Consider the following 57,671-nt stretch of genomic DNA (forward strand, 5'->3'; position numbering starts at 1 on the left):
ATTATTCCTCTTCGTAGGGTCATTAGTCATGAATATAACTACCGTCAATGGCAGCTCACGATATAAAGTAGTGAGTAACAACTCACGTATTATTTAGAGGGTGAGGATAAAAGAAGGTAAGTGTTATGAATAGCCACCTAATTCAATATTATCCATTTTATAGTTTTAGTGTAAAACTTAGATACCTTATGGTTAAGTTGGTGGTTGTGTTAAATTTGATAAGCTATAACACCTCAAATTTGATATACTACCTGTAGTAACTAATCAAAAAGTGTAAGATTTTCATTATTTTTCTGTGATATAGGGACTTCAAATTTGGCGAAAAGAACCTATTCTGTTCGGTATATTGCAGGTGAGCCCGCTAAACGTATTCAGCCGATGCCTGTTCATATGTTAGGTGAATCACTTCCAATCGGTTTACCACTATTTGCAGCGGGCGAAACTCTAGATGTGGTTACATGGAATATTTACAAACAGCAACGTCCAAATTGGAAACACACCCTTAACGAATTAGTGAAAGATAGAAAACTAATCTTGCTGCAAGAGGCTCAAATGTCACCTGAGCTAATATCTTTTGCGGCATCACATAAATTAATCGCTGATCAAGTACCTGCATTACCTTTCTCGCCTCACCCTGCTGGAGTGATGACTCTTGCAGCTTCACATCCGATATACTGCTGTCCTTTACGAGAAAAAGAGCCACTTTTACGGCTAGCTAAATCTGCACTGATTACGGTTTATCCGTTACCAAATGGAAAACATTTGATGGTAGCAAATGTGCATGCAATTAACTTCAGCTTTGGTGTGGATGTTTATACTCGGCAATTAAGTAAGCTGGGAATTCATATTGCTAAACATGTTGGCCCAGTGATCCTTGCGGGTGATTTTAATGCATGGAGCAGGCAACGAGTAAATGCATTAAAACGGTTTATTCGTAGTGTTGGTTTAAAAGAAATTGCATTTAATGATGATTACCGTACTAAGGCCTTTGGGCGCCCTTTAGATTACGTATTTTATCGTGGATTGAAGGTTAAAAACAGCATTGTACTACCAACAGATGCTTCTGATCATAACCCTATTATGACCAAATTTACGCTTTCTAAGTAATTAAGATTATCTCCCTTATTTTCCCTCGTATTTAATTGTAGATTCGATGAACTACTTTTATAGGGAATATCAGATTGAAATCATCGTTTTTATACATTCTTTTCTTTTTTGCACAAATAGCTAATGGGTCTAGCTTATTGTTGGCAAAACATGCTGAACAGTTGCCTCGTTTAGTTATTTATGACTCATCTTATCGACAAATTTCTTATCCAAATGGTGATGTGCCCGAACAATATGGTGTTTGTTCTGATGTAGTTATACGAAGCTACCGAAAAATTGGTATTGATTTACAAAAATTAGTACATGAAGACATGAAAGCAAACTTTAGCCAATATCCCAGCCAACGTATATGGGGATTACGTAAGCCAGATACAAATATTGATCATCGTCGCGTGCCTAATTTAGAGGCTTTTTTTTCACGTAAAGGGAAAAATAAGCCTATTTCAAAGAGTGCCAGTGATTATGTACCTGGCGATATTGTCTCATGGCGTTTAGATAATGGTCGGCCACATATCGGTGTTGTAACTTCGATAAAGTCACCAAGTACACAAAGTTATTTAGTTATGCACAATATAGGATATGGCCAAGTTGCTGAAGATGTTTTATTTCGTTGGGATATTGTTGGACATTATTCTTATTAAATAAAATTATTTTTATGTAATATAATTTCCATGATTATAATTTTTATAACTAACTTGTTCGTCAGGTTATATATATATAAGTGATTAGTTTTATTTATTGTTTTTTAAACTATACCCTAATTATTGTATTGGAATTAATTTTCTATGGACTATATTTATAACTGATGGGGATAGCGTATAAAACTTAATTAATTATATATACGGTGGTTAATGTAATGAAAAATATAATTATTGTTGGCGGTGGGACTGGTGGAACGATGCTAGCGAATACACTTGCCAGAAAATTGAGTAAAGAAATTTTTTCCAAAAAAATAAAAATAACATTAATTACTGATAATCCAATACATTACTATAAACCTGCATTTATGTATGTTGCCTTTAATCTCTTCTTTAAAGATGAATTAAGTCGCCTAGAAAGAGAGTTGTTAAGGCCTGAAATAGAGTTAGCTATTGATAAAATTGAGTACTTTGATTTTAAAAATAAAGCGCTAAACTCGAAGGATGGAAAAAAATATAATTATGATTTTCTTGTTATTGCGACAGGTTGTGTGCCTAAACCAGAGCGTATTGAAGGTTTAAAAGATATTGGTAATCATTTTTATGCTTATGAAGCATCAAGAAAGTTAGCTGACCAACTGGCTAAGATTGAAAAAGGTAGAGTTTTTATTACCGTATCATTCCCTGAAACGCCTAATGTACCTCATCAGTGTGGTATCGCACCGATGGAAACAACATTAATGATTGATGAGTTTTTACGTAAACGCCGAGTTAGGGATAATATTGAAATTGTTTATACCTATCCAACAGTTTCACAATTATTACGTAATTGTTTATTTATGCAACAACCTGTTTGTGAAGTTATTCCCGAAGTATTTACTGCTAAAAATATTAAAGCACAAAGAGGGTTTACTTTAGATAAAGTTGATCCAGATAAGAAGGTAGCTTATTCGAAAGAAGGGGATGACCAAAATTTCGACTTATTGATCAGTACTCCGCCAATTACCGCGGTTGAGGCAGTTATTAATACCGGATTAAGTGAGCATAATAATGGTGAAGGTTGGTTACCTACCGACCATGAAACTATGCAAGTTTATGGTGTTGATAGCGTTTATGTTATAGGTGATACCGTTGATTTACCGATCAGTAAAGCAGGTGGAAGTTGCCATAATCAAGCTGCAATTATAGCTGATAATATTTGCGGAGAATTAATTTATGGTTATCCTGCCGCTATTTATGATGGCCGAGTTCAAGCTGTTGCCCAAATGGGATTAACGGCAGGGATGCCTTTGCAATACGATTATAAACACGACGTTATTCCTACGCCTCCAACTAAATTAGGAGGATTACTAAGAAATGGTTTTAATAGAGGTATTTATTGGGCTGCTATTCGTGGTTTAGTTTAAGGAGTAAATCAAAATGTCGAATAATGAGAATCAAAGTAAACTAATTGAACTTCTTAATTCTGAATCAGGTGATCATTTCGCCGAAAAATTAGCCCCTTTATTACAGTTGAATCGTTTAGATAATATTGTTGATTTACTTTCTTTAATTTCTGACCTTATTGATATTACCGATAATAGCACTGTAGAGAAACTGGCAAACTCATTTGAGGATACTTTAGCGCCAGTCTGGGAGCTAGGTACTGCTTATAATATGGCCAAAATGGAAGAGAGATATAATAGTAAAAATCCAAATTTTCGTTCGGTGTATGTTTTATTAAAAGATCCAAATACATTACGTGGAATTAGTACCGTTTTACGAACCTTGCAAATAATGGGTTCTCGATTGTCTTCCCCACAAGAGGGATAATATTTCGGAGGTGGTATGATATTAGATAAATTGTATTCTTTTGATACGCGTGTAATACATAATTACTATGATGCAGCCGAAAATTTAGGATCACTCGCTTCTCCTATTTATCAAACGTCAACTTACGTATTTAACAATGTCGAAGAAGGGGCTGCCTGTTTTAGCGGTGAATTGAATGGTTATATTTATACTCGAATAAATAATCCAACATTGAGTTTGCTAGAAAAGCGATTGGCTGATTTAGAAGAGGGAGATGCAGCAATTGTATTTTCTTCAGGGATGGGGGCAATAACATCGACTCTTTGGACCTTACTGAGCCCAGGAGATGAGCTGTTAGTTGATATGACGGTTTATGGCTGCACATATGCATTCTTTCATCATGGGTTAGCTAAATTTGGCGTCAAAGTTCGTCACATTGATATGAGTGACCCAAATAATGTGGCACAGGAACTCACTGAAAAAACAAAGATGATATTTTTCGAGTCACCTGCAAACCCAAATATGCGCTTAGTTGACATTAATGCTGTGAGTAATATCGTTCATCAATATAACCTTGCAAATAACCAAGAAATATTGGTGACAGTAGATAATACCTATTGTACTCCTTACATTCAAAAACCACTTGAGCTTGGGGCGGATATCGTTGTTCATTCATTAACGAAATATATGAATGGGCATGGTGATGTGATGGCTGGCGCTGTTATAACAACTGAGGAATTAGCGAAGCAAATCAGATTGGTTGGCCTGAAAGATATGACTGGAGCATGTTTATCCCCTCATGATGCAAACCTGATATTGCGAGGAATGAAAACACTGCCAATCAGAATGGAAAGGGTGGTTGAGAATGCACAGAAAGTTGCAGAATATTTGGCTTCGTTATCTGAAGTTTCTCAGGTTATGTATCCAGGTTTACCGAGTTTTCCGCAATACTCATTAGCTCAAAAGCAGATGAAGCTACCCGGGGGAATGATTGCTTTTGAACTTAAAGGGGGACTTGAGGCGGGTAAGCAGTTTCTGAACCGTCTACAGCTATTTTCTTGTGCGGTTAGCTTAGGTGATTGTGAGTCATTGGCTCAGCACCCTGCAAGTATGACCCATTCTACTTACACTGCTGAGGAACGAAAACAGTATGGGATTAGTGATGGGCTTATTCGTTTATCAGTTGGGTTAGAAAGCGCTAATGATTTGATTGCCGATATTAAGCAAGCGCTCATTTGATACCACAATAGGTAACAAAAGGCCCTATATCATATAAATATAGGGCCTAAATTCACTTTACGAATACTTTAGTCGATTAAGATTTTTGAAATTTACGCATGACAAAGAAGGTGACGCTCAATATAGCGACCCATGCAAACCCGACGAGAAGGGCAACTTGTGTATCTTTAAAGAAGCCAAGTAGCGCGATAACAAAGACCATAAATGCAATAGTAATTGCAGGGCCAATCGGCCAAAATGGAACTGGGAATTTGATATTTTTAACTTCTTCAGCGCTCATTTGGCGACGCATTGCGACATGAGAAAGTAGGATCATTAACCAGACCCAAACAGTTGCAAAGGTTGCGATTGATGCAATAATCACAAAGATTTTTTCTGGAAGTAGGTAGTTCAAATACACGCCGAGTAACATTACCACGGACATCACCATCACAGTGACCCAAGGCACCCCACTTTTCGTTAATTTGGTAAAGACTTTTGGTGCCTGCTTGTCTTGAGCCATACCATACATCATACGACCAGCACCAAAAATGTCACTATTGATAGCTGAGACGGCTGCTGTGATCACCACGATATTTAAGATATTTGCCGCTGATTGAATACCTAAGCTATCAAAAATTTGGACGAATGGGCTGCCATTCTGACCAATTTGATTCCACGGATAGATGCACATCAGAATAAAAAGTGTTAACCCATAGAATAATAAAATACGAATGGGTACTGCATTGATTGCTTTAGGAATAGTTTTTTCTGGATTTTGTGCTTCACTGGCGGTAATACCGATCACTTCGATACCCCCAAAGGCGAACATTACGATAGCTAAGGATGCAATAACACCTTCAATACCGTTAGGCATAAAGCCACCGTGTTCCCAGAGATTTTGGATACCCACCGCATGGTCAGTTTCTTGGCCGAAACCGTAGAACATTAAGAAGGTACCACCAACAATCATTGCGATGATTGCGGAGACTTTCACGATAGACAGCCAAAATTCCATTTCACCGAAAATTTTAACATGGCATAAATTGAGCGCACCAATAAATAGCACGATACTTAATACCCATACCCATTGGTCAACATGTGGAAACCAGAACCCCATGTACATCCCGAAAGCGGTAATATCAGCCAAGCACACGACTAACATTTCAAATACGTAGTTCCAGCCAGTCAAAAAACCAGCGAGGGGGCCCATGTAATGGCTAGCGTAGTGAGAGAATGAACCGGGTACTGGGTGATGCACTGCCATCTCGCCTAAGGCTCGCATGACCATAAATACAGCGGCACCACCGACCATATAAGCGAGTAAAACTGCTGGGCCTGCCGCTTGAATGGCAGAAGCAGAACCATAAAATAAGCCGGTACCAATCGCTGACCCTAGAGCCATAAAGCGAATGTGCCGAACACTCAGCCCCTTTCTGAGTTGATTTTGTTCACTACTTTGCATGTCTTTTCCTGTCTTTTTCTTCGTTCGATATGTTGTTCCGAATATGCTTTCGGTATTGTTTATTCAGTCGGACGTACTTTATTGAACCCTAAGGTGGCTACATTATCACAAACTTCCTTGTTCGTGAGATAGATATCTGCAATATAATGCGTGCTTAGCTAACTATTTTAGGAGTGATATGAAATACCCAATTAATGAAATTTTCCAAACCATTCAGGGAGAGGGGGTTTTTACTGGTGTTCCTGCTGTGTTTATTCGTTTACAGGGCTGCCCAGTTGGATGTAGCTGGTGTGATACCAAACAAACATGGGAAAAAGAACAAGATAAAGAATCGACCCTAGGGGATATCGCACTTAAAACGATTGATTCAGATTTATGGGCCATGGCAAGCGGTGAGGCATTGATTCAATTAATGAAAGAAAAACACTTCAGCGCACAGCATATTGTTATTACCGGCGGTGAGCCTTGTATTTATGATTTACAGCCACTGACTGGGATATTAGAACAACACGGATATCAATGCCAAATTGAAACTAGCGGCACATACCCTATTCAATGCACAGATAACACATGGGTTACCGTATCACCAAAAGTCGGTATGAAAGGAGGGTTACAGGTGATCAGCCAAGCAGTAAATCGTGCTAATGAAATTAAGCATCCTGTTGCTCGCGAAAAAGATATTGAGGCTCTTGAGAAAATTTTAGCATTACGTACTGTCGAGCCCTCTCCATCAGTGGCATTGCAGCCAATTAGCCAAAAGGCGGCAGCAACAAAATTGTGTATTGCAACCTGCATTCAACGTAACTGGCGGTTATCGATTCAGACACATAAGTATTTGGATATTCAATAATAAAAATAGCGATAACGTAGCAGTAACCCCCAATAGCTGGAAAACGCTTATTGGGGGTCTTTAAATTATCTAAATGGTTGGTTTAATGGTACTTCAGGATCTGGCTCGTGAGTAATACGGTTACGTAAGTCACGGCGAATAATTTCAATAGACCAAAACCAAATTAAATGACCAAATATTTCTGACACATTCTCATACCATGGCAGGTCGAAAAGTGGAGGGGTGAGCCCCATTAGAGGGAATGAAATCATATGGACAAATAATTGCGCCAGTGCACCTGCTAACAACCCTTGCCATAGCTTAATTTTAGGGAATATTTCAGCAACAATGCAATACCCGACCGCAAACACGATAGAAAATATGATGTGAGTAACACCCACAGAGTTAAAAACGTGCCCAGCAAAGGTATAAACTGCAGAGTTAGGATCTGCAATTCCTAACCAATCTCTTAAGAAAATATAAGGTGGATTGAGGAAATTGCGTGAGCAGTCAATTTGTTCTGCTGCACGAATCAGTGTTTCAGGTGAACAAGCGGCATTAAACATATCCGTTGGACTTCTTGGGGGTAATGGAACTTCAGCGCCCCACTTGACAAACGAAGAGACAATACCTGCAATTAAACCGATAAATGCTGCCAGCCCATAGCGCCTTCTGGACTTAGGTGTTTGTTGAAATAGATTCATTTTCCCTGCCTTATTAAAAGTAAATAATGATAAATAATAGATCAGGTTATAATTTGATGCACTATGTCAAATAAATGTTTTTATATCCTTAATGTTAAGGGGGGAATATCAGCCACTGATTTATTGCCTTAATCTCGACCTTAATAACGTATGGATCTTTAGGATTTAGCCTGTAAAAGGCAGTCAGGAAGCTTTCTATACAGCGTTGGGCATTGATATTGGTGATGAGTGATGAGTCGAAAGTAAGGATATAGGGATTTAGCCCCTCATTTATGTTTAAAACCTATTAGGCTTGCCGCTAAGTCAGCGGTCTGAGGAGCGTGTATCCCTATGATAAATGGCTTTTTTAGTGCATTAACTTTTAAGCTTCTCCGCGATAGACGCAGCCTGCATTGCAGGTTTCTTTTACGGTAACCGCACTTAATAATGATAGTAAAGGCTTAGTTTGCTGCCAAATCCACTGGGCTAATACCTCACTCGTTGGGTTTTCTAACCCTTCTATATCATTTAAATAGTGATGGTCTAAGCGTTCCCAAATAGGCTTAAAAGCGGCTTTTACATCGGAGAAATCAATAATCCAACCACTATGTGAGTCGACTTCACCAGTGATTTCTAAACGCACCATGAAAGAATGGCCATGGAGTCGGCCACACTTATGACCCTCTGGTACATGAGGAAGTTTGTGGGCGGCTTCGAAAGTGAAATCTTTATAGATTGTTGTGCTCATATGTGGCTCCTTGTTGTGAATAAACAGCGTATTGTACTGCATTTTTAGGTGAAAATATCTTTAATTACTAAAATAGCGTTAACCGCTTTTATCAATATGATCCATCAGTTAATTGCTTTAGGCTTTTTAGTTATTAATTATGGCTATCGTTTCTTATCCCATTATCTAGGGTTGTTATAACCTAACGGCATACCCTATATGTTTCAGGTACTGCGGTATTTTTTGCTTTATTACCCTAATTATTTGGGGGAATGGGCAGGTATTAGGTTGTCGGTCTTTTCTGGGGTAATGACATGGCATCGTTTTTTTAAATCAAAGATGAATAACGCTGGGGTTACAAGATAATGACAAAAAAACAGCCGCCATTAGCGGCGCTGCCAATATCTGTTGAGCAATTAACACGTTTACAGACGGCCGTTGATGATTTTTCATCTCATCAACTCGCATGGCTTTCTGGGTATTTGTGGGGAGTGGTAAATCAAAATACGCAAGTTGATGCATCGGTCAGTACGCCTGCAGTTACGCAAGACACTATCACAATTATCTCAGCATCACAGACAGGAAATGCACGTCGCCTATCAGAGCAGCTCAGAGAGCGCTTGGTTGCTGAAAAAATTAGTGTGAATTTAGTAAATGCAGGGGATTATAAATTCAAGCAAATCAACCAAGAGAAAGTGTTGGTTATTGTAGCGTCAACGCAAGGTGAAGGGGAGCCCGCCGAAGAAGCGGTTGCATTGTATAAATACCTTCATTCTAAAAAAGCCCCTAATTTATCACAAACCCGCTATGCGGTTTTTGCGCTGGGAGATTCCTCTTACGAAAAATTTTGCCAGGCGGGTAAAGATTTCGATTCGCGACTTGCATCATTAGGGGCCGTATCGTTAACCGAGCGAATTGATGCCGATGTTGAGTATCAAGCGATTGCGAGTGAGTGGGTTGAAAACCTGACACAAATTTTAAAAGCTCGCGTTCCTGCTCAAAGTGATAGCCAATTATTGGCGACTCAAACAGGAAGTGTGAATGAAATTCATTCATCACCTTATAGTAAAACTGCGCCATTAACTGCGTCACTTCTGAGCAATCAAAAGATCACCAGTCGAGACTCGCAAAAAGATGTTCGCCATATTGAAATTGATCTCGGTGACTCTGGTTTACGTTATCAACCTGGTGACGCGCTAGGTATTTGGTTCGATAATGACCCTGCTTTAGTTGATGAGCTGGTGGCTTTGTTGTGGTTGCAAGGTGACGAAGAAGTCTTTATTGGTTCACAGCGCCATTCACTACGCGATGCGCTAATTTATCAATTAGAACTGACACAAAATACCCCAGTAATTGTTGAAAAATATGCTCAGTTGTCAAAAGATGATGCGTTGTTGTCATTGATTAGCGATAAAGCCGCTATTTTGCACTACGCACAAAATACGCCAATCGTCGATATGGTACGCCAAGCGGCATCTCAGCCTACTGCCCAAGAATTTGTTGACCTACTGCGTCCGCTAACCCCTCGTTTGTACTCGATTTCTTCTTCCCAATCTGAGGTAGAAAATGAAGTTCATGCAACGGTTGGGGTTGTCCGCTATGAGATTGATGGTAAGGCACGTACTGGTGGTGCATCAGGTTTCTTAGCTGACCGCTTAAATGAGGATGATGAACTTCGCATATTCATTGAACACAATGATAACTTCCGTCTTCCACAAGACCCAAATACACCTGTGATCATGATTGGCCCTGGCACCGGGATCGCGCCATTTCGTGCTTTCTTACAGCAGCGTGATAATGACGGTGCGACAGGGAAAAACTGGTTATTTTTTGGTAACCCACATTTTGTTGACGACTTTCTCTACCAGGTGGAATGGCAGCGCTATGTCAAAGACGGTTTATTAACCCATATTTCATTAGCATGGTCCCGCGACCAGCAAGAAAAAATCTATGTACAAGATAAACTTCGCGAACAAGGTGAAGAAGTATGGCAATGGTTACAAGAAGGTGCGCACATCTATGTATGTGGTGATGCAAACCGGATGGCCAAAGATGTCGAACAGGCATTATTAGATATCGTCAGCCAATACGGGAACATGGATAGTGAAGAAGCTGATGAATTTTTAAGTGAGCTGCGCGTAATGCGCCGTTATCAGAGGGATGTTTATTAATGAGCAATGAACAACAACAAAAGCCCTTAATTGTCGAAGGTAAACTTGCTGACAGTGAACGCATGAAGCAAAACAGTAATTACTTGCGTGGAACCATTAAGGATGACTTAAAAAATGGGTTAACGGGAGGTTTTGAGGGTGATAATTTCCTGTTGATTCGTTTTCACGGTATGTATCAACAAGATGACCGTGATATTCGTGCCGAGCGGGCAGAACAAAAACTCGAGCCTCGCCATGCAATGATGCTGCGTTGTCGTTTGCCGGGCGGCATAATTACGCCCAAGCAATGGCTTGATATTGATAAGTTTGCCACGGAGCATACGCTGTATGGCAGTGTGCGTATTACGAATCGGCAAACATTTCAGTTTCATGGCATCCTCAAAGGGGATGTAAAGCCTGCCCATCAAATGCTAAGTCATGTTGGTTTAGATGCCCTTGCAACGGCGAATGACGTTAACCGTAACGTGTTATGCACATCTAACCCTGTGCAATCCGAATTGCACCAACAAGCCTATGAATGGGCAAAGAAAATATCTGAACATTTATTACCGCGCACTAGCGCTTACGCGGAAATTTGGTTAGATAAAGAAAAGATAGTGACAACGGATGAAGAGCCAATTTTAGGGCAAACTTATTTGCCACGAAAATTTAAAACCTCAGTCGTGATCCCACCACTAAATGATGTGGACTTGCATGCAAATGATATGAACTTTGTCGCAATTGCCCAAAACGGTGAGTTGATTGGTTTTAACGTGCTGGTGGGTGGGGGCCTTGCTATGACTCATGGGGATACCACAACATTTCCTCGCTTAGCCAGTGAGTTTGGGTTTATTCCATTAGACAAAACATTAGCCATTGCAGAAGCGATAGTCACCACTCAACGGGATTGGGGCAATCGAACTGAACGTAAAAATGCAAAAACCAAATATACCCTTGAACGTGTAGGAGTCGATACTTTCAAAGCAGAGGTCGAAAGGCGCTCTGGTGTAACTTTTGAGCCCATTCAGCCTTATCAATTCACTGAACGTGGTGACAAAATTGGCTGGCTCAAAGGGATTGATAATCGCTGGCACTTAACATTGTTTATTGAAAATGGTCGATTAATTGATTTAGAAAATAAGCCATTAAAAACCGGTGTGGCCGAAATTGCGCGTATTCATCAAGGTGATTTTCGTTTAACGGCAAACCAAAACTTAATTGTCGCGGGGGTGCCTGAAAGTGAAAAAGCGGCAATTGAAGCGATTGCCAGATCTCATGGGTTAATGAGTGATGACATAACGGCGCAACGTGAAAACTCCATGGCTTGTGTATCATTTCCAACTTGCCCGCTCGCGATGGCGGAAGCCGAACGCTTTTTACCTGAATTTATTAGTCAGGTGGAAAGTATTATGGCCTCTCATCAAGTGGCCAATGAACATATCGTTTTGCGGATAACGGGTTGCCCTAATGGCTGTGGGCGAGCGATGTTGGCAGAGGTTGGGCTGGTCGGTAAAGCTATTGATAGATATAACTTACATTTAGGTGGAAATCGCATTGGTACTCGTATTCCACGCATGTATCGTGAAAATATTAGCAGTGCGGAAATTCTAACCATTTTAGATGAATTAATCGGTGACTGGGCAAAGGCACGCTTGCCTGACGAAGGGTTTGGCGATTTTCTTATTCGCACCAATGTCGTAAAACCGGTATTGAATTCAGCCATCGATTTTTATGAGGTAAAGGAGGCGGTATGAGTCGACTTGAGCTAGCAACACTCACCGCACTCGATAAGCCCCAACAAGTCGCTTATCTCGCGGAGTTTAATTCCCAGTTAGAAGCTATGAATGCATTGCAACGGGTTGAGTGGGCGATTGAATATTTACCCGCAGAGTTTGTGTTGTCTTCCAGCTTTGGTATCCAAGCGGCACTAACATTGCATATGGTGACGCAAATTGTGCCAAATATCCCAGTTATTTTAACGGATACCGGTTATTTGTTCCCAGAGACCTATCAATTTATTGAGGCGTTAACAGATAAGTTGAATTTAAATTTACAGGTGTATCGAGCAAAGCAGTCACCTGCTTGGCAAGAAGCGCTATATGGTCAACTTTGGACGCAAGGGCTTGATGGTATTGAGCGTTATAACCAATTGAATAAAGTTGAGCCAATGGAGCGCGCGTTACATGAATTACAGGCACAAACTTGGTTTTCAGGTTTACGGCGAGAGCAATCAGCAAGCCGCGCAAATTTGTCTGTGCTAGGTATCGGAAAAGGCATTTTTAAAGTTTTACCAGTGATTGATTGGAATAATAAGCAAGTTTATGAATATCTAACAAAATATGATTTGCCCTATCATCCTCTGTGGGAGCAAGGGTATTTATCGGTTGGTGATACCCATACAACTCGCAAATGGGAAGAGGGAATGAATGAAGAAGATACTCGTTTTTTTGGATTAAAGCGTGAATGCGGGCTGCATGAAAACTAAATACTCGTCATAATTCAAGCCGCAGCGTTGTTGGCTACGTGCATTCGCACTAGTCACATACTAGTGTATGCTCCTAGTGACTCATTTACTTGCCGCCTAGCTGCAACGTGAATTATTTAGAGTATTAATTTAGTCATAATTCAAGCCGCAGCGTTGTTGTCTACATGCAACTCGAATTATTTAGGGTATTGAATATAAGCAAATAATAACTAAATAAATAAAATATTTGTTTAATTACAAAGGAATACTTTTGTATTTAAAAAAGTATTTCAAGCTAATTATTAAATTAAATCAGTAATTAGTTAACTTGTTAAATTTAATCTAAGTTTTATTTTTTATTTGTATTTATCGATTTTCTATCAGGGTTGTGATGATTATTTGGCTTATTCCTTTCAGTTACAAGAAAGAGCTTTTTGTCATTTCAAACCTATTGTTTGAAGCCATATAGTCAATTTTATATTTCTTATAATCAGTTTATATAACGATGGGTGAGCAAGATGGATTATTTACCATTATTTGTCGATGTCCGCACGCGAAAGGTCGTGTTAATTGGCGGCGGTGTTGTCGCAGCACGAAAAGCAGAATTGCTAATAAAAGCACAAGCTGACTTAGTGATCATCTCACCGACGTTATGTATGCAGTTACAAGCGGAGCACCAACAAAATAAATTTGTTTGGTTAGCTGAAGATTACCAATCCATTCATTTAGATGATGCTTTTTTAGTTATCGCAGCAACAGATGATGCATTACTGAATGAAACCGTTTTCTATGACGCTAATGAACGGAAAGTATTCGTTAACGTGGTTGATGACCAGCCGTTATGTTCATTTATTGTACCTTCTATTATTGATCGTTCCCCGGTGATTGTGGCGATCTCTTCAGGAGGGACGGCACCTGTTTTGGCTCGTTTACTTAGAGAAAAACTGGAAACGATGCTACCAACTTCCTTGGGAAAAATGGCGGAAATAGCCGGCCGCTGGCGTCATAAAGTCAAAGAAACACTAACGAGTATGCGTGAAAGGAAGCGCTTCTGGGAAAAAAGTTTCAGTGGACGTTTTGCTTCGCTAGTTGAAAAAGGGCAATTCAGTGAAGCGGAACAACAATTGGAACGTCAATTGTATGAACCTGATAACCATGGCGAATTAACCTTAGTCGGTGCCGGTCCGGGAGATGCGGGGCTACTGACGTTAAAAGGGTTGCGAGTTTTACAAAGTGCAGAGGTGGTTTTGTATGACCATCTGGTGAGTGAAGAAATACTCGAACTAGTTCGTCGCGATGCTGACAAAATTTGTGTTGGGAAACGCGCAGGAAATCACAGTGTTTCCCAAGAAGAAACCAATGCTTTGATCGTGAAATTTGCTCAACAAGGTAAAAAAGTGGTGCGCCTGAAAGGTGGTGATCCTTTTGTGTTTGGGCGAGGGGGAGAAGAGCTACAAGTTGCGGCACAAGCGGGGATCCCATTTCAAGTGGTTCCTGGTGTAACAGCGGCGATTGGTGCAGCCGCTTACGCAGGGGTTCCGCTGACTCACCGCGAGCATTCACAGAGTATTACGTTTATTACAGGTCATTGTCGTGAAAATGGAATGGAACTTGATTGGCAGGCGCTTGCTCGAGGGAACCAAACGCTAGCTATCTATATGGGCACCGTAAAGGCCGCGAAAATCAGCGAACAGTTGATTCAATTCGGCCGTGCTGAAAATACCCCTGTTGCTGTTATCGGCTGTGGCACTCGGCGTGAACAAAAAGTAGTGACTGGCAAATTAAACGAGCTTGAAGTATTAGCACAGCAGGCACCCGCTCCTGCTTTGATAGTGGTTGGTGAAGTAGCTGCATTGCACCAACAACTCGCGTGGTTTGGTTCTCAAACCGAAGACATCAGATGGCGCAGTGCCGTATTGGAACTGGCTTAAGTAAGGGGCTATCGTGAACGACAAAAAATTGACTCATTTACAGCAGTTAGAGGCAGAAAGTATTCATATTATTCGTGAAGTTGCCGCCGAATTTGCTAACCCAGTCATGCTGTACTCTATTGGTAAAGATTCCTCTGTGATGCTCCATTTAGCACGCAAGGCATTTTATCCGGGAAAACTGCCATTTCCTCTCTTACATGTTGATACGGGGTGGAAATTTCGTGAAATGTACGAGTTTCGTGATGCAACAGCAGAAAAATACGGTTTTGAGCTACTTGTTCATCGTAACCCTGAAGGAGAAAAGCTGGGGATCAACCCGTTTGTACATGGCAGTGCTAAGCACACCGATATTATGAAAACTGAAGGCTTAAAGCAGGCTTTGGATAAATATGGTTTTGATGCTGCATTTGGCGGTGCTCGTCGTGATGAAGAGAAATCACGCGCAAAAGAGCGGATCTACTCTTTTCGTGACCGATCTCATCGTTGGGACCCTAAAAACCAGCGGCCTGAGCTGTGGCATAACTATAATGGGCAGGTCAATAAAGGGGAAAGTATTCGTGTTTTCCCACTATCAAATTGGACAGAACTCGATATTTGGCAATATATCTATTTGGAAAACATCGATATTGTTCCCCTGTATTTTGCAAAAGAACGGCCAGTTATTCAGCGGGACGGTACTTTGTTAATGGTGGATGATAACCGTATTGACCTACAAGCGGGTGAAGTCATTAGTCAGCAAAAAGTGCGTTTTAGAACATTAGGTTGTTGGCCACTGACGGGAGCTGTGCCATCAGAAGCACAAACGCTGCCTGAGATTATAGAAGAAATGTTGATTTCTACGACGAGTGAGCGACAGGGGCGGCTGATTGATAGCGACCAATCCGCTTCGATGGAGTTGAAAAAGCGCCAAGGTTATTTTTAGTGGGCAAGGTTAATACGCAAAGTCAGGAGAAAAATCATGGCACAAGCCGTTTATAATGAATCAATCGCTCATCAAATTGAACAGCAAGGTGGTGTAGAACCTTATTTATTGGCGCAGCAACATAAAGGATTATTACGCTTTTTAACCTGCGGTAATGTGGATGATGGTAAAAGTACCTTAATCGGCCGTTTACTGCATGATACTCGCCAAATTTACCAAGACCAACTGTCAACTTTGCAAAGTGATAGTAAGCGGATAGGGACTCAAGGGGAAAAACTTGACCTTGCTCTGCTGGTGGATGGCCTTGCTGCTGAACGTGAGCAGGGGATCACCATCGATGTGGCTTATCGTTATTTTTCAACAGAAAAGCGCAAATTTATTATTGCGGACACCCCCGGCCATGAGCAATATACGCGCAATATGGCGACAGGGGCATCAACTTGCTCACTTTCTATTTTGTTGATCGATGCTCGAAAAGGGGTACAGGAACAAACGCGTCGCCATAGTTTTATTAGTACATTGCTTGGGATCCGCCATATTATTGTTGCCGTCAATAAAATGGATCTGGTGGATTACAGTGAAGCCATTTTTGAAAAAATAAAGCAGGATTACCAAAAGTTTGCAATGGAGTTGCCTGTGGATTTAACGGTCTGGTTTGTACCGATCTCAGCCCTAGATGGCGATAATATTGTAAATGCTAGCGATAATTTTAAGTGGTATCAAGGTGATACGCTATTATCGATATTAGAAAATGTTCAAGTGGAACAAAAAGCTTCGGAGCAAGCTTTGCGTTTCCCTGTGCAATATGTGAACCGCCCAAATTTAGACTTTCGCGGATACAGCGGGACATTATCAGCAGGGATCGTGGAAGTGGGTCAAAAGGTCAAAGTGTTGCCATCAGGCGCCACTTCAGCAATTAAAGAAATTGTGACTTTTTCAGGGGAACAAGATTTTGCTATACCGGGGGAAGCGATTACATTAGTACTTGAGGATGAAATTGATATTAGTCGTGGCGACTTAATTGTTGCACAAGATGAAACCTTACAAACGACGCAGCATGCTTCTGTCGATGTCGTGTGGATGTCTGAACAGCCATTAGTTCAAGGCCAACAACTTGATATTAAAATTGCGGGAAAACGCAGTCGAGCAAAAGTAGAAAATATTCAATACCAAGTTGATATCAATAATTTAACCCAGAAAGTAGCGACAGAGCTGCCGTTGAATGGGATTGGTTTAGTCGAGTTTTCCTTTGATGAGCCATTGTTACTGGAAAACTACCAACGCAATGCAGACACTGGTGGAATGATTTTTATTGATAGGCTCACAAATGTGACGGTTGGCGCGGGTTTAGTCCGCGAAACACAAGCCCCTGTTTTTGATCAACCCAGTGATTTTAGTGAATTTGAAATTGAGCTAAACAAATTAGTACGCCGCCATTTCCCACATTGGGGTGCGCGTGATGTATTGGGTGGGAAATAATACGGATGACAAAAGAAAACCATATTGTTTGGCACCAACATCAAGTAACTCGCCAATTACGTGAAAGTAATAATGGCCATAAAGGTGCTGTGTTGTGGTTCACCGGGTTATCAGGTTCTGGGAAATCGACATTAGCAGGGGCAATAGAGCACCAATTGACGTCCATGGGAATGAAAACCTATTTATTGGATGGCGATAATATTCGCCATGGTTTATGCCGTGATTTAGGGTTTAATGAGGCCGATAGGCAAGAAAATATTCGTCGAGTGGGGGAGGTGGCGAAGTTAATGGTTGATGCAGGGTTAATTGTTGCGACCGCATTTATTTCGCCTTTCCAAGCGGATAGACAAAAAGTTCGTGATTTATTTGAACCTGAGCAATTTTTTGAGTTGTACGTGGATACCCCCGTAAGTATTTGTGAACAGCGAGACCCCAAGGGGTTATATCAACAAGCACGGGAAGGAAAAATAAAACAATTCACGGGGATTGATTCCCCTTATGAAATACCTCAAAACCCTGAGCTGCATCTGGATGGACAACAACCCATTTCGGATTCCCTTTCCCAAATCATTGCGCTTTTATTGCGCAATCATGTCATTCAGCTAGATTATTAATACAGCTTAAATACCTCCTTTATTTTATCTGATGGTAAAATAAGGCGGTATTTTGCGTATTCAAACCCGACTTAATCTGACTTTTTAGCACAATTTTAGTATCACAGTAGCGTCAATCGTTGAGTTATGGGATGATTAGCAAATCATTTCAGGGGGCAAGATGGGTAAATTAACGCTACTATTAATTGCGATATTAGCTTGGTTACAGTATTCCTTATGGTTAGGCAAAAATGGCATACATGACTACGTACAAGTCAAAGATGATGTCGCCGCTCAGGAAATTGTAAATTCGCGCTTAAAAATGCGTAATGAACAGCTATTCGCTGAAATCAACGACTTAAATGATGGCCAAGATGCGATTGAAGAACGAGCCCGAACAGAGCTTGGGATGATCAAACCTGGAGAGTCATTTTATCGAATGGTTAAAGAAAGTAATAACCAGAAATAGACACAATAATATGATGTCAAAATAGTATACCCATTAGCCTGATAATTTCTGATGTAAGAATTCAACAATGACAAATCCAAACCATGCCCCACAAAATAATCTTCCGCGAATTGTTGCACTGATTCCTGCTGCTGGGGTAGGTAGCCGTATGAATGCAGAGTGCCCAAAACAATACTTGCAGGTTGCAGGTAAAACAATCATTGAGCACACCATCAGCGCATTGCTAGAAAATGATAAAGTGCAAGAAATTGTGGTTGCGTTGAGTGCGGAAGATGATTATTTTCAACAACTTGAAATTTCTAATGACCCTCGAGTGACGACGGTTATTGGTGGCAAAGAACGCGCCGATTCAGTATTAGCGGGACTGGATTTTTTAATTGCTAATCCCCAATTTTCAGATTGCTGGGTATTAGTGCACGATGCAGCGCGTCCCTGCCTTCATCAATCAGATTTAAATGAAATTATTCAATTAGCAGCGGAACAAAATTGTTGTGGTGGGATCCTCGCTGCCCCAGTGCGTGATACCATGAAACGTAGTTCAACAGCCAACCAATTAATTGACCATACCGTTGAACGTGAAGCGTTATGGCATGCCCTTACACCACAATTTTTTCCGTTAATATTATTACGGGATTGTCTAAGTAAAGCCTTGAAAGAAAACGCAGTGATCACCGATGAAGCTTCTGCGCTAGAATATTGCGGCCACCAACCTGTGTTAGTTGCTGGCCGCGCTGATAATTTAAAAGTGACGCGCCCAGAAGACCTCACTTTAGCGGAATTTTATCTTTCAAGAATGAACAACTAAGGAAAAAAAATGAGAATCGGACACGGTTTTGACGTACACAAATTTGGTGGCGAAGGCCCTATCATCATTGGTGGCGTGCGTATCCCTTATGAACAAGGTTTGCTCGCGCATTCTGACGGTGATGTGGTCTTACACGCGTTAACCGATGCAATTCTCGGCGCTGCTGCACTGGGGGATATTGGTAAATTATTCCCTGATACGGACCCTGCATATAAAGGGGCGGATAGCCGAGTCTTATTGAGAGACGCATTTTGCCATGTGCGTGCCAAAGGGTATCGCATTGGTAACATTGATATTACTATCATGGCTCAGGCGCCAAAAATGTTGCCTCATATCGCTCAGATGCGTGTGAATATTGCCGAAGATCTTGAGTGCCACATGGATGATGTGAATGCGAAAGCGACCACAACAGAGCAACTCGGTTTTGTGGGGCGTAAAGAAGGCATTGCCTGTGCTGCGGTTGTTCTTTTAATAAAAGATAATAGTAATGAAAGTAATGAATGTTCAGTACCTGCATGGTAAGCCATTATCTTCTGGCACGTTAAAAAGTGTCCCTGAAGATTTTATCGTCAAAGAAGATTTAGGCTTTGAGCTAGATGGCGAAGGCGAACATGTTATGGTTCGTGTGGAAAAAACAGGCTGTAATACCGTGTTTGTTGCTGAACAACTAGCAAAATTTGCTAAAATTTCAGCGAGAGCTGTCAGTTACGCAGGTTTAAAAGATAGGCATGCAGTGACAGAGCAGTGGTTTTGCCTGCAAATGCCGGGTAAAGAAACACCTGTTTTTTCGACTTGGCAACTCGAAGGCTGCCGAATACTGGCTGTTACTCGGCAAAAACGCAAATTACGTATTGGTTCCTTGAAAGGAAACCAGTTTGAAATAACGTTGCGTGATATTTCGGATGCAAAAGATGTTGAACAGCGTTTACAGAAAGTTGCATTAACAGGGGTGCCTAATTACTTTGGTGAACAACGTTTTGGGCGTGATGGACAAAATTTAACGCAAGCGTTACGTTGGGCAAACCAAGAAACCAACGTACGTGAACGCAACAAGCGTAGCTTCTATCTTTCAGCTGCTCGTAGTGCAATGTTTAACCATGTGGCAAGCGAACGTATTGCAAATAATACCGCTCAACACGTGATGTTGGGAGACGCATTGCAATTAACCGGTAGAGGAAGTTGGTTTGTCGCGACACAAGATGAGTTTGCTACATTGCAACCTCGCCTAGAGTCCAACGAATTAAGCATTACCGCGCCATTACCGGGTGATGGGGAGTTGGGAACTCAGGATGAAGCACTGGCATTTGAAACTCAGTGTTTAGCGGATTATCAACCCTTTATCTCTTTAATGCAGCGTGAACGAGTTTCTCCAGCTAGACGAGCGGTGATAACTAAACCTAAAAACTTACAGTGGGAATGGTTGGACGACTCGGCGGTAAAACTGAATTTTTTCTTAAACTCAGGTTGTTTTGCAACCAGTGTTGTGAGAGAAATTATTAATCAAAATGGGCAGGATAATGTCGATGCTAAAGATTTTATTGAGTAATGACGATGGGGTAAATGCGCCCGGGATTCAAACCCTCGCGGCAGCGCTACGCCAATATTATCATGTTCAGGTGATTGCGCCTGATCGCAATCGTAGTGGGGCTTCTAATGCATTAACATTAGATAAACCACTTAAAATTCAAACACTAATTAATGGTGACCTTGCTGTACAAGAGGGAACGCCAACAGATTGTGTCTATATTGGGGTTAATAAAGTAGTACGTCCACGTCCTGATATTGTTGTCTCTGGTATTAACTGTGGCCCTAATTTAGGGGATGATGTTATTTATTCAGGTACTGTTGCAGCGGCAACTGAAGGCCGTCATTTAGGTTTACCTTCAATTGCGGTATCGTTAGATGGCGAAACGCATTATGAAAGTGCGGCGAAAGTGACATGCGATATTCTTGCGCTCTTACAGAAGAACCCATTGCGTGCAGGGAATATCTTAAATATAAATGTACCGGATATCCCGTACGAAGAAATTAAAGGTATCAAAGTCACTCGCTGTGGCAGTCGTCATGCCGCTTCTGAGGTGTATAGCCTAGAGGACCCAAAAGGGAATACATTGTATTGGCTAGGGCCAGTTGGGGAGATCCGTGATGCCAGTCCGGGAACGGATTTTGAGGCTGTACAAAATGGGTACGTTTCAATTACGCCATTACAAGTTGACCTAACCGCTTATAAAGCACACTCACTAGTGGAAGAGTGGCTCGAAAAATCAGGAGTGTCAGTACAATGAAAACAGGGCTCATGAAAGAACTTTTGGCTCAATTACGCCAACAGGGAATTCACGATGAGCGCCTATTAGATGCCATTTCACTTGTTCCTCGGGAACGGTTTGTGGATGAAGCGCTCTCCCATAAAGCCTATGACAATATCCCATTACCTATTGGTCATGGGCAAACTATTTCACAGCCCTATATTGTTGCTAAAATGACAGCGCTATTGGCTTTAGCACCGGATGATCACGTTCTTGAGATAGGAACTGGTTCAGGGTATCAAACCGCAGTATTGGCTCACTTGGTTAAGCACGTTTTTTCTGTTGAGCGGGTGAAGAGCTTGCAATGGGCGGCTAAACGGCGCTTGAAGCAACTTGATTTACACAATGTTTCAACTCGTCATGGTGATGGTTGGGAAGGTTGGCAATCAAAAGGCCCCTTTGATGCCATCATTGTTACTGCAGCACCAACAGAAATACCAACTCTACTATTAGGGCAATTAAAAGATGGTGGGCGAATGGTTCTACCTGTCGGTGATAAAGAACAAGCACTAAAGCTAATTACCCGACGAGGTAATGATTACCATACTAATGTTATCGAAAAAGTTCGTTTTGTCCCATTGATCGCGGGTGATCTTCTTTAATCTACTTGCAATGATATTTAATAAAAGCCTGACTATTTTTATAATGGGTTTAAATAAAATATCATTGCAAAGGTTTCATTAACTCAAATAGCAGTAAAACCATTCCAAATATGATACTTTACCCAACTGAATTTGAGAGAATAGCTTAAAGCGTTAGGTCATACTCTCAATTTATTATATTTTTAATATATTTAACTTGTTCACTATTTTGTATTTCTGCTTTAATAAGTGAAATATTTTATGATAACTCTATTGCTGACATTGTTTTGAATTGTCACGTCAGATTTTTCTTCACGGGAGAAGAAGCATGAAAATTGTTAGCCCTATAAGCAGAATTCGATGGGCCGTCATCTTTTCATTTAGCGGAGCGCTATTGGCTGGTTGTTCTACACCGTATCATACAGCAGCACCTATTTCGAGTGTGAATGATAGTCAGTCTCGCCAGCAAACGGTGCAAAGGACGACACCGGCCTCGTCACCAAATACGGGTATGAGCACGGCAATGCCGTCGTCTCGTCCTAATATATCGAATAATTCAAATACACAACCTGTAAGTCGTAGCTCAGCACCGGTAACAACCAATGGTGAAGGGCGGATTGTCTATAACCGCGACTATGGCAGTATTCCAAAAGGTAGCTATAGTGGCAATAGTTATACGGTTCAGCGTGGTGACACACTATTCTATATTGCATACTTAACAGGTAATGATTTCCGTGAGTTAGCATCGCGAAACAATATTCCAGAACCATACAGCCTCAATGTAGGACAGGTTATTAATATTGGTAACACAAATGTGAACTCGAGCACTCAATTAGCCGCAAATTCATCAAATAGTCATCAGCAAGCGGTTGATCTTCGAACAACTAATGAGTATCCTGCAAATAGTGGTGGTCAAACCTCAGGTAAAATGTTGCCTAATAATAAGAAACCTGCAACGCAAGTTTCAACGACAACAACAACCTCGACAACAACCGCTTCTACCGCAGTCAGTAGCACGAATAATTCGTCAATAAAATGGCGTTGGCCAGCTGATGGGAAAATGATTGAAGGTTTCTCTGACGCTCAAGGCGGGAACAAAGGGGTAGACATAGCCGGTTCTCGTGGTCAAGCTGTGCTCGCTGCTGCGCCAGGAAAAGTCGTTTACGCAGGTAATGCTTTGCGTGGATACGGAAATCTAATAATTATAAAACATAACGATGACTACCTAAGTGCTTATGCCCACAATGACACATTGCTTGTGCGTGATCAGCAGGACGTCACTGCAGGTCAAAAAATAGCTACTATGGGTAGTACTGGAACCAGTTCAGTTAGATTACACTTTGAAATTCGTTACAAGGGAAAATCAGTAAACCCGTTGCGCTATTTGCCGCAACGATAAACTGGGCAGAGTGCTTTGACATTCTGTCCGCATTATCTAGGGTAGGAGTCACTGATGAGCCAAAGTTCGCTGAAAGTTAACGAGTTATATAATGACCTCGATGAAAGTAATTTAAATGACACTTTTGACGAGAGTCAGTTTAAAGAAGAGGATCTGGTTACTGAGCTAGATGACGAAATGGATTTACTCCAGAACACAAATCAGCGTGTTCTGGATGCCACTCAAATTTATCTTAGTGAAATTGGGTTCTCACCACTCCTTACAGCAGAAGAAGAAGTTTTCTATGCAAGACGTGCATTGCGTGGTGATATTGCATCACGACAGCGTATGATAGAAAGCAACCTCCGTCTCGTTGTAAAAATATCACGTCGTTATAATAATCGAGGTCTTGCATTACTCGATTTGATTGAAGAAGGGAACCTTGGGTTGATTCGCGCAGTTGAAAAGTTTGATCCTGAAAAAGGGTTTCGCTTCTCAACGTATGCAACGTGGTGGATCCGTCAAACGATCGAACGCGCTATCATGAACCAAACTCGAACTATTCGCCTTCCTATTCATATCGTTAAAGAACTCAATATTTACCTTCGTACTGCACGTGAATTAGCCCAAAAGTTGGACCATGAGCCAAGCCCTGAAGAGATCGCTGAGCAGCTAGATAAACCTGTTGAAGATGTCAGTAGGATGTTACGTTTAAATGAACGTATCACATCTGTTGATACACCAATTGCAGGGGACTCAGAGAAATCTTTGCTTGAGGTATTGTCTGATGATAATGATTCAGGTCCAGAAAATACAATTCAAGATAATGACTTAAAAGATAATATTGTTAAGTGGTTATATGAATTGAACCCAAAACAGAGGGAGGTTTTAGCACGACGTTTTGGGCTTTTAGGCTATGAAGCTGAAACTCTGGAAGAAGTTGGCCGTGAAATTGGGTTAACAAGAGAACGTGTTCGCCAGATCCAAGTTGAAGGTTTAAAGCGATTAAAGGATATTTTACATGGTGAAGAGTTGACCCTAGAGTCGCTATTTAATATGTAAGGTGTTAATTAGATAGCTAAAGGCTCCTATAAGCTAAGGTTTATAGGGGCCTTTTATTTATAAGTAATAAAGAATGAACTTAGTTAATGGGGAGTCCACTATGAAATTTAAAATCATCATCAGGTGTCGAAATTAATTCTGCTTCAATAGTACCAAAATAATTAACTCGCTCAGTAATATCTTGTTTGCTAATTAATTGCGCTAAGTGTAAATAATCTTGATAGTGGCGAGCTTCTGAGCGTAATAACGAAATATAAAAATTTGCCAGCTGTTCATCAAGAAATGGGGCTAGTTTAGCAAAGCGCTCACAAGAACGCGCTTCGATATAAGCACCAATAATTAGTTTATCAACTAAGGTTTTTGGATCGTGAGGGTCGATATGGCTCAACAACCCTTTAGCATAACGGCCTGCAGTGATACCATCATATGGAATATTACGTTCATGCATAATCTCTAAAACTTGGTAAAAATGATGAAGCTCTTCTTTGATCAGCAAGACCATTTTATCAATTAAATCTTGGCTATAAGGTGATTGTTTTTTTGCCAATATTTGTTTAGAAACCTGATTTTTGTTTCTTAATGTATGGATGTCACCAACCCTGTCATAAGCAAATGATTCATAAGGTTTAAACCATTCAAGTAGCACTGCAGCACTTTCTTTATCGACAGCATACTTGCGAATTAAAAACATGGCACTTTGCGCGGCTTTTAATTCACATAACAGATGATCTTTTAAAATAATGGGCAAGTTCTCAGGCAAACTGGCCTTTTCTACCCACAAATCAGGCGTTTCACATTGTAGAAACTGGCGGATTGGCGCAAGTAACTGTGAGTATTCATCCATGCTACTTATCCATATCCTTTAACCGATAAATCCAATCTAGAGCTTGGCGGGGTGTGAGCTTATCTGGGTCAATCCCTTCCAATGCGCTGAGTACGGGTGAGGGTTCAGCATCTTCTGTGGTTAAAAAACTAAGCTGGGCGCTATCTACATGACTTGCATTGGCATTGTTTGAGATAACTTCGAGTTCTTTAAGCTTTTGTTTTGCCCGTTTAATCACATCTTTTGGTACACCCGCAAGAGAAGCGACAGCAAGGCCATAGCTTTTGCTGGCGGCGCCATCTTGAACATTATGCATAAAGGCAATGGTATCACCGTGCTCAATAGCATCTAGGTGAATATTGACCGCGCCTTCGAGTTTTTCAGGTAGTGTTGTTAATTCAAAATAATGCGTTGCAAATAACGTCATTGCCTTGATTTTATTAACTAAGTTTTCGGCGCAAGCCCAAGCAAGGGAAAGGCCATCATAGGTTGACGTTCCGCGACCAATTTCATCCATTAGTACTAAGCTATGTTCTGTTGCATTATGAAGAATATTCGCGGTTTCTGTCATTTCGACCATGAAGGTTGAACGGCCAGATGCAAGGTCGTCAGAGGCACCGACGCGGGTAAAAATACGGTCGATTGGGCCTATCACCGCTTTGCTTGCAGGGACAAAACTACCGATATATGCTAACAGGGTAATCAATGCTGTTTGGCGCATATAGGTACTTTTACCGCCCATATTTGGACCTGTTATGATCAATAAACGACGTTGTGGCGATAGTGATAACGGATTGGAGATAAACGGCTCACTAAGGACTTGTTCAACCACAGGATGGCGACCTTCAGTAATTTGGATACCTGGTTTTTCAGTGAGTTGTGGACAAGCATAACCTAGAGTTTGTGCTCTTTCAGCTAGGTTGGCTAGGACATCTAACTCAGCGAGAGCTTCGGCACTGGTTTGCAGCGCAGCAAGATGAGGTAATAGCATGTCAAATAACTCATCATACAGTGCTTTTTCAATGGCTAACGCTTTTCCTTTTGATGTCAATACCTTATCTTCATACTCTTTGAGTTCAGGAATGATATAGCGTTCCGCATTTTTTAACGTTTGGCGACGGACGTAATGGATAGGTGTTAAATGGCTTTGGCCTCGGCTAACTTGAATATAGTAGCCATGAACAGCGTTATAACCAACTTTTAGGGTATCGATCCCCAATTTTTCTCTTTCGCGTATTTCGAGCCTATCGAGGTAGTCAGTTGCTCCATCAGCAAGGGCGCGCCATTCATCAAGCTCACTATTATAACCTGGGGCGATAACACCGCCATCACGTACCAACACGGGTGGTGCATCAATAATGGCTTTTTCAAGTAAGTCTTGTAGCTCATCAAACTGGCCAATACGATTTTGAAGGACTTGTAAATACGAACTACTCGATTGGCTCAGTATTTGATGAATATCTTGGTATTGCTGGAATGCGTAACGCATACGGGTTAAGTCACGTGGGCGAGCGGAACGCAGCGCTAAGCGCGCTAATACCCGTTCTAAATCGCCGATTTGACGTAAAAATGGTTGTAATTCAAAGCCGCATTCTTGCAGTGCACTGATAGCTTGTTGGCGGTTATTTAATATTTGAATGTTACGTAATGGGGTATGTAACCAACGTTTTAGCATACGGCTACCCATCGGAGTCACACATCTATCTAAAATGGCGGCGAGTGTGTTTTCTGTGCCACCTGCAAGGTTTTGGGTGATCTCTAAATTGCGACGAGTTGCTGCATCTAAAATGACATTATCATTTTGTTTTTCCATCACAATGCTGCGAATATGGGGCAGTGACGTGCGTTGTGTGTCTTTCACATATTGTAATAAGCAACCCGCAGCTCTGAGCGCTTTATGGGCATCTTCAACCCCAAAGCCGATTAAATCTTTCGTACCAAACTGTAAACCGAGCTGTTGTTTTGCCGTATCAAGCTCATATTCCCACAATGGGCGGCGGCGCAAGCCTTTATTGTGTTCAATTAATGCCATACTGGCGAAGTCTTCTGGATACAGAAGTTCAGCCGGGCGGGTGCGTTGCAGCTCAGCTTGCAGTGCTTCTTCATCGGCGATTTCACTAATAATAAAACGCCCTGAGGTGATATCTAACGTTGCGAAACCAAAACCTTGTTGGTCTTGCCATACTGCGGCTAACAGGTTGTCTTGCCTTTCATTTAATAGCGCTTCATCGGTGATAGTTCCCGGGGTGACAATACGTACTACTTGGCGCTCAACCGGCCCTTTGCTGGTGGCTGGGTCGCCAATTTGCTCACAAATGGCGACGGATTCCCCCATTTGTACTAATTTGGCTAAGTAACCCTCGGCAGCATGGTGGGGAACACCGGCCATAGGGATCGGTTGCCCTGCAGATTGCCCCCGCTTAGTGAGGGAAATATCCAATAATTGAGAGGCTTTTTTAGCGTCATCAAAAAACAGTTCGTAGAAGTCACCCATGCGATAAAACAGCAGTATGTCTGAATGTTGTGCTTTTAGTTTTAGATACTGCTGCATCATTGGTGTATGGGATTCGAAACTTTGCTTATCAGTCATAGTATTGTCTGTTTTAACGTATTGAGTTAACTAAATTCTGTGAGTGTATTTGACGATTATTTTCAGAGACTAAAATACCACAAATCGCAACAAATGAGAGTAGGCAAACGTGTTAGCCATGCAATTCTCTATAGTATGACGTGATTATCACAGGGACAATGCGTGTTTGGTCATTAATAGTCTGAAATATTGTTAAGTAGAGTGTATGTTTTTTCCTCATCTAGAAAATAGGTTCACGATAACCACTAAATAATAATTGGTAGATATCTGCTTAGTTTGAGAGTTATTTAGGCATTACAGAAAATAATAAGTCGTGCTTTTAGTTATTTCTTTTTTGAGATGGAATATCTCATTTTCTTGAGTAGATATAAATAGCGTAAATAACAGTCATAGATATGACCGCTATTTACGCTAAAGATGAACGGATTATTTAGCTGCTGTTTCCGCGCGTAGCTGGCTAACTTGTTGTTCCAAATCAGGCCATGGTGACTTGTCAGTAAACGTTGTTCTTAGATAATTTAAGAGTACTGCTATTTGCTGATCACTTAAATTATGACGAAAAGCAGGCATGCTGCCGAGCCCTTCTGTTGCCTCATACTCAATTCCATTTAATACAACGCGAATGGCATTATCTGGGGTATCTGCATAAAGATTCGTATTTAAGGCTAAAGCGGGTCGTACACCTGACATTTGCGCACCTTTCGTTTGGGCATGGCATGCCATACAAGCCCCTGAATACAACCTTGCCCCTTCAGTAGAGAGTGGTTCAATTTTATCTTCTGTTTGCTGTACGATTGTTACGGCTTGCGATGTGACCTGCGGATGATCAACTTCAGAAGTTAAATAGGTTGCAATAGCTTGTCTATCTTCTTCGGTTAGTTGAGAGGTTCCTTCTCTGATGACTGGTGCCATCGGGCCTGCTGCGACACCATGGTTAGCTGAGAATCCCGTACGCAAAAACTCCGCCATATCCTGATGGCTCCAAGCAACAGGTGAGGCTTGGTCACCTCGCAGCGCTGGTGCACTCCATCCTTCAGCATCTCCACCCATCAAGTGGCTATCTCCGCCTTTTTCACCAAATAATATATCACGAGGGGAGTGGCAAGCGCTGCAATGGCCGAGCCCTTCGGTAAGGTATGCACCTCGGTTCCATTCATCAGTTTGTGAACTGTTTGGTTTTATTGGCCCTGCGGTTAAATTCAGCTGATTCCATGCCCAAATTCCTTGGCGAATATTAAAGGGAAAGTTTAACGATGTCTTTGGTGGTTGATAACGAACGGGTTTTTGGCTCATTAACCATGCATAGAGGTCATATAAATCATCATCGGAAGTATGAGTAAAAGCCGTGTAAGGGAACGCAGGGTATAAATAATTCCCCTCACGATCAACACCATAACGCATAGCCCGTTCAAACGCTTCATATGACCAGCTGCCAATGCCTGTTTCTATATCAGGTGTTATATTTGTGGTGTAAATCGTGCCGAAGGGGATCTCCATCGCAAAGCCCCCGGTATTTGTTTCACCGTCAGGCCGCGTATGGCAAACGGCACAATCGCCTAGTGCCGCTAATTTTTCACCACGGGCAATTTGAGCGTCAGTAAAACTTTGTGTCGAATTAGTGTGTAATGGCTCAATGGCAGATTGCCAACTCAGCGTGAGTCCCCCCACCGCAACAATAACGATAGCAAGCGCACTGTAGCCAAATATTTTTTTTGCCTTACTCATGAGCCACTCCTTGGTTCTTGGCTGCCATACCTACTGCTCGCAGAATACGTTCAGGGGTAAATGGAACTTCTCGCATACGCACACCTAATGCATCAAATAGCGCATTTGCTACCGCGGCAGCGCTTGGTACTGATGCAGATTCGCCCGCTCCCATAGGGGGTTCATTGGGATACTCCATTAATTGAATATCAATTTCGGGTAACTCATCGAAACGTAGAATAGGGTATCCGCCCCATTCAAGGGAGGTTGTGCCTGATTTATCAAAGGTGGCAAACTCTTTTAATACTCGGCTACAGGATTGAATAATGTTTCCATGGACTTGGTGTTTAACGCCATCTGGGTTAACCATTTGGCCACAATCATGGGCGACATAGACTTTTTTGATAAGCACTTGTCCTGTTCGGCGATTAACAGTTAAGTCGCAGACCCAAGCTGCCCATGCAGCACCAAAACCCGGAAATTTACTGTGGAAATAACGCGCCCAGGCAAACCCTCGACCACTCACAATTTCTTCGGTGACAGGGGATGGTTTTTGATGCATCGGCCCATCAACCCAATTCGCCTGTTTTTTCACGGCACTAATTAAAGCGATAGCTCGAGGATCATCTAAATATTTTAAGCGGTATGCTATAGGATCTTGCTGTGCTAAATAAGCAACTTCATCAATCCAAGATTCATGAGCAAATACATTTGGAAGTGCTGAAACTCCGCGCATCCATGATGCCCTAACAACAGGCGCGGTATCTTTAGCGATAACGCGCATATGTGGGTATCGATATTGAGGGATAGCCGTGCGGTCTCCCATCTGTTGAATATCCGGTTTATTTTCTTTTTTCCCAGTTAAAATCAACGATAAAGTAGCGGCGTTATTTGATGGATAACGAGTACTGAGTTCGTAAGCGCTGACATCATTATTTTGATCAATTCCCCCTCGAATTTTAATCAATTGGCCGGTGCCTTTTGGCTCCCAACCCGCTTCTTGTTCTCGCATTAATTGCACTCGCACAGGTCGTCCTGTCGCTTGAGACAGTAAAACGGCATCGGCTGCCACGTCATCAGCACAGTTACGACCATAGCACCCTGATGCTTCCATGCGATGAATGTGTATTTGATATAGGTCTCTATCGAGTTGTAGTGCTAAATCTTTTCGCAGGTCATGAGGGTTTTGTGTGCCTGACCAGACATCGACTTTATCGTCGCGGACATCTGCGATAGCGCAAGATGGCCCAATTGATGCGTGTAAATGGTATGGCCAAACATAGTCTGCATTCACAGTTTTATGTAAATTGGCTAAGGCGCTGTCAACACCGTCATCATCTCGCAATACTCTATCTTGGCTGGGTAATGCATCAAGGGTGTCATGAAGCTTATCGAGGGTTAAATCGGGTAATCCTTGCCATTCTTTCCATTGAATTTTTAACTGACGCATAGCGTCTATCGCTTGTTCTTCACGTTCGGCAACGACACCAACAAAGTCATTAATGCGTACAATTTTTACAATGCCTTTTAGGTGAGCAATAGAACTTTCATCAATCGAAAGCAAACTATTTCCAAGCGGTGCACTACTGTCTGCACCTGAATAAGGAGGACGAATAACTCTTCCATGTAACATATCAGGTACTCGCATATCATGTACCCAAGTCAACTCACCCGTTACTTTTGCACGAATATCTACGCGTTGAATCGGCTTTCCGACATAAATAGCTTCAGAAGCGGGTCTTAAAGTTACGTTTTCATCTAATTCAAAATGGAGATCTTGTCCTTTTGCCAATTGAGCATAACTCAAACGGCGTTCAGGTTGGGCGGTGACAAAAACATATCCATGCTGTGCTCGAACGGCTTCCATTGGCACATTTAACGCTTTGGCAGCAAGAGATGTTAGCTGCATGCGAACTTGAGCAGCAGCATGGCGTAAGGGGATAGACGTGACCTGAATGGTCGCACTGGCGATAGTCGGCCCTTGATCCGGTGTACTTTGTGGATCCCCAAGTATCATTGTTACTGATTCAAAAGAGACACCAATTTCATCAGCGACAATTTGTGCAAGTGAGGTACGAATTCCTGTACCTAAATCCACGTGACCATTAAATGCAGTCACCGAACCATCAGCGGCAAGAGCAATAAAACTATCGACATAATTAAGAGGAATAGCCGCATTTTTGTTTGGTATCTTTTCTGCTGCAAATGAAATGGAAGGCAACATGTTACTGACAACGATGAGCCCACCAGCTTGCAGCAAACGGCGTCGAGTGATATCTAAAATGCTCATGCTTTACCACCTTGTGCGATGATCATTTTAGCTTTTTTAGCTGCTTTTAATATTTCTACATGGGTTCCACAACGGCATAAATTAAAAGCGAGTTCTTTTTTTATCTCTTCTTCACTTGCATTAGGGGTACGTTTAAACAGAGCAACCAATGTCATTATCATGCCATTCGTACAATAACCACATTGTGCTGCTTGCTCATCAATAAATCCTTGTTGCACAGGATGGAGTGTCTCGCTATCACTAATGCCTTCTAGCGTGGTAATTTTTCTATTTTCTACTGTTGATACCGGTGTCGAACACGAGCGAACGACTTTGCCATCGATAAGTACACTACAAGCGCCACATTCGCCTAAACCGCAGCCATATTTAGGGCCATTGAGTTTTAAATCATTACGTAATACGTAAAGAAGTGGTGTTGATGGAGAAATATTGCTTAGTTCAATCCATCTTCCATTGATATTTAGTTGCATATATTTTCCTTTCACATTGCTAATCACAATAAATGATAATCTAATGTTATTATTTGTATATTAACTATAACATAGGTTATTAATTTGAATTGTGACTGTATGTGCTAAGGGAAATTTTTGTTAGGTATTTAGTAAGTACTTATTAATGAAGGTTAATATTGGAAAATACTCATGGATTGAGTGAATGTTTGAGTCAGGCGAAGTGAGAGGAAACCCAGTTTATATATTGGTTTTCTTTTAATAGAAATAAGTGAATATCTTTAATTTGAAATTCTTATTTAATGTGGGGTGCGTTGATATATTTCACTTGAATGTATCAATGAAAATAATAATGTCGCTTCCCTTCAATAAATAAGTTATTTGAAGAGAAGCGACGAATGATTACTGCGCCGCTTTTTTCAGTTTCTCAATTTGTTCGGCGGTGACGGGTTTACCTTGTCCCCCCCATTCGGCGCGCGCCCATGATATTAAATCTGCCATTTCTTGTGGCGTTAAATCATCAGCAAAACTTGGCATCGCATACATACGTTGCCCATTTGGGAAAGTGGTGGTTGGAATACCCGTTAACACTACACTGATAAAGGTTTCAGGGCTGTCCATCGCTAAGATGGCGTTACCTTTTAACGCTGGAATACCATTAGGTACACCTTCTCCGGTGATCCCGTGGCAGCCTGCGCAGGTAGACATATACATTAAGCGGCCAGTTTCCATGATTTGACTGACATCACCCACTTCTGATGAGTTTGCCTCTGGCAATGGAGCAGGCGAAGCTTTGGCGCCAAGTATTTTTCCTTGTTTATCCGTCATTAAATAAATCGCCATGTCATCAACATCGCTTTTTTTCATCTGACTAGTCGAAAAATGAGTCACTGTGCTCATATCTGCAAATGCAGAGCCTTGCGGGGCATTACCTGTAAGTAAAAACTGGCTCAAGGAGGCGGTATCGTATCCATGTTTGGAAAGCGCTTCGGCCGTGATATCCGGGATCGCTAAGCCGGCTTCTTCCCCCCCTTGAAGTGACCGTGAAAACTCGACACCCATCATTAAGTTACGTGGTGAGTGACAAGCGCCGCAGTGTGCTAGACCTTCAACAATATAAGCACCTCGGTTCCACTCGGCAGAACGTTGTGGGTCATGAGGCGCATTTTGTTTAGGGAAATTGAGCAAAGTCCAGAAGTTCATAAATGGGCGAACGGGTAGGACAAATACACCTGTATTTTCTTTGTTTGGCACATTGATTGGCGGAAGTGACATCACATAAGCATACAGGGCATCAATATCATCCGATGTCGTCATATGGGTAAATACAAACGGCATGGCAGGGTAGAGATTACCTCTTTCTTTGCCAATTCCGTCTTTCAAAGCACGATGGAAATCAGCACGGGTATAGTTACCGATACCAAATTGCTTATCAGGCGTTATATTTGTGGAGTAAATGGTGCCGAAAGGGGTTCCGATAGCGCGCCCGCCCGCAGCCAATGGCCCTTCAGGTAATGAGTGGCAACCAAAGCAATCTCCAGCGGTGGCCAATTCTTGCCCTCTTGGCAGTAATTTGGCGACTTCTTCTGAAGTCAGTGGTTTATCTAAATTAGGCCCGATACTGGAAGTACGAAAAGCACCAAATAGGATCGCAAGCATTAATACGATAAATAATAAGATAATAATATAAATGCTTTTACGTAGAGAGCTGGATTTAGCCATGATGTTTCTCCCTAGTCGATCACGCAGCCGGGAGTGTCGAGAGCGACTTTCCTCACAGCTTCATAATAGCGTACATAACCTGTACAACGGCAAATATGCTCATTGAGGGCTTCTTCAATCGCATGTTCGAGTTGGTCTCGCTTCACTGGGTTTTTCTTCAGTTTATCAAGAAATACTGTCGCACCTGTGACGAAACCGGGAGCACAATAGCCACACTGGAATGAAAAGTTTTCGATGAAAGCTTGTTGAATTGGCGTTAACTCAACGACTTTGCCTTGTTCATCCAGTTTGGCTTGCCCTTCGATGGTAACAATATTTTTATTGTTGAAATAATGGGCACCAAAAATACAAGTGCGACTTTCAACCGTTGTGCCATCGGGCTGAATTTCCATAATGGTGCAAGCATGGCAGATCCCTTGGCCGCAACCAAAGTGAGTGCCGGTGAGGTCAAGGTATTCATGTAGAAACTCAATCATTGGCATCCCAACAGGGACATCAATAGGACCAATTTTTTGGCCGTTAATAGTCAGTGTGAGTGGCTTGCGCTCAATAATCGGAACGGCATTGTTGATTTTCATGAGAGTGCCTTTTTAATTTTATCTACCGTAATAGGGAATTCATAGAAACGCTTGCCTGTCGCATGGGTTAATGCGTTACTCGTCGCAGGTAAGATTGGGATCATGCCCAGTTCAGCCATGCCTTTTGGTGGTGAAGTTTCTGATAGCGGAGGTAAGTAATCAATGGTTTGCTGCCAAACCGCAACATCTTTTGCTCGCGGCAGGACATAGCGATTAAAGTTCCATGTTCCGTTACCTGGCCCATCTTCATACAGTGGTAATTCTTCCATCAATGCGTGGCCAATACCCATCGCGGTCCCCCCTTGAATTTGGCCTGAAACCAATTCAGGGACAATCATCGTACCGGGGTCCATAATCATATGATGGCGCATGACATCGACCTCACCCGTCATGGTGTTGACATTGAGCTCGACTAGGCAAGAAGCGGGTGTGACCGTTGTTGGGTCCGCTTTTGCGCGTTGTGTTGGAGGGTAATAGGCAATTTTACGTTTAATAAAATGGTAACCGCCAGTGGTCATCTGTTTTTTCAGTTCCTGTGGCGCACCGTCACCATAACGAACGGATATTGCATCAAGAGGGAGGTTTTTCAAACCGACAGTTGGGATATCGAACTCTGCGCGAGCCCACTGCCAGCTTGAATAGCCATGAACAGCAACCCCGGTGATGAGTCCCATCTCATGGGCTCTTTTGGCTAAAATGTCAAAAGGAATGGGTTTCATTCCGCCGCCACCAATACCATCTGGCCCGACACGAATGTCTGCAAATTCAACATTTAAGCCGTTGAAAGCACCGCCACCAGGGCCTTCGCTCCAAATGCTTTTGGCTGCAGGCCATAGGGTATTTTCCAATAAGAAATGGCCCGCTTGGCGTGTACCAAACCCAATATAATAAACACCACTCGATGAACTCATGTCAGGGATCAGAGCAGGTGTCCAATAGGGATCCGTTTTTGACAGTTCGTCTTGTTTTTTCTGATCTGCCCAACTGGTTTTGAGTGGCAGTTCTGCAAATTCAGTTACCCCAAACTCAACCACATCAGGGGCTTTGCTGAGTGCTTGCCATACCATCACTTGCTGTGCGGTTGTACCACCGGTACCAATCTCTTGCATGCAATGGCGCATAGCGAGTTTACCATTGGTATCAAATTCAAGAGAAAGAATCGTTGGAACACCGCTAGAGCCATAAACTTGCTGCACTTGCGCAAAGCCAACACCATATAGCTTACCGGGGTTTTTCGCTTCATAATCGACTTTATTTTTCTCACGATCGACCCAAATCGGGTGCTTTTCCGCAAGGTTTAACATTTCGACATTGCGTGGGTCACCGGCTATTACACCACCTTGTGTATTTGGATAACCTTCTAAAATGGCATTACGGCGGCGCAGTTCAATCGGGTCAATATTGAGGTTATGAGCGATTTCATCGACCATCAATTCAGTGACTGCCATCGATTGTAAGGAACCAAAGCCACGCATTGAGCCCGCTTCGACAGCCGGAGTGGCCATGGCGAGAGCGGTAAGGTCAGATTTAGGGAAATAATAAATAGATTGGGCGCCACGTACCGCAACGTGTGATACGGCAACGGAGAGGTTTTCACGGCCGCCACCATTACAGTTATAAGTGCCTTTTAATACATCAAATTTACCCGTTTTTTTATCACCAATGATGGTGACATCCATTTCAATGGAGTGGCGTTTCATTCCCATCTGGAATTGTTCATAACGGTTATTTGCCATGCGAACAGGCAAGCCATCAGCGTAGAAACTGGCGACCATGGAATAGAAAGGAAAAACCGAATAATCTTTTGAGCCATAACCGACGGTCGAACCAGTTAATAGCACAATGTTCTCGACGGAAAAATGTTTGTTGTGCTTCGATAACTCAGCAGCGGCGTTGACGACGCCTGCAGGAGACTGTGTCGCGGTTAAGATATGCAGTGTTTTGGTTTGAGCGTCATACCAAGTATTACAGTTATCAGGCTCCATTGCACAAGGGTCAATGGATTGTGAAAAACCATGGCGCTCAATCACAAACTTATCGGGATCCTGACGAGCGGCTGCGATTTCTTGCTCAATTTGTCGTGCGTAATCCATCGCTTTTTCTTGTTTATCAGGACTTTTTTCTGCCTGATGAAGGGCTTGAATAAAACCACCACCACGATCTTTACGGATCACTGGCGGAATAGAAATGGCGTGTTTTGGGTCATAAGGTGGCCAAATAGGTGTATTGCCATCGAATCCGCCTTTAATACCTGAATCTTGATAAGGGGAAAAGATAGAAGGCGAAAGTGGGGTGTCACCACCAATACGCACATATCGCGCTGCACCGTAATTAGCGGGCGGTTTTGGCCCTGTCACCGTTCCATATTTTACGGTATTTGTCGCAAAGCGTAACATCCGCTGCGCTGCACTGTATTTATCGAAATCATGATAAATCAAGATAGCAACTGGGTGGCCAATAATTGGCGGGGTATCCCCTAGAGGCACTAGAATATTAGTGCCATAGAAGCCTTTTCCCATACTGGTGTCTTGAGGGATATTTAAGCCATCACGGATAAGGTCTTCTTGTAAAACAACTTTATCAGGCTGTAAATTTGGACCTAACATTGAAATATCAATGCCTTCAAAGGTTTTATCTGCCTCTGTTGCTTTTAACATAAAGGCATAGCTTTGTTTTTTAGGCCAGCCAGGGATGTCTTTAGCGCGGTAATCACGAGCAAAATTTTTACGGCCAGTGACCTTTTCAACGCCATCCCAGCGAAAACGTGCTTTACCATTTTGACCAATCCAATCAGTTGATGGAGAGTCAGAATCGAGCTCCATTGCTATCGCAAAAGGGAGTTTGCCGACCATCACTGCAATGCCCGCAATAGTGCCTAATTTGATAAAATTGCGTCTAGAAATATGTCCCGACATAGTGTGCTCCCTGATTATATTTTTAGGGTTTTTTATTATGAACAATGGAGATAAATAATACTTTTTAGCCATGCACTGTAAGATTGTTTTATTTCGATTAAATTGGCTCACAATTCGATGACTAATATCAGATAGCTCAGTAAGTTACATAAATAGTATGGGTATCTGTATTGATATATCAAGAACGAGTAAAGGGATTTAGACAAGAAAGTGAATAATACTGTTGGAGTCATCTTAATATGACAGTATTGAATAAAATAACTGAGTTTTATTCAAATGTAATTTATTTAAATGATAGTAGTTCTTATTAATGAATAATTAAATCAATATGTATTTTATTATATAAAGCATATTATTATATGGACATTAATTAGAGAATTATCTGGCTCGTTAAATATTAACAAGCCAGATAGTTCATTTTTCGTCATTATTGACGCAAAGATTTAATCTGCTCTGGGGTGACATCCGCAGGTTGTCCTCCCCATTGAACGCGAAGGAAGTTCACTAAGTCGCTAATTTGTTGGTCATTTAGCTTATTGGCAAACCCGGGCATACTTTGCATGTTTTGGTTATTAGGGAATGGTTGTTCAGACAAACCATCTAAAATCGCATTAATTAGGTTAGTGCTATCCGCATCACGCAATGTCGAATTTCCTTTCATTGCCACCGCCACATTCGGTTTACCACTGCCATCATAGGAGTGGCAACCTGAGCAGGTTTCTAAATAAATTTGGCGTCCTTGAGCGTTACCTTCCCCCATTCTTAATGGCGAAGTTGCTGGTGGGTTATCGCCCATTAAATAGGTGGCTATAGCGCTATTATCCTCTGGGGTTAAATGTTGTGAACTCAGATAAATTACAGGGTGCATATCACTGTAGGCGGAACCTTGCGGAGCGAGCCCAGTCATGAAAAACTGCTGTAAATCTTCTTTTGTCCATCCTCGCTCTGCAAGCGCTTTTGGGGTAATATCCGGCGCCACAAAACGACCTAAAGCACCGCCTTGCATAAAGTTATCTAAATCCATTTCACCCAGTTTTCCTCTTGGCGTATGGCATTCAGCACAATGCTCTAATACGTTAACTAAATACCGACCACGTAACCATTCAGGGGAGCTACCTTGTGAGCTATTTGGGAGTGGTTTATCATTAAAAAACAATAAATTCCAGCCAATCATGGCCATACGTTGGTTTAGTGGGAATGGCAATGAATTTTCAGGTGGCACGACATCAACCGCTGGTTGGCTCATCAAATAACTGTAAATAGCGTCAGAATCTTCACGAGTGATCCCTTTGTAAGACGTATAAGGCATTGCCGGGTAAAGATTTTTACTCGGTGGAGAGATACCTTGGGTCAGTGCTTTATAAAAATCATCTTTTGTCCAGCGACCGATACCAAAGTCGGCTGAAGGGGTTAAGTTACTGCTGTAGATAGTACCAAATGGGGTATCGAGTGGAAAACCACCGGCTAATGGCGCGCCATCAGCACTGGTGTGGCACGCAGCGCAGTCACCGGCAAGGGTGAGATAACGGCCTCGCTCAATTTCCTGAGGTGTCGCTGTCACTTTTTGTACCGGACCATCTAAGGTACGGCTTTCATACCAATACAGCACCGCCCAAACGATGATAGCGATGGCTATCAACCATAAAATAATTCGTTTGATCATTTTATTGCCTCCTTGATAAGACCAGGAGTCGCCAGAACAACGTCACGTACCGCTTCATAATAGCGTACATAGCCTGTGCAGCGGCAAATATGGTTATTTAGGGCTTGCTTGATAGCATCTTCTAAGTCCGCTTCTGTAATGGGGTTTCGCTGAAGTTCTTCAATAAACACGGTAGCCGCATTCACAAACCCTGGGGTACAGTAGCCACACTGAAAACTAAAATGTTCAACAAAAGCTTGCTGAACTGGGGATAATTTTACTTCCCCGTTTTCTTCTTTGGTGGCAGCCCCTTCGATAGTTCGAATGCTTTTATTATTGAAAAAATGCGCGCCAGTAATACAGGTGCGGATCTCTTCGCTGGTGCCGGATGGGTTATCTAAGATAACGACGCAAGCATGGCAGATCCCTTGGCCACAGCCTAAACGAGAACCCGTTAGGTCAACATATTCATGAAGGAAGTCGATCATCATGAGGCCTTCAGGCACGTCCATTGGTCCATACTGTTGGCCATTAATGGTTAAAGTGAGGGGAAGGAAATTTAGGCTCATGATATTACCTCTAAAATGTCTTTTGCGCGTACAGGCAAATGCAAGAAATGATGACCAGTTGCATCTGCAATGGCATTGACGATGGATGAAACCACCGGGATCATAACAACCTCAGCAACGCCTTTTGGCGGGTCTGTATCCGAAAGTCCTGGTAGGACTTCATTGGTTTGCTGCCAAACGGCAACGTCGCTGGCTAGAGGGAGATGATAACGGTTGAAGTTCCACGTCCCATTACCGGGACCATCTTCGTAGAGAGGTAAATATTCATGGAGGGCATGGCCGATCCCCATTGCTAAACCACCTTGAATTTGCCCTGAAACCAGTTGCGGCACGATAAGGTTACCGCACTCCACTACGCTATGGTGATTCAGCAATTCGACTTGTCCAGTTGCCTTATCAATGGATAGCTCACTCACGGTAGCGACTGCACTGTAGTAAGTGACTCCTGCATTATTTCTTTGTGTATCAGGGTAATAGGCTTTTTCACGGTGGCAAACTTGGTATTCTTTATCGGCAAATCGTAGTGATAGCCCATCAATCGGTAAACGGCGAGTTTCACCCTGAATAGGGAAATCGGCTTCAGCCCATTGCCAGCGGTTAAATACGTGGCACACTGCGCCAGTTACCCCGCCCATTGCAAAAGTGCGTTCAATTAAGCGCTGTAAGCTAAGCACCTCAAGCCCATCAGCCGTTAAGCCTTCAGCAACCCAACGTGCATCTTCACGGCGAACAACTAGAGGGGCAGCTTGTCCGCCACCAATGCCTTCTTGCCAAATTGACATGGCAGCGGGCCATAACCCATGCTCAAATATAATGCGTGCGGCTGCGTCTGTACTATGAGTGAAATAATAGGCTGAATTACTGGCGCTTGCCGGTGAGCAGTAATTCGGTGTCCATAATGGGTTTTGCGCGAGGTGGTTTTGCTCATCTTGTGACATGGCAAACGGGTTACCTGTCGACACCATAGGTAAAATTGACCAATCTACAACCGAAAAATGAGCTTGTTCCGCAGGTTTTCCTAACCATTTAGCGCAAACCACCGATTGGGACGTGGACATGCCCGTACCAATTTCTGCACCACTATGGTAAATAGCAATTTTACCCTCAGGGGTAAGTTCTACACGAGCAAAGGAGGATTCCGCACCTGTCCCGAAGTCTTTTTGCACACAAGAAATCCCAGTACCGAATAGTTTACCGCTATTTTTTGCTTCAAAATCAGCTTTACGCTTGGTTCTGTCAGTCCACATTGGATGGGCAGCGCAGCGGGTTAACACTTCATCGGCACGAATTGCACCGCCAGGGATTGCCCCTTGGGTATTTTTCATCCCAGACTTGATGATATTTTTAAGACGGAACTCAATGGGGTCGGCTTTGAGTAGTTTTGCAGCTTCTTCCATCAACATATCGGTTGCTGCCATGGCTTGTAAGGTGCCATAACCGCGGGCTGAACCCGCATCCACGGCTCGTGATGCAATACCGACCGCAGATAAATCACTACGCGGAATGTAATAGATAGCTTGGGCGCCTGTTGCGCCAACCATGACAACGGAAGGTGTAAAATTACAGCGGCCACCGCCATCACCAATAAAAGACGCTGAAAGGGCTTCGATTTTCTGTGTTTTCTTATTCACCGCTAAGGTGTAATCCATATCAAAAGCATGGCGTTTGATGGTGGATTGAAATTGTTCATAGCGGTCATTAGCCAGACGAATAGGAACTCCGTCACCATATAACGTTGCCATCGCACCATAATACGGGAATGGGGTATGGTCTTTAGAACCATAACCAACTGTAAAACAAGGGTGTAGGAAAATTTGTTTAATTGGGAAATGCGATTTTGCCAGCATCTCGGGTAATGATTCCGCCACTTCCTGAGGGGACTGCGTAGGAATAACCAGATGGAATGACTGTGTTTTGACGTCGTACCAACCGTTAGCGTTATCAGGCTCTAAGGCAGCAGTATCAATCGATTGAGAAAAGTATTTTCGTTTGATTACGAGCCAGTCTTCTGGCGGATTTTCCAACTGTTTGGCGAGTTCATCAGCATATAGCATGCCTTGTTGATCTAATTTCCCACCTTCACGGCCTTCTGGCCAAACGGGCAAGTGTTTTTTCATGCCAATAGGGGAGATTGGCATATCTTTTAGGCTTGAGTAAATATCAGGATCATAAGGATTTTCACTGCCAATTCGCACGCCACGGTAGCTTCCCCATGGGTCCCGTTCCAGTGGGCCGGTAAATGCACCGTATTGGATAACATCGTCACGGAATTTTAGGGTTTCTTTGGCAAAGCGGAATTTAGCAAAATCATGGTAAATCAATAATGCAACGGCTTGGCCAAGGTAAGCGGGGGTTTTCCCTTCCGGAAGCAATAAATCATCGCCATAAAATTCAGGGAAAGCGACACCATCTTTTTCTAAGTCGCTCGCGGTTACGATGCGGTCAGGCATGAGGCCATCTTTCAGCAGATCAAGATTAAAGCCTTGGTAAATTTTATCGGCTTGAGTTACGCGTAGTAAAAATGCATGACCTTGCTGTTTTGGCCAGTGAGGAATATCGCGTGCGCGAATGTCTCTGGCAAAGACTTTCTCCCCTTGGACTTTGGCAAACCCATCAATACGAAATTTGATTTGTTTATCGACTGGATTCCAGTCAGGAGATTGAAGGATTTTTTCTTCGAATAGCACATCAAAAGCACGGCTATACAAAGGGGCTAAATAAACAGATATTCCCGCTATAACGGCACATTTTAGAAAGTGTCTGCGGGAGAGTTCGACATTGCTTTTGCTCATAATACACCCTTACACTTATTTTTATTACATCGGTATTTTTATTTTTATAGTCATATCGAAAAAATTATTTGTATCACGTTAATATTATACTTCTCTTAATAATTTTCAAATTAATGATAGGTAGTTCTTGTGATCTTACTGAATATACTTTATTTATGAGATACGCAATCAGTATATCGATTTAGAATAAAAACCATGAATATTTGTATTTTGATATTGGCAGCAGGAAAAAGTGAGCGTTTTCAAAACGCTGGAGGTAAAGGCAGTAAATTAAATTTTGGGCTAGGGAAAAGCACGGTATTTGAAAAAACACTTTTTAATTCAATAGATAGCGGAATTCCTATTCATGTAGTAACTCGGCCTGAGAATGAAGGCGTCATTAATAATTGTTTACAATTTAATATTCCATACTCATTGATAAATAGTACTGGGTTAGGTGATTCAATCGCATTTGGTGTTAAAAATACTTCAAATTTAGATGGGTGGATAATTCATTTAGCAGATATGCCATACATCAATAGTAGATTATTTATACGTATAGCAAATGAATTAAAACAACATACGTTAGTACGGCCAGTATATAATAGTTTACCGGGGCATCCAGTGGGAATATCTGCAAAATATTATTCAGATTTAATTAAATTGTCCGGCGATGAAGGGGCAAAATCAATATTACAGGATAATTTTGTCTATAAACTGGACATAAATGATGAAAATGTTGTGAAAGATATTGATTATCCAAGTGTTGATAACGAATAAGGGATGAATATGTTGCGTGAAGATGTTTTTGTTATCTCTCAAGCCGTTGCTTGGATAAAAGAGCAACCAATTTGGTTATGTACCGTATTAAATACCTATGGTTCTTCGCCGAGAAGCCCGGGTTCTTTGTTGGTTGCAAAACAGGACGGTCAATATATAGGTTCACTTTCTGGTGGATGTATTGAAGAGGATTTTATTCAGCGCATAAAAAATAATAATTATGTGAGTAGTAGCCAAGTTGTTCGCTATGGAAGAGGCGGGATTGAGACTAAAGTTAATTTACCGTGTGATGGTAGTTTAGATGTTTTGATTGAATATCTACCAAATAATGAAAAATCACTTAATTATCTCGTTGAGATCCAAAATGCGTTATTAGGTTATTCTGCCATTATCAAAAAAGTTCTATTGCCGCAGAGTGGTGAAATTCATATAGCTAATAAGTCAGAACAACCAACACAGATAGAACGTAATGGCGATAAAATTCAGTTATACATTGCGGCTCCTCCTCGCCTAATCATTGCAGGTATTTCCACTGTGGGGACTTATTGCGCTAATTTTGCGTTAACATTGGGTTTTGAGGTCATTATTTGCGATCACCGAGAAGAAGAAATAGCGCGGTTTGCACCACAAATTCCATCTCAAGTTGAGGTTATTTCTTTATTTCCCGCCCGCTATTTAGAAGAACAGGGTTGCTCTCCAAATACCGCCATTGTTTCCTTAACCCATGATCCCCGTATTGATGATTTAACACTGATGGAGTCGGTTAATACAGATGCTTTTTACATTGGTGCAATGGGGTCAGTAAGAACTAGTGCTCGCCGTCGTGAACGGCTTATGGCATCCGGTGGGATGACGGAAGAGGAAATAGAACGCATTCATGCTCCGATTGGTATTCCAATTGGTAGTAAAACACCGCCAGAAATTGCTTTAGCGATAATGGCCGACATTGTTGCTTATAAAAATGGCGTGATCTCATCAGAGATCACATGTAAAACGAAAAAGTTAGTGAGTATAAATTAAATACAATGTAATTTTATTTCTAATAGCTCACGCCATTTTAGATGGCGGAGCTAGCTACAAACAATATAGTTAGTATGTAGAAGTAATAGCTTCTCCCATTTTTACTAAATACTTTGATGCGTCATACCTGTCTGTCATTATTTCAATGTAAGCTGCGCTATCGAGAGTTTCAATATGTTGTAAGGCATCATTGAGTTCATCGCAGGTTGTTACTTTTTGGCAATACCAATCATCGCACCCAAATGCCGAAGGCAGTTGTGCATAATTCCATTGAGTAACATCGTTATAATAATATTCAGGTTCTTTACAAAATAGTCGTTCGATAAGGTAGCCGTCGTTATTTAGAACAAAAATAATAGGCTTAAGCCCAAATCGTGAAAATTGACTAATTTCTTGTATTGTTAATTGGTGAGCACCTTCACCAGTTATTAAAATAAGACGGCTGGAGGGAGATGCTAAAGCTGCTCCTAATGCAGCAGGAGTGGCCCAGCCAATTGATCCCCATAAAGATTGAGAATGAAATGATGCCCCCTTAGGTAAAAGTGCAAATGATAAGCCCATGGTAAATGTTCCTGTATCACCAAATATAATATCGTTAGGCTTGAGCATTTTTTCTAAACGAGGGTATAAGAATGTTTCCGTTATTTCTTGTGTTTTTGAACTTATTGGTGTACCAAGTGATTGTGCTTTAGGGTAATTATTATTATAAAAATAATAATTAGAAGTTGATGTCAATTTATCTTTTAACGATGAGATGACATCCTTCATATAAATCTCATCGTAGCGTTGGCCACTAATCACAACGTAATTATCCATAATGTGTATTATGTTTCCCTCTTCAATATTAGAGGTGTAACAAGCAGTATTAAAATCTGACATTATAGTGCCGATATTTAAAACACAATCACAGTTTTCTACAAATGAAGTCACTTGTGGATTGATGAACTCCCCCGCATACATTCCAATATATTGTGTATTAGTTTCATCTAAAACACTCTTATCCATATAAAAGGTTGTATAGGGAATATTGGTTTTTTCGATAATAGTTTGTAAGCTTTTTTGTAATCCTAAACGTAGAGATATTGACCCTGCTAATAAACAGGGTTGCTGGCTATTTATTAATTTATTTAAGATGAGATGGATAATGTTTTTTAGTATTTCTGGATTGGTTTTTGGTATTAATGGAACCGTATTATGAGGTGACTTAGCCACAGTTTTTACAGCATAATCAGCAGGTAACCCAAAATAAACTGGGCGACGCTCGTGTAAGGCGCAAGTGATTAATCGCTCTGTTTCTTCAATACAATTTTCTGGGGTTATAATGGCATGGGCGCAGACAATATGCTGGCTCATTTTATAGAAAACATCATAATCACCATCACCTAAAGAATGATGGTTAATTAGACGTTTTTTCTTTGATTGGCTTGGTGGCATTCCGACAAGATGAAATATCGGTAACCTTTCTGCATAGGAACCCGCTATTGCGTTGAGTGCGCTTAATTCGCCAACGCCAAATGTAGTTGATAATGCAGCGGCACCTTTTATTCGAGCATAGCCATCAGCGGCATAGGCTGCATTTAGTTCGTTACAATTACCAATCCAACGCTGTCGAGAACTAACACAAATAGCGTCATTAATAGGAAATGAATAATCACCAGGAACACCAAAAATATCTTCAATGCCTAAGTCATATAACTTTGATAAAATATAATCAACCACTCTTTCTTTCATTTAATACCTCTTGTAAATTATTTAGTAATAATATTTATATGTATATTTTAAAGTTCATTGAAATAATATTATTCAAGTGGGTAAAGAGTAAAAGGTTATTAATTATAATAAGATTGATTAATTTTATTAAACTGGTATTTTTTTAATCATGAGATTTAGGAATAAAGAAATAGCAGAGCAAAAAAAGCAGCTGGCCTTATTTCAAGGTTTAACTGCTTTTTAGAATATGCATATAATTAAAATTGAGCCGCAATCACCATAATTTCAACAAGAACTTGCTCACGAGCCATATTTGCTTCAACTGCTGCACGAGCTGGGCTATTTTCCACAGGCATCCAATTTTCCCATACTGCATTAAAGGCCGAGAAATCTCTCGCCATATTTTTAATCCAAACTTGAGCAGATAAAATTTGTGTTTTATTACTGTTGCTGGCTGCTAATAACGTATCAATTTTAGCTAAAACATCTTCAGTTTGCTGGGTAATATCACCTGTTAGGTCATTAGATACTTGTCCTGATAAATAAACTATCCCTGCATATTCAACACTGTCAGCTAAGCGTGGTTTCGGGTTGTTACGTTTGATGGACATGATTACCTCGTTAATCCAGTTAAAGAAATTGGCGTTTTTTGTTCTGTAATTAATTGAGTCAATATTTCCGCGCTGCCTGCGGCAAGAGTAAACCCTAAACTGCCATGTCCAACATTAAGCCATAAATTTTTATAGGTTGTTTTTCCTAATATCGGTGGGCCTTTTGGTGTTGAAGGGCGTAACCCACACCAGCTTTCAGCATCGTTAATTTTAGGTAGTTCAGGAAAGGTATGTTTAATAATCTTCTTAAGAGCTTGTATTCTATTTTCACGTAAACCATGCTTGTCATAACCAATATCAACCATCGCAGCAATGCGTAATTGCTCATTAAGTTTGGCATAGACAATTTTATTGCCGTAATCAGTCACGTTAATTTTCGGAACAATATGCTCAGCTTGCGGGTATTCGACACTTAGACTATATCCCTTTAACCCTAAAATAGGGACATTAATATTCAGTGGTTTTAATAACTCGCGGCTACCATTACCTGCGCAAACAATAAAATCATCAGCTTGGATAGTTCCCTGGTGAGTGGCTATTCCTGTAATGCTGTTATCTTGTGTAATGAAAGATTCAACACTGTGTTGCAAACAAAGCTTAAATTGCGGTTGCATGAGTAAATATTGCAGTAGATTTTTGCAGAATAAATAGCAATCTGCACTCTCATCATCAGGAGCATATATTGCCCCGACTAGTTGAGACTGTATATTTTTTAAAGAAGGCTCTAGTTCAATAATTTTAGCGGGTGTTAATACTTTTTGAAATTGTTTATCAACCGTTTCACTGGCTTTATGAAAACTCTTATTATCACGATGGATAATTAATTTCCCTGATTTTTCCCAAGCAAAATCGGCAATATCACCATTGTTACGCCATTTATTCATTATTTCTTGGCTCAGGAGTGATAAACGTAAAAGATGGGTACCATTAATTTTATTGGTATTACGGTTACAAGCTAATGTAAATTGCGCTAGCCAAGACCACTGTTGTAATGAAGGCGTTATTTTTAAATTTAAGGGGGAGTCATTTTTCCCCATCCAACGTAGGCCTTGTAAAGGAACACCTGCATCAGCAAGGGGAGAAACATAGCGATAGCTGAGTTGCCCACCGTTAGCAAAACTGGTGTGCATACCGACATCTGTATCTGATTCAACTAATGTTACGGTTTGGCCTGCTTTAATTAATGCATAGGCGGTGCTTAAACCAATCACACCAGCTCCAATAACCACTACATGTTTAGTCATAATAATCCGTAACCCATAATAACCAAGATGTTATTATTTAACGGTGAATAAGCTAACTAAACAATTGAGTTTTCATCACTAGAGTATAACTTTTGGTTAACTACTTTATTTCTTTTCTCAAGTGTGGATGCCAAGGTATTAACATAATTCTGTGCAGCTTTGGTTAATGGTTTATCTGCGCGATGAAAAACGGATACGGCAAGGTGTAAACCTTCCTGTAAAGGGTAAATCATTGATTCAGGCAATGTATGTTCGGCTGAAAAAATATCGGTAATACTGCAACCTAAACCTGCCTGAACAAATTCTGCAGCCATATGATAGGTATGCACACTAATATTCGATTCTGCAAACTCATGACGTTTTTGTAATAGCTGAGATAAAGAATCAGAACCAGGGTGGATCCAACGCTCTTGGTCGATATCAGTGAGCGAAACAGGTGAGTGCAATGGTAATTTGCTATCCACATAAACTAATGGGATATCTGCAATAGGTAAAACCGTAATACCACCTTCAATTTCAAGGTTAAAGCCAATACCAATATCGAGATCTTGTTGGGTTAATAACTGCAGAATATCGGTTGTATGATGTGTACCGATCGTAAGTTTGATATTGGGGTGCTTTTTAATAAATTGAGCGGTCACTTCAGGTACTAAGTTTAGCCCTAAGCTAGGTAAGCAACCAATGGCTAATTTGCCTTGCGGATCACGTGATAAGTTTTGCGCTAAAATTCTGAGCTTATCTAAATTATGATAAACTTCCTTCGCTTCTTCAAATAGCAGGTTTGCCTCAGCTGTAGGAATTAACTTCCCTCTTATCCGTTGGAATAATACTAAGCCAAGTTGTTGTTCTGCATGTTTTAAGGCCTTGCTGGCAGCAGGTTGTGAGATATGTAAAACCTCAGCTGCGCGAGTTAGAGAACCACAGGTCATGACCGCATAAAAAATATCGAGATGCCTTAACTTCATTTTCAGAAACCTATTATTTGCTTTTACTCACAGAAACCGACTATTGGTATTAATTCGCATATTCTACCGAATTAATACCAATTAATCTGAACAACTATTCATTTTGTGCTGAAAATGGTGAAAGGAAATTAGGCGGTTTAAATTAAATAGAGATAAAAAGTGAAGGCCAGACTATATACTTGGGTTATAGCCCAGCCTTTATGGTTGTGTACTAGGTAAAATACGTGCCGATTTCGATAAAGATTTTAATTAAGATACTATTTGAAATATCGACAATAAATGCACCCACCATAGGCACCACTAAAAAGGCTTTATGGGAAGGGCTGAATGCTTTAGTGACGGTCTGCATGTTAGCGATAGCGGTTGGTGTTGCACCCATTCCAAATCCACAGTGCCCGGCACTAATAACAACGGCGTCATAATCTTTGCCCATCATTTTAAAGGTAACAAATGTTGCAAATAAAACCATAACCACCGTTTGTACTGCAATAATAATCAGAACAGGGCCTGCCATACTAGCGAGTTGACCGAATTTTAAGGACATTAGCGCCATTGCTAAGAATAATGACAAGGCTACGCTACCTAATACATCAACGGTTGGTTCAAAAACTTCATGTTTAAATATATGTGTTAAGACATTGCGAATAATAATACCGACAAATAAGCACCAAACAAAGGTTGGCAATTGCATGACGGTATCTTTAAAATATTCGCTAATATAGCCACCAACAACAATACAGATAATTAGCATTGAGATGGTTTCAATAACATTATTGGCATTAATTTTACGTTTAACACTCGGTTGTTCGAAAGCTTCAACGATGGTTTCTTTTTCGAGTTCAGTACTTTTAGGGATCGCAACTTTTTTCAATAAATGGCGAGCAACAGGGCCACCAATTAACCCACCGAGGACTAAGCCTAAGGTTGCACACGCCATAGCTAATTCAACAGCACCTGTCACACCATATTTATCAGCTAATATTGGTCCCCAAGCCCCTGCATTACCGTGGCCACCCGTAAGTGTGATTGAACCCGCAATTAAACCAATAAATGGACTTTCATTAAGCATGACAGCCATTCCCATACCAACGGTATTTTGAATAGCAATTAATATAGTCACTGCTATCGTTAATAAGACAAGTGGCTTACCACCTTTTATTAAACGCGAAAAATCTGAGCTTAATCCAATTGATGAAAAGAACGTAATCATCAAAATGCTTTGTAGTGAAGCATCAAAAGTAAATGAATACCCTGCAGTTTTATCAACAATTAATAGAATGATAGCAACAATAAAGCCGCCAACAACGGCTTCAGGGATATGGTTTTTTTGTAGAAAAGGTGTGTATTTGACAACAAACATACCAATCAACAGCGCCAAACAAGCGACTAATAAAGTGTAGCTGGCATCTAGGATCATTATTTTACCTCAAGTTAGTTTACCAGAACTTTCACTGTTGTTATTTAACATTAGCGATAAATTAAGTTACTTTGTGCAACTTTTATTTAACAATGAGTTTTGTTTGGGTATCTATAACTTTTAGTTAACCCTAGCCTGAGTATTAAATGGGTGACAACGAGGTCTTATATGCAAATTTTCTTAGCTAAAAATAGCGAGAGACAGCATGAACAGCAGGTTTCTGTTGAAAGGGATCATTTTGAAGATGGCATGTAAGGATAAAATTGTTTTTTTTGGGAACTCATGTAACTGAAGGCTTATGCTACCAAGTAATTATAAGAAGTGTGATGTACAACATAAAAGAAAATGGACAGATTAGAGTGAAAAATGAGGTAAATAATCCATTATTGGATACTGAGTGAAAATATTGTCTAGCCTATAGATAGGACAATCTTCAGAGATCAGGGGACGGCGTTGCCGTTAGCGTTAAATATACGACCTTTTATCAATAGCAAATCGTTGATGGTTACTTTTGAATATAATAAGTACAAATATAATCACTAAACGCTATTTGATAATTTTGTTTCAGGTTTATATTTGGTTTTTTTTACCGTCTTATTGAGACTGTCTAATTTGGCTGTTATTTAATGGCTTGTTTTCATAAGTGTATTGTCATTACCTTTCTTTTTGATGGATTTAAAAGGAAAATCCACCTGAATATATCGTTAATCAATTTTTTGCTATAGTACCTAATTACAATGAGTTAGGTTTTATTTTAATTATTTAATAATGATATGGCGTGTGAGTTTAACAGAGTGTTTTAAATCTAAATTTTCTTTTTATTAGATAATTTGAATATTTTTTATGGAGTGTTTTAAATGCAAAAAACGATCCGTCAAGTCACCTATGATTTATTACGTAAGTTAGGTATTACAACCATTTTTGGCAACCCAGGTTCGACAGAAGAAACATTTTTAAAAGATTTTCCGAGTGATTTTCGTTATATCCAAACATTACAAGAAGCCTCTGCTGTTGCCGCCGCAGATGGTTACGCGCAGGGAATGCGTAAAGTTGCGATGGTGAATGTGCATACTTCCGCAGGGTTAAGTAATGCCATGAGTAATATTTTGACTGCCTATATGAACCGAACACCATTAATTATTACGGCGGGAAATCAAACACGAGAAATGTTATTGATGGAGCCTTGGCTAACCAACATTGAGCCTGAAACGTTGCCAAAACCCTGGGTAAAATGGAGCTATCAACCAGTACGTGCGGAAGACGTCCCCGCTGCTTTTATGCGAGCGTATGCAATGGCTCTGCAACCACCTGCTGGGCCAGTATTTTTATCTATCCCACTGGATGATTGGGATAAGCCCGCACTAGCACAAGAAGCTGTTGTTCGTTCTGTACCGCAGCGCATTGGTTATGATCCAGCTCGACTACAAGAGTTTGCTTCAGCACTATCGAATGCGAAGAATCCTGTACTTATTTATGGTTCCGCCATTGCAAGAGGGGAAGGTTGGGATATCGGCATTAAACTTGCTGAAAAATTAAATGCTCCAGTGTGGGCTGCGCCTGCATCTGAACGGCCGCCATTCCCAGAAACTCATCCTCTATATGCAGGTGGGTTACCTTTTGCGACAAAACCGTTATCTGAAAAACTCGAAGGACATGATTTAGCCATTGTTATTGGAGCTCCTGTATTTAGGTATTACCCTTATGTTGCAGGCAGTTATATCCCTGAAGGACTGAAATTACTACACATTACAGATGACCCAATCGAAGTGGCTAGAGCTCCTATTGGAGATAGCTTGTTAAGTGATGCTGTACTCGCACTAGAAGGGTTAATTAACTTGGTTGCGCCTCGTACTGCGACAAAAACGGTGGAAAAACAACCTCATGGAATGGCACCGTACCCAGCTGCAGCTGAACAAAGCAGTAATAGCCCAACACTGAGTGCAACGCAATTATTTCGCACCTTGAGGGAAGTTTCACCAAAAGAAACCGTCTTGGTGGAAGAGTCCCCTTCAAACCTCGGTGAACTTCATCGTGAATGGCCAATTGAATTTCCTGATTCATTCTATACTTTTGCAAGTGGTTCATTAGGCTGGAATTTACCAGCAAGTGTGGGAATTGCATTAGCCGAAAGGGACAGCGAGCGCCATCGCCCAGTGATGGCAATTATTGGTGATGGCTCTATGCAGTATTCAATTCAAGGCTTATGGAGTGCTGCGCAGCAGAACTTACCTATTGTGTTTATCATTCCGAAAAACAATGAATATGGCATTTTAAAATCATTTGCAGTATTGGAGGAAACACCAGGGGTTCCGGGGCTTGATATTCCAAATTTAGATATCGTGGCTTTAGGAAAAGGATATGGTTGTGCTGCGGTGAGAGCCGAAACGATAGAAGACATTAAGCAAGCCTGTGAAGAGGCATTTAGGCGTAATGGGCCGACAGTGATTGAAGTGCCTATTTTACCGTCAATTCCTCCACTGATTTAACTATGTATCGTTGATTAAATGGCTCCTAATTAGGGGCTATTTACTTCAAAGAGTGAGGCCGCTATTTGGGCAGCTGAATTAATGCCAGTGGAACTGACTTCGATCCTAGTGGTAGCAAAAAACGCCTATTTAACAGGGGATTCTGTTGATTGGGAAAATCAGTTGATGAGTGTCACGCAATGCGCGAATTATTTAGCTGAGCGTATTCGTATTTATTCTTAGGTAGCTTAAATCAATGTGTCTTTTGATGCTTTCTTAATACCAATCAAATGACGTTTGCTTGATGTTTAATGAATCAAAAAGCAAATGGCTTATACTGCATTATTGTTTTATTAATAATGAAATAAAAATGACTAAAAAATCGATAAACCCGGCTTCTATCTTTAATTCTTTGCAGTATGGCTTTAGCCAAGCTATAGAAATAACGGGAACCCGACAATTATTTTTATCGGGTCAGGTTGGAGTAAATGCCGCGGAAGAAACTGTTGCTGGGGGTATTTACGAACAAACCGTACAATCATTAATCAATATTGAATATGTATTGCATGAGGCAGGCGGCGATTTATCTCAGGTGGCTATGCTACGTATTTATATCAAAGAGGGCTTTAATAGCCATGAGGAACAAGCGGATATTGCGAAAGCATTAAAAGAAAAGTTTCCAAACAATCCTCCTGCTTCATCTTGGGTTATTGTTTCTGGGCTTTCCTTGCCGGAATGGTTAATAGAAATAGAAGCTCATGCAGTTTTAAACTAAATTAATTAGAATAGAAAAGCCGACAGTGGAAAAATCGGCTTTTCTGGCACTAATGGTTTAGTGTTTCACTAGTGTTGAGAAATAATAAACAAGAGGTACCGCAAGTATCCACAAGCTAATTGGAATTTCTCTCCACTTGCCAGCAACGGCTTTAATTAAGATATAGAATAACAACCCACCGGCGATACCCGTACCAAAGCTATTAGCGATTAGCGTAATCATCACCATCATTAATACGGGTAAGCCATCGGTAAAATTGCCTAAGTCTACTTTTCGTAAACCACTGAACATATTTAGTCCAATTAAAATCAGAGCAGGAGCCGTGGCTTGTGCTGGGATCATTAATGCGATTGGTGTAAATAGCAGCATTAATAAAAACATAAAGGCTGCAGCAAGAGCTGTCATACCTGTTTTACCTCCAGCCTCTGCCGCCGCTGAGGACTCAATAAGTGCGGTTGCGGCTGGAATACCGACCCATGGGCCTAGTGCTGCAGCAATTGAGTCAACGATAAAGGGACGGTTAATATTGGGCATATTACCTTCTTTATCTAATAAACCAGCTTCTCCGCCAACCGCTAATGTTGTCCCCATGGTTGAGAAAAACTCAGCAGCAAAAAAGACAAATAAGAAAGGAAGAAACGCGATATTTAATGCGCCAATTAAGTCTACATGCCCTAATACAGGAGCTACAGAGTGTGGAATACCAATAAAGCTTTCAGGTAATTTTGTGACACCAAAAGGAATGCCTAAGAGGGTTGCAAATAAAATAGCCCATAAAATTCCGCCCGGTATTTTGCGAGCTTGTAGTGCAATTGCAACGAAAAAGCCAGCAAGTGCAACTAATGCTCCGGGGGAAAGAAAATCACCAAGCATTAATGCATTTGTTTTTGGGTTAGCGAGTACTAATCCTGCATTTCGAAAGCCTAATACGGCAACGAAAAGGCCAATTGATGCAGTTAATCCGAGTTTAATTGATTGTGGGACAGAGCGCGTAACAACTTCACGCAAACCAAATTTAGTTAATAGGAAAAATAAGATCCCTGACCAACAAGCAATGCCGAGCCCTATTTGCCAGTCAATACCTTCACTGCCTGCAAGTGTAATACTGACAAGGACTGAGCCTCCAATACCAGGGCCAACAATAAAAGGTAAGTTTGCATAGAATGCCATTAATAAACTGGCAATGACGAAGACAATAATTGTTCCAGTGGTTGCGGCTCCTTTATCCATCCCTCCAACGGCAAGTAAACCGGGGATCACCACGAGCAAGTAAGCTGCGGCTAAAAAACCGGTCACCCCAGCTAAACACTCTGTTTTTACTGAACTGCCGCGCTCACGTAAAGCAAAGCGCCTTTCTAGCCAACTCCCTGATGTTGGCGTATTTATTGAATTGTCAGCCATTAATTGGCTCTCCTATCATTATTATTAATTTTCTATGCGTGCTTAGCAGTATGGATGACAGCGTCAACGATTTGACGTGTTGTTCCATCCGTTAATCCTAAATCGGTTAAATGTGGGCCTGCATTGCAAGCAAGACAGGTTCCTTCAATAGCCTTAAAGACTCGATAAGGTGGCTCCCAATCAGCGATTTCGCTGCTTAATTCACGCAATTGGCGAAATTGAGCAGCCAGCTCAGTTGCGGGTAAATCAGATAGCATACCGGCAATTGGCATAGCGACATGAGCTAAAACCTGACCATTTTGTACTAACGCCATACCTCCGCCACTCTCGATTAATAAATTAGCGGCGATGGCCATATCATCAGAGTCACGACCAAGGACAACGAGGTTATGTGAATCGTGTGAATAGCTAGTCGCAATGGCGCCGCGTAATTCCCCCCAACCCTCAAGTAAGGCTATCTGAGGTAAAGCATCGTGGCGGCCGTGACGGTGTTGAACTCGAATAAGGCTGAAATTATTCGGCACTTGTACCACGCTATTTTTGATTTGTACGTCAATTTCGCCCCATTGGGTAAAACGTGCCCCACGAATATGACGTAAACGCGCACTACCATTATTGATTCCATCAATTTTTAACGTGCAATCATTTGGGGTGATTGGCGAGAGTTGCATGGTGTCTCGCGGTGGTAAAATATCATTATGTGCACTTAATGCATTGATAAGTTGGTTATTTTCTGCAATTTTTTGGCCTGATACATACACGGCTTGTGCTTTCAACGTTTCCAATGAATCGAAGATGACTAAATTTGCTTTTCTCCCTGCAGCAATTAGGCCAAGGTCATGGCGTTGCAAGCGTATTGCAGCATTAAATGTAGCAAAGCGTAGTACGTCCGTTGCTGGCATTCCATGCTCAATTAACAGGTTTAATAACGCAATAATGCCACCTTTTTCAATTAATATGTCGGGAGGCACGTCATCCGTGCATACTGTGATTTGTGATGACAAATGCGGTAAGGATTTTAATGTGGCAACAATATCAGGAAGGAGGTAAGGATGTGAGCCACGAATTTGTAATGTAAGGCCCGCACGTAGCTTTTCAAGGGCATCTTCAGCCGAGGTTAACTCGTGATCAGAGGTGACGCCGGCAGCCAGATATGCTTGGAGATCAGCTCCTTTTAAACCTCTTGCATGGCCTTCTATAAGCTTGCCTGATGTAATTCCTGCATTTAGAATTTCTTCCATTCTGTCACTGCCATGGAGCACACCAAACATATCCATGACCTCGGCCACGCCACGAACTTCCGGCCAACTCAGCATGGTTGACATTTCATTCCCAGCAAAGTCTGCTCCAGACATTTCTAAGCCAGGTGTTGATGGCACTGACGAAGGGGCTGCAACCATGACATCTAGCGGTAAATTTCGGCTAGAATCAATAGCATAACGTACACCTTCTAGGCCTAATACATTGGCAAGCTCATGGGGATCCCAAAATACAGCCGTTGTTCCTTGAGCTAGAACTATTTCGGCATAACGTACAGGGGGTAAGTGTGAGCTTTCTAAATGGACATGAGTGTCTATTAAGCCAGGTGAAATGAAATAGCCTGATAAATCATGGGTTTCATTTGCGTCCGTACGGGTTCCAGTAGGATGAACGCTAGCAATTAGGTTGCCGGTGATCCCGATATCTGCAAAGCGAACTTCACCGGTTACCATATCAACAATATTGGCATTAGCGAGTAAAAGGTCAAAAGGCTTTTCGCCTTTAGCAGATTGAATGACGTGACGCCTATTTTGTTCTGTTATGCACATAAAGATACCATTCCTACAATTTATGATTGTTACTTTATGAGCAACGCAAACGTTTGCCAAGATGATAAAATTTATCATGTGATAAGAAATGGTTATAATGAATCGAGATATTGGCTAATCCAATAAAAGTAAAAGAACATTATTATGATAGAACCTTGGCAGAGGCTGCCTGCACTCACGCTCAAACAGCTACAGTATTTTGTGACGTTAGCGAAACTTCGTCATTTTACCGAGACCGCTAATCGTCTAGCGGTAAGTCAACCTGCTTTGAGTAGTGCTTTGCGGCAAATAGAGACGGTTATCGGAGGAAAGCTAATTAATCGCACAGCTTCATCCGTAACATTAACGGAGCTAGGTACTGCAATTTTGCCACATGCACAGCAAATACTGAGTGTTTCTCATCGCGCATTTAGTGAAATTCAAAAAATAATCGCGGAAGGAGGGGATGGAACATTACGTATTGGCTTAGTTCCTTCCGTAAGTTCTCTGTTATTTCCTGCTGTGCCTGAACTATTAAATCAATATTTTCCGAGGCTTAATATTGAGTTTTATGACCAAACGAATGACGCTTTGATTAATAAACTTATCAATCATGAAATTGATTTCGGTATTGGGGTGTTAGATAGTTCAGTACCTCAGAATTTAGCTATTTTTCCACTACAAGATGACCCTTTTGTGGCTGTTATCCATAATGATGACGCAGTAGCGGATAATAGATTTCATATGCCATGGAAGCTACTCAATAACCGTGATGTGGCTGTATTTTCGAAGGGTAATATTCAACGCTTGGTCGCTGCGACAGTGGAAAGTCACCGTTTAAAATT

The 57,671-nt window shown here is 41.4% G+C and carries 47 protein-coding genes and 1 pseudogene (1 of these 48 running past the window's edge); 27 read left to right on the forward strand and 21 right to left on the reverse strand.

Going from position 1 to position 57,671, the window contains the following annotated elements:
• The first annotated feature begins 315 nt into the window (after positions 1-315).
• From PR767_RS18265 to megL, 5 genes are all read left to right on the forward strand, one after another.
• Complete coding sequence (locus tag PR767_RS18265; RefSeq protein ID WP_004913919.1) at positions 316-1,107, forward strand: endonuclease/exonuclease/phosphatase family protein; 792 nt, start codon at positions 316-318, stop codon at positions 1,105-1,107.
• A 95-nt stretch (positions 1,108-1,202) separates the two neighbouring features.
• Positions 1,203-1,748: a DUF1287 domain-containing protein gene (locus tag PR767_RS18270; RefSeq protein ID WP_375372867.1), complete on the forward strand. Its 546-nt coding sequence runs from the start codon at positions 1,203-1,205 to the stop codon at positions 1,746-1,748.
• A gap of 215 nt (positions 1,749-1,963) precedes the next feature.
• A complete protein-coding gene (locus PR767_RS18275; protein WP_272520723.1) occupies positions 1,964-3,151 on the forward strand; it encodes an NAD(P)/FAD-dependent oxidoreductase in 1,188 nt (395 codons plus the stop codon).
• Positions 3,152-3,164: 13 nt separating this feature from the next.
• Positions 3,165-3,557: a hypothetical protein gene (locus PR767_RS18280; protein ID WP_272520724.1), complete on the forward strand. Its 393-nt coding sequence runs from the start codon at positions 3,165-3,167 to the stop codon at positions 3,555-3,557.
• 15 nt (positions 3,558-3,572) lie between these two features.
• Complete coding sequence (gene megL / locus PR767_RS18285) at positions 3,573-4,775, forward strand: methionine gamma-lyase (protein ID WP_272520725.1); 1,203 nt, start codon at positions 3,573-3,575, stop codon at positions 4,773-4,775.
• A gap of 76 nt (positions 4,776-4,851) precedes the next feature.
• Here the strand turns inward: megL and PR767_RS18290 are convergent, their stop codons facing one another.
• Complete coding sequence (locus PR767_RS18290; protein WP_198641343.1) at positions 4,852-6,219, reverse strand: amino acid permease; 1,368 nt, start codon at positions 6,217-6,219, stop codon at positions 4,852-4,854.
• 178 nt (positions 6,220-6,397) lie between these two features.
• Here PR767_RS18290 and queE point away from each other — a divergent pair, with 178 nt between their 5' ends.
• Entirely contained in the window at positions 6,398-7,069 is a 672-nt protein-coding gene (gene queE / locus PR767_RS18295; protein WP_109911999.1) for a 7-carboxy-7-deazaguanine synthase QueE, read from the forward strand.
• A gap of 65 nt (positions 7,070-7,134) precedes the next feature.
• Here queE and PR767_RS18300 read toward each other — a convergent pair whose 3' ends face one another.
• Both PR767_RS18300 and queD read right to left on the reverse strand, forming a co-directional pair.
• Positions 7,135-7,752, reverse strand: coding sequence for a YagU family protein (locus PR767_RS18300; RefSeq protein WP_004913904.1), 618 nt, complete (start codon positions 7,750-7,752; stop codon positions 7,135-7,137).
• Between the two features lie 361 nt (positions 7,753-8,113).
• A complete protein-coding gene (gene queD / locus PR767_RS18305; protein ID WP_272520726.1) occupies positions 8,114-8,479 on the reverse strand; it encodes a 6-carboxytetrahydropterin synthase QueD in 366 nt (121 codons plus the stop codon).
• Positions 8,480-8,823: 344 nt separating this feature from the next.
• Between queD and cysJ the strand changes: the two genes are divergently transcribed.
• The 15 genes from cysJ (at position 8,824) to rpoS (ending at position 24,598) form a co-directional block, all read left to right on the forward strand.
• Positions 8,824-10,629 carry an NADPH-dependent assimilatory sulfite reductase flavoprotein subunit gene (gene cysJ / locus PR767_RS18310; RefSeq protein ID WP_272520727.1) on the forward strand — a complete coding sequence of 602 codons (1,806 nt, stop codon included), beginning with the start codon at positions 8,824-8,826 and terminating at the stop codon, positions 10,627-10,629.
• Positions 10,629-12,362, forward strand: coding sequence for an assimilatory sulfite reductase (NADPH) hemoprotein subunit (gene cysI, locus PR767_RS18315; protein ID WP_272520728.1), 1,734 nt, complete (start codon positions 10,629-10,631; stop codon positions 12,360-12,362). The genes cysJ and cysI overlap by 1 nt, the downstream gene beginning before the upstream one ends.
• Positions 12,359-13,093 carry a phosphoadenosine phosphosulfate reductase gene (gene cysH, locus PR767_RS18320; RefSeq protein WP_110732230.1) on the forward strand — a complete coding sequence of 245 codons (735 nt, stop codon included), beginning with the start codon at positions 12,359-12,361 and terminating at the stop codon, positions 13,091-13,093. Before cysI ends, cysH begins: the two co-directional genes overlap by 4 nt.
• Positions 13,094-13,590: 497 nt before the next feature.
• Positions 13,591-15,003 (forward strand): siroheme synthase CysG, encoded by a 1,413-nt coding sequence (cysG, locus tag PR767_RS18325; protein WP_248445561.1) that lies wholly within the window; start codon positions 13,591-13,593, stop codon positions 15,001-15,003.
• A gap of 13 nt (positions 15,004-15,016) precedes the next feature.
• Entirely contained in the window at positions 15,017-15,925 is a 909-nt protein-coding gene (gene cysD, locus PR767_RS18330; protein WP_004913887.1) for a sulfate adenylyltransferase subunit CysD, read from the forward strand.
• A 36-nt stretch (positions 15,926-15,961) separates the two neighbouring features.
• Positions 15,962-17,404 carry a sulfate adenylyltransferase subunit CysN gene (cysN, locus tag PR767_RS18335; protein ID WP_272520729.1) on the forward strand — a complete coding sequence of 481 codons (1,443 nt, stop codon included), beginning with the start codon at positions 15,962-15,964 and terminating at the stop codon, positions 17,402-17,404.
• Between the two features lie 5 nt (positions 17,405-17,409).
• The gene (gene cysC / locus PR767_RS18340) at positions 17,410-18,018 is read left to right on the forward strand and encodes an adenylyl-sulfate kinase (protein WP_109912005.1); all 609 of its coding nucleotides are present in this window, start codon (positions 17,410-17,412) and stop codon (positions 18,016-18,018) included.
• A 160-nt stretch (positions 18,019-18,178) separates the two neighbouring features.
• Positions 18,179-18,466: a cell division protein FtsB gene (gene ftsB, locus PR767_RS18345; RefSeq protein WP_004260736.1), complete on the forward strand. Its 288-nt coding sequence runs from the start codon at positions 18,179-18,181 to the stop codon at positions 18,464-18,466.
• Between the two features lie 67 nt (positions 18,467-18,533).
• Positions 18,534-19,271: a 2-C-methyl-D-erythritol 4-phosphate cytidylyltransferase gene (gene ispD, locus PR767_RS18350; RefSeq protein ID WP_004913881.1), complete on the forward strand. Its 738-nt coding sequence runs from the start codon at positions 18,534-18,536 to the stop codon at positions 19,269-19,271.
• A 9-nt stretch (positions 19,272-19,280) separates the two neighbouring features.
• Positions 19,281-19,793, forward strand: coding sequence for a 2-C-methyl-D-erythritol 2,4-cyclodiphosphate synthase (gene ispF / locus PR767_RS18355; RefSeq protein WP_004260732.1), 513 nt, complete (start codon positions 19,281-19,283; stop codon positions 19,791-19,793).
• Positions 19,759-20,817 carry a tRNA pseudouridine(13) synthase TruD gene (gene truD, locus PR767_RS18360; RefSeq protein ID WP_272520730.1) on the forward strand — a complete coding sequence of 353 codons (1,059 nt, stop codon included), beginning with the start codon at positions 19,759-19,761 and terminating at the stop codon, positions 20,815-20,817. Before ispF ends, truD begins: the two co-directional genes overlap by 35 nt.
• A complete protein-coding gene (gene surE / locus PR767_RS18365; protein WP_110732228.1) occupies positions 20,795-21,556 on the forward strand; it encodes a 5'/3'-nucleotidase SurE in 762 nt (253 codons plus the stop codon). Before truD ends, surE begins: the two co-directional genes overlap by 23 nt.
• Complete coding sequence (locus PR767_RS18370) at positions 21,553-22,179, forward strand: protein-L-isoaspartate(D-aspartate) O-methyltransferase (RefSeq protein WP_004913875.1); 627 nt, start codon at positions 21,553-21,555, stop codon at positions 22,177-22,179. The genes surE and PR767_RS18370 overlap by 4 nt, the downstream gene beginning before the upstream one ends.
• Positions 22,180-22,486: 307 nt before the next feature.
• Complete coding sequence (nlpD, locus tag PR767_RS18375) at positions 22,487-23,557, forward strand: murein hydrolase activator NlpD (protein WP_109912008.1); 1,071 nt, start codon at positions 22,487-22,489, stop codon at positions 23,555-23,557.
• Positions 23,558-23,611: 54 nt separating this feature from the next.
• Complete coding sequence (gene rpoS / locus PR767_RS18380) at positions 23,612-24,598, forward strand: RNA polymerase sigma factor RpoS (protein WP_102140104.1); 987 nt, start codon at positions 23,612-23,614, stop codon at positions 24,596-24,598.
• Positions 24,599-24,677: 79 nt separating this feature from the next.
• On the opposite strand, the gene miaE is transcribed toward rpoS, so the two are convergent.
• From miaE to PR767_RS18435, 11 genes are all read right to left on the reverse strand, one after another.
• Positions 24,678-25,442, reverse strand: coding sequence for a tRNA isopentenyl-2-thiomethyl-A-37 hydroxylase MiaE (gene miaE / locus PR767_RS18385; protein ID WP_004913866.1), 765 nt, complete (start codon positions 25,440-25,442; stop codon positions 24,678-24,680).
• A gap of 1 nt (position 25,443) precedes the next feature.
• Positions 25,444-28,011: a DNA mismatch repair protein MutS gene (gene mutS, locus PR767_RS18390; protein WP_272520731.1), complete on the reverse strand. Its 2,568-nt coding sequence runs from the start codon at positions 28,009-28,011 to the stop codon at positions 25,444-25,446.
• Between the two features lie 426 nt (positions 28,012-28,437).
• Positions 28,438-29,736, reverse strand: coding sequence for a c-type cytochrome (locus PR767_RS18395; protein WP_272520732.1), 1,299 nt, complete (start codon positions 29,734-29,736; stop codon positions 28,438-28,440).
• The gene (locus tag PR767_RS18400; RefSeq protein WP_109912013.1) at positions 29,729-32,005 is read right to left on the reverse strand and encodes a xanthine dehydrogenase family protein molybdopterin-binding subunit; all 2,277 of its coding nucleotides are present in this window, start codon (positions 32,003-32,005) and stop codon (positions 29,729-29,731) included. Before PR767_RS18400 ends, PR767_RS18395 begins: the two co-directional genes overlap by 8 nt.
• Entirely contained in the window at positions 32,002-32,475 is a 474-nt protein-coding gene (locus PR767_RS18405) for a (2Fe-2S)-binding protein (protein WP_004913857.1), read from the reverse strand. The genes PR767_RS18400 and PR767_RS18405 overlap by 4 nt, the downstream gene beginning before the upstream one ends.
• 381 nt (positions 32,476-32,856) lie before the next feature.
• Positions 32,857-34,176 carry a cytochrome c gene (locus PR767_RS18410; RefSeq protein ID WP_004913855.1) on the reverse strand — a complete coding sequence of 440 codons (1,320 nt, stop codon included), beginning with the start codon at positions 34,174-34,176 and terminating at the stop codon, positions 32,857-32,859.
• An 11-nt stretch (positions 34,177-34,187) separates the two neighbouring features.
• Positions 34,188-34,754, reverse strand: a complete 567-nt coding sequence (locus PR767_RS18415; RefSeq protein ID WP_004260707.1) for a (2Fe-2S)-binding protein — start codon at positions 34,752-34,754, stop codon at positions 34,188-34,190.
• Entirely contained in the window at positions 34,751-37,669 is a 2,919-nt protein-coding gene (locus PR767_RS18420; RefSeq protein WP_272520733.1) for a xanthine dehydrogenase family protein molybdopterin-binding subunit, read from the reverse strand. The genes PR767_RS18415 and PR767_RS18420 overlap by 4 nt, the downstream gene beginning before the upstream one ends.
• Before the next feature lie 427 nt (positions 37,670-38,096).
• Positions 38,097-39,332 carry a c-type cytochrome gene (locus PR767_RS18425; protein WP_272520734.1) on the reverse strand — a complete coding sequence of 412 codons (1,236 nt, stop codon included), beginning with the start codon at positions 39,330-39,332 and terminating at the stop codon, positions 38,097-38,099.
• Complete coding sequence (locus PR767_RS18430) at positions 39,329-39,880, reverse strand: (2Fe-2S)-binding protein (protein WP_004913850.1); 552 nt, start codon at positions 39,878-39,880, stop codon at positions 39,329-39,331. Before PR767_RS18430 ends, PR767_RS18425 begins: the two co-directional genes overlap by 4 nt.
• Positions 39,877-42,672, reverse strand: a complete 2,796-nt coding sequence (locus tag PR767_RS18435; RefSeq protein WP_109912019.1) for a xanthine dehydrogenase family protein molybdopterin-binding subunit — start codon at positions 42,670-42,672, stop codon at positions 39,877-39,879. Before PR767_RS18435 ends, PR767_RS18430 begins: the two co-directional genes overlap by 4 nt.
• Positions 42,673-42,867: 195 nt before the next feature.
• Here PR767_RS18435 and PR767_RS18440 point away from each other — a divergent pair, with 195 nt between their 5' ends.
• Together PR767_RS18440 and PR767_RS18445 are read left to right on the forward strand one after the other, a co-directional pair.
• Positions 42,868-43,431 (forward strand): nucleotidyltransferase family protein, encoded by a 564-nt coding sequence (locus PR767_RS18440; RefSeq protein ID WP_004913840.1) that lies wholly within the window; start codon positions 42,868-42,870, stop codon positions 43,429-43,431.
• Between the two features lie 9 nt (positions 43,432-43,440).
• The gene (locus PR767_RS18445) at positions 43,441-44,451 is read left to right on the forward strand and encodes an XdhC family protein (RefSeq protein WP_272520735.1); all 1,011 of its coding nucleotides are present in this window, start codon (positions 43,441-43,443) and stop codon (positions 44,449-44,451) included.
• Between the two features lie 69 nt (positions 44,452-44,520).
• On the opposite strand, the gene PR767_RS18450 is transcribed toward PR767_RS18445, so the two are convergent.
• From PR767_RS18450 to gltS, 5 genes are all read right to left on the reverse strand, one after another.
• Positions 44,521-46,182: an alpha-keto acid decarboxylase family protein gene (locus PR767_RS18450; RefSeq protein ID WP_272520736.1), complete on the reverse strand. Its 1,662-nt coding sequence runs from the start codon at positions 46,180-46,182 to the stop codon at positions 44,521-44,523.
• Positions 46,183-46,418: 236 nt separating this feature from the next.
• Entirely contained in the window at positions 46,419-46,772 is a 354-nt protein-coding gene (locus PR767_RS18455) for a RidA family protein (protein WP_272520737.1), read from the reverse strand.
• A gap of 2 nt (positions 46,773-46,774) precedes the next feature.
• A complete protein-coding gene (locus PR767_RS18460; protein WP_272520738.1) occupies positions 46,775-48,016 on the reverse strand; it encodes a D-amino acid dehydrogenase in 1,242 nt (413 codons plus the stop codon).
• A gap of 56 nt (positions 48,017-48,072) precedes the next feature.
• Positions 48,073-48,981 carry a LysR family transcriptional regulator gene (locus PR767_RS18465; protein WP_004913826.1) on the reverse strand — a complete coding sequence of 303 codons (909 nt, stop codon included), beginning with the start codon at positions 48,979-48,981 and terminating at the stop codon, positions 48,073-48,075.
• Positions 48,982-49,192: 211 nt separating this feature from the next.
• On the reverse strand, positions 49,193-50,398 hold the full coding sequence (gene gltS, locus PR767_RS18470) for a sodium/glutamate symporter (RefSeq protein WP_004913824.1): 1,206 nt from the start codon (positions 50,396-50,398) through the stop codon (positions 49,193-49,195).
• Between the two features lie 857 nt (positions 50,399-51,255).
• Between gltS and mdlC the strand changes: the two genes are divergently transcribed.
• The 3 genes and pseudogenes from mdlC (at position 51,256) to PR767_RS18485 (ending at position 53,638) form a co-directional block, all read left to right on the forward strand.
• A complete protein-coding gene (gene mdlC / locus PR767_RS18475) occupies positions 51,256-52,884 on the forward strand; it encodes a benzoylformate decarboxylase (RefSeq protein ID WP_272520739.1) in 1,629 nt (542 codons plus the stop codon).
• Between the two features lie 48 nt (positions 52,885-52,932).
• Positions 52,933-53,106: pseudogene (locus tag PR767_RS18480) on the forward strand (aminoglycoside adenylyltransferase domain-containing protein); the annotation flags it as partial.
• A gap of 61 nt (positions 53,107-53,167) precedes the next feature.
• Complete coding sequence (locus PR767_RS18485) at positions 53,168-53,638, forward strand: RidA family protein (protein ID WP_226537885.1); 471 nt, start codon at positions 53,168-53,170, stop codon at positions 53,636-53,638.
• A gap of 57 nt (positions 53,639-53,695) precedes the next feature.
• Here the strand turns inward: PR767_RS18485 and PR767_RS18490 are convergent, their stop codons facing one another.
• Both PR767_RS18490 and PR767_RS18495 read right to left on the reverse strand, forming a co-directional pair.
• Positions 53,696-55,039, reverse strand: a complete 1,344-nt coding sequence (locus PR767_RS18490) for an NCS2 family permease (protein WP_272520740.1) — start codon at positions 55,037-55,039, stop codon at positions 53,696-53,698.
• Between the two features lie 32 nt (positions 55,040-55,071).
• Positions 55,072-56,847, reverse strand: coding sequence for an adenine deaminase (locus PR767_RS18495; RefSeq protein WP_272520741.1), 1,776 nt, complete (start codon positions 56,845-56,847; stop codon positions 55,072-55,074).
• 144 nt (positions 56,848-56,991) lie between these two features.
• On the opposite strand from PR767_RS18495, the gene PR767_RS18500 reads away from it, so the two are divergent.
• On the forward strand, positions 56,992-57,671 hold the 5' portion of the coding sequence (locus tag PR767_RS18500) for a LysR family transcriptional regulator (RefSeq protein ID WP_004913807.1). The gene runs 247 nt beyond the window's last position; the window shows 680 of its 927 coding nt (coding positions 1-680); it begins with the start codon at positions 56,992-56,994; the stop codon falls past the right edge of the window.

The sequence above is a fragment of the Providencia sp. PROV223 genome (assembly GCF_028479245.1).
Lineage (GTDB): Bacteria > Pseudomonadota > Gammaproteobacteria > Enterobacterales > Enterobacteriaceae > Providencia > Providencia rettgeri.

Bases quoted from the DNA above. Each gene is read 5' to 3' on its own strand.
- PR767_RS18395 (WP_272520732.1), bottom strand. From the start codon at position 29,736: ATGAGTAAGGCAAAAAAAATATTTGGCTACAGTGCGCTTGCTATCGTT.
- PR767_RS18425 (WP_272520734.1), bottom strand. From the start codon at position 39,332: ATGATCAAACGAATTATTTTATGGTTGATAGCCATCGCTATCATCGTT.
- mdlC (WP_272520739.1), top strand. From the start codon at position 51,256: ATGCAAAAAACGATCCGTCAAGTCACCTATGATTTATTACGTAAGTTA.
- PR767_RS18420 (WP_272520733.1), bottom strand. From the start codon at position 37,669: ATGTCGGGACATATTTCTAGACGCAATTTTATCAAATTAGGCACTATT.
- rpoS (WP_102140104.1), top strand. From the start codon at position 23,612: ATGAGCCAAAGTTCGCTGAAAGTTAACGAGTTATATAATGACCTCGAT.
- miaE (WP_004913866.1), bottom strand. From the start codon at position 25,442: ATGGATGAATACTCACAGTTACTTGCGCCAATCCGCCAGTTTCTACAA.
- gltS (WP_004913824.1), bottom strand. From the start codon at position 50,398: ATGATCCTAGATGCCAGCTACACTTTATTAGTCGCTTGTTTGGCGCTG.
- PR767_RS18290 (WP_198641343.1), bottom strand. From the start codon at position 6,219: ATGCAAAGTAGTGAACAAAATCAACTCAGAAAGGGGCTGAGTGTTCGG.
- PR767_RS18455 (WP_272520737.1), bottom strand. From the start codon at position 46,772: ATGTCCATCAAACGTAACAACCCGAAACCACGCTTAGCTGACAGTGTT.
- cysC (WP_109912005.1), top strand. From the start codon at position 17,410: ATGACAAAAGAAAACCATATTGTTTGGCACCAACATCAAGTAACTCGC.
- queD (WP_272520726.1), bottom strand. From the start codon at position 8,479: ATGAGCACAACAATCTATAAAGATTTCACTTTCGAAGCCGCCCACAAA.
- PR767_RS18495 (WP_272520741.1), bottom strand. From the start codon at position 56,847: ATGTGCATAACAGAACAAAATAGGCGTCACGTCATTCAATCTGCTAAA.
- cysI (WP_272520728.1), top strand. From the start codon at position 10,629: ATGAGCAATGAACAACAACAAAAGCCCTTAATTGTCGAAGGTAAACTT.
- PR767_RS18485 (WP_226537885.1), top strand. From the start codon at position 53,168: ATGTTTAATGAATCAAAAAGCAAATGGCTTATACTGCATTATTGTTTT.
- PR767_RS18440 (WP_004913840.1), top strand. From the start codon at position 42,868: ATGAATATTTGTATTTTGATATTGGCAGCAGGAAAAAGTGAGCGTTTT.
- PR767_RS18370 (WP_004913875.1), top strand. From the start codon at position 21,553: ATGAAAACAGGGCTCATGAAAGAACTTTTGGCTCAATTACGCCAACAG.
- megL (WP_272520725.1), top strand. From the start codon at position 3,573: ATGATATTAGATAAATTGTATTCTTTTGATACGCGTGTAATACATAAT.
- PR767_RS18430 (WP_004913850.1), bottom strand. From the start codon at position 39,880: ATGAGCCTAAATTTCCTTCCCCTCACTTTAACCATTAATGGCCAACAG.
- mutS (WP_272520731.1), bottom strand. From the start codon at position 28,011: ATGACTGATAAGCAAAGTTTCGAATCCCATACACCAATGATGCAGCAG.
- PR767_RS18400 (WP_109912013.1), bottom strand. From the start codon at position 32,005: ATGAGCATTTTAGATATCACTCGACGCCGTTTGCTGCAAGCTGGTGGG.
- ispD (WP_004913881.1), top strand. From the start codon at position 18,534: ATGACAAATCCAAACCATGCCCCACAAAATAATCTTCCGCGAATTGTT.
- cysG (WP_248445561.1), top strand. From the start codon at position 13,591: ATGGATTATTTACCATTATTTGTCGATGTCCGCACGCGAAAGGTCGTG.
- PR767_RS18490 (WP_272520740.1), bottom strand. From the start codon at position 55,039: ATGGCTGACAATTCAATAAATACGCCAACATCAGGGAGTTGGCTAGAA.
- PR767_RS18435 (WP_109912019.1), bottom strand. From the start codon at position 42,672: ATGAGCAAAAGCAATGTCGAACTCTCCCGCAGACACTTTCTAAAATGT.
- truD (WP_272520730.1), top strand. From the start codon at position 19,759: ATGAAAGTAATGAATGTTCAGTACCTGCATGGTAAGCCATTATCTTCT.
- surE (WP_110732228.1), top strand. From the start codon at position 20,795: ATGCTAAAGATTTTATTGAGTAATGACGATGGGGTAAATGCGCCCGGG.
- PR767_RS18280 (WP_272520724.1), top strand. From the start codon at position 3,165: ATGTCGAATAATGAGAATCAAAGTAAACTAATTGAACTTCTTAATTCT.
- cysH (WP_110732230.1), top strand. From the start codon at position 12,359: ATGAGTCGACTTGAGCTAGCAACACTCACCGCACTCGATAAGCCCCAA.
- PR767_RS18410 (WP_004913855.1), bottom strand. From the start codon at position 34,176: ATGGCTAAATCCAGCTCTCTACGTAAAAGCATTTATATTATTATCTTA.
- PR767_RS18460 (WP_272520738.1), bottom strand. From the start codon at position 48,016: ATGACTAAACATGTAGTGGTTATTGGAGCTGGTGTGATTGGTTTAAGC.
- cysN (WP_272520729.1), top strand. From the start codon at position 15,962: ATGGCACAAGCCGTTTATAATGAATCAATCGCTCATCAAATTGAACAG.
- nlpD (WP_109912008.1), top strand. From the start codon at position 22,487: ATGAAAATTGTTAGCCCTATAAGCAGAATTCGATGGGCCGTCATCTTT.
- PR767_RS18300 (WP_004913904.1), bottom strand. From the start codon at position 7,752: ATGAATCTATTTCAACAAACACCTAAGTCCAGAAGGCGCTATGGGCTG.
- PR767_RS18445 (WP_272520735.1), top strand. From the start codon at position 43,441: ATGTTGCGTGAAGATGTTTTTGTTATCTCTCAAGCCGTTGCTTGGATA.
- PR767_RS18405 (WP_004913857.1), bottom strand. From the start codon at position 32,475: ATGCAACTAAATATCAATGGAAGATGGATTGAACTAAGCAATATTTCT.
- PR767_RS18415 (WP_004260707.1), bottom strand. From the start codon at position 34,754: ATGAAAATCAACAATGCCGTTCCGATTATTGAGCGCAAGCCACTCACA.
- cysJ (WP_272520727.1), top strand. From the start codon at position 8,824: ATGACAAAAAAACAGCCGCCATTAGCGGCGCTGCCAATATCTGTTGAG.
- PR767_RS18450 (WP_272520736.1), bottom strand. From the start codon at position 46,182: ATGAAAGAAAGAGTGGTTGATTATATTTTATCAAAGTTATATGACTTA.
- ftsB (WP_004260736.1), top strand. From the start codon at position 18,179: ATGGGTAAATTAACGCTACTATTAATTGCGATATTAGCTTGGTTACAG.
- ispF (WP_004260732.1), top strand. From the start codon at position 19,281: ATGAGAATCGGACACGGTTTTGACGTACACAAATTTGGTGGCGAAGGC.
- PR767_RS18275 (WP_272520723.1), top strand. From the start codon at position 1,964: ATGAAAAATATAATTATTGTTGGCGGTGGGACTGGTGGAACGATGCTA.
- PR767_RS18465 (WP_004913826.1), bottom strand. From the start codon at position 48,981: ATGAAGTTAAGGCATCTCGATATTTTTTATGCGGTCATGACCTGTGGT.
- queE (WP_109911999.1), top strand. From the start codon at position 6,398: ATGAAATACCCAATTAATGAAATTTTCCAAACCATTCAGGGAGAGGGG.